This is a genomic window from Streptomyces venezuelae (assembly GCF_008642315.1).
In the GTDB taxonomy this organism is placed as follows: domain Bacteria; phylum Actinomycetota; class Actinomycetes; order Streptomycetales; family Streptomycetaceae; genus Streptomyces; species Streptomyces venezuelae_D.
In genome coordinates this window covers 6369641-6427311 of sequence record NZ_CP029192.1, presented here as the reverse complement: position 1 = coordinate 6427311, position 57671 = coordinate 6369641, and the positions used below count along the sequence as shown (strand labels likewise).

The window sequence follows — 57671 nt, the reverse complement described above, 5'->3', positions numbered from 1 at the left end:
ATGAGCACCATGGGGGCGGGGGGCGGGCCCGGCGCCGGGCCCGAGCCGGACGGCAGGAAGCGTTCCGGCTCGGGGACGCGGAGCGCACGCACGGGAAGCCGCGTGCCGTCCGGGAGTTCGGCGGTCGTCAGGAGCGGCAGTTCGCCGACGGGTTCCTGCTGGGTCATGAGGTTCAGCATGTCCCATCACACAGGTGAACGCACCGCATCGTGTGCGGAACGGGGCACCTGGAAGGCCAATTCCCTCCAGGTGGCCCGCACTTGCGTCCGAACTCGCGTCCGGACTTGCCTCCGGACTCGCGTCCGCGCCTACGTCCGTGCGCCCCTCACCGGCTGTACCTCATGAGGGCACGGACCATGTGGCAGGTGATGTCGGACGGCGGGTGGATCCCGACCTCCTCCGCCATCCGCCGGATCGTGCTGTTCTTCGCCTGGTTCGGCAGATAGACGCCCGAGTCGAGCAGCGCTATCGCGAGCCGCATGGCCTTCAGGCGGCGGTTGTGGTTGACGTACCACTCGCGCGGGCGTCCGGCGGGGAGCGCCTTCTTCTCCAGCGGTGCGTACGGCAGGTCGATCAGGACGGGCTTGGGAACGGTCTTGGACACACGCTTCGATGTGAGTGCGGCAGCGGGCACAGGCATCCTCCTGTCGCGGTCAGGACCCCCCGTCGGGCGCCCTCGAACACTACTGTGATTCTACTGCCCGGCACTGACAATCGCCGCTGGCCAGACCGGCTTTGGGGTAATCGAACAGAACGCCGCCGCAGGGCCTGGGACGGGTGGTTCGCAGGTAGCGTGTGGGCATGGAGATCTGGATCAATCCCGCCTGCTCGAAGTGCCGCAGCGCGCTCACCCTGCTCGACGCGGAGGGCGCCGACTACACCGTGCGGCGCTACCTCGACGACGTACCCACCGAGGACGAGATCCGCGCCCTCCTCGACCGGCTCGGCCTCGAACCCTGGGACATCACCCGCACCCAGGAACAGGACGCCAAGGACCTGAACCTCAAGGACGCGCAGGCCTGGCCCCGCGACGCCTCCGGCCGCGACCGCTGGATCAAGGCGCTCGCCGACCACCCGAAGCTGATCCAGCGCCCGATCATCACGGCGGACGACGGCACGGCGGTCGTGGGCCGCACCGAGGAGGCGGTGCGGGACGCGCTCTCCCGCTGAGGGCCGCCCCGGGGCCCGGCCGATGGCCCGGCCGAGTGGCTCAGTTGTCCGGCGACCGATGCCTCAAGTCCGGCAAACCGTTACATACGCCTGCCTAGCGTGGGGTGCTCCAGACCGGGAGAGGAAGGAGCGCGCCGTGCGGAACTGGCTGTCCGGAGGTGTATACGGAACCGTCCTCGCGAGCGCGCTGCTCGCGGCGCTGCAGTCGCAGGGCGACACCTATACGCCCTACTACGACGCGTCCTGGGTGATGGTGACCGCCGGCACGGCCGCCCTCGCCCACGGCTACGCGCACCACATGTCGACGCACCGGCCGGGCCACGGCACGCACCGCTGGCGCCAGCTCGGCTGGGCGCTCGTCGACGAGTGGCCGGTGGTCGTCGCCTGCTGGCCGACCGTGCTGCTGCTCGTCCTCGCCGGCGCCTTCGGCTGGCCCGAGAGCCGCGTGACGTACGGCGGACTGCTCCTGAACGCCGTCCTCCTCTTCGCCTGGGGCACCGTGGCCGCGGCGCGGGTCGGCTACCGGCGGCGCTCCGCCGTGCTGATCGGCGGCGCCGACGCGACGATCGGGCTGGCGATAGCGGCCGCCAACGCGGTCATCAAGTGACCGGGCGGCCGTGACCTCGGCCACACCCGCCCCAGGTAACACGGGGTTCACACAAGAGCAACGGTCGGGAAATCGCCGGTTGCCAGTCTTCCGGCCATCACCACGGCACCGCAGCGCCCGCACGTTCTGCGCCGTACCGAGCGTTATGAGGATGAGGCCCCCGTGACCTTCAAGGCTGAGTACATCTGGATCGACGGCACCGAGCCGACCGCGAAGCTCCGTTCCAAGACGAAGATCCTCGCGGACGACGCGAAGGGCGCCGAACTGCCGCTCTGGGGCTTCGACGGATCCAGCACGAACCAGGCCGAGGGCCACGCCTCGGACCGCGTGCTCAAGCCGGTCTTCACCTGCCCGGACCCGATCCGCGGCGGCGCGGACGTACTCGTCCTGTGCGAGGTCCTCAACACGGACATGACGCCGCACGCGTCCAACACCCGCGCCGAACTGGCCGAGGTCGCGGGCCGCTTCGCCGCGCAGGAGCCGATCTTCGGCATCGAGCAGGAGTACACGTTCTTCGAGGGCGACCGCCCCCTCGGCTTCCCCGTCGGCGGCTTCCCCGCCGCGCAGGGCGGCTACTACTGCGGCGTCGGCGCGGACGAGATCTTCGGCCGTGACGTCGTCGAGGCGCACCTGGAGCACTGCCTCACGGCCGGCCTCGGCATCTCCGGCATCAACGCCGAGGTCATGCCCGGCCAGTGGGAGTTCCAGGTCGGCCCGCTCGCGCCGCTGGAGGTCTCCGACCAGCTGTGGATCGCCCGCTGGCTGCTCTACCGCACCGCCGAGGACTTCAAGGTGTCGGCCACGCTCGACCCGAAGCCGGTCAAGGGCGACTGGAACGGCGCGGGCGCGCACACCAACTTCTCCACCAAGGCGATGCGCGAGGGCTACGCCCCGATCATCACCGCCTGCGAGTCCCTCGGCGAGGGCTCCAAGCCGATGGACCACGTCAAGAACTACGGCGCGGGCATCGACGACCGCCTGACCGGTCTCCACGAGACCGCGCCCTGGGACGAGTACAAGTACGGCGTCTCCGACCGCGGCGCCTCGGTCCGCATCCCGTGGCAGGTCGAGGTGGACCAGAAGGGCTACATCGAGGACCGCCGCCCCAACGCGAACGTCGACCCGTACGTCGTCACGCGCCTCCTCGTCGACACGTGCTGCACCGCGCTGGAGAAGGCCGGCCAGGTCTGATCCCGGACCCGTCACCGCAGGGTCGTCCGCCGATTACGGTGGGCGACCCCGACTTCATCTGATTCAATGGAGCCATGGGCAGCCACCAGAACACCGCGACAGGTCGTCATGACCTCGAGCCTTTCTGGCCCTCCCGTCAGCACCACGACTTCGACCGGGTGTGTTGCCGCGCGACGAACGCGCGGGCCCTCTAAAGCCGTTCACCCGGCCTTCGCCTGACGCGCACGACGTACGTCTCGTTCTCGACGACTCCCTCTTCGCGCGAAAGAGCTGACTCCCCATGGCGAACTCCCGTACTTTCACTGCCTCCGCTCCCTCCACCCTCACCCCTCCCCCGGTGTCCGGCCGCGGCCGACTGCGAGCCGTCGCGCCCGACGAGGTGGTGCAGATCGCCGACTTCCTGCCGCCGGGCGCCACCTGGCTGCCCGCGCCGCAGCACACGCTGCCGACCCTGCCGGGACAGCCGCCGATGGTCGGCTACCTCGTCCTCGTACCGGCGGGCCAGGAGCCCGTGGCCGCCACTCCAGCACCCGTGCGGCCCGAGGCATCCCACGCCCCCGCCCCGGGCCCCATCAGGATCGACGCCGTGCAGCGCGCCGCCGAGGTCGAAGGACGCGTCCTCGACCTCACGTATCTGGAGTTCGAGCTCCTCGCCCACCTCGTCGCGCACCCCCACCGGGTGCACACCCGCGACCAGTTGGTGACGACGGTGTGGGGGTACGGCCACGTGGGCGACGGCCGCACCGTCGACGTCCACGTCGCGCGGCTGCGCCGCAAACTGGGCGCCGAGCACCGCAGGACGATCCAGACGGTGCGCCGCGTCGGCTACAAGTACGCGCCGCCGACCCCCCGCTGAGCTGCGGTTCCCGACTCTGCCCCGAGCAGAAACCGGTTCACAGGGCCGGGGCGGCGGGGCAGAGTCACCGCCATGAGACTTCTGATGCTTGGCGGTACCGAGTTCGTGGGGCGTGCGGTCACCGAGGCGGCCCTCATACGGGGCTGGGAGGTGACGGTCCTCCACCGCGGTCACCACGCGGCGCCGGAGGGGGCACGTGCCGTGCACGGCGACCGCACCGCGGAGGGCGGCCTCGACGCGCTGGCCGACGGTGAGTGGGACGCGGTGGTCGACACCTGGTCGGCGGCGCCGCGGGTGGTGCGGGACGCGGCCCGGCTGCTCGCGGGGCGCGCGGGGCGGTACGTGTACGTCTCCAGCGCCTCCGTGTACCGCTACCCGGGCGAGGCGGGCTCCGACGAGAGCTTCCCCGTGGTGGACGGCGACCCGGACGCGGACGCGACGGCGTACGCGGAGGACAAGCGGGGCGGCGAACTCGCCGCCGTCGCCGCGTTCGGGGAGGAGCGGACGGTGCTCGCGCGGGCCGGTCTCATCCTCGGCCCGTACGAGAACATCGGGCGGCTGCCGTGGTGGCTGAACCGGATGGCGCGCGGCGGGACGGTCCTCGCCCCCGGGCCCCGGGACCTCGACATCCAGTACGTCGACGTGCGGGACCTCGCCGAATGGGTCCTGGACGCGGCGGCCGACGGGCTGCACGGCGCGTACAACCTGGTGAGCCCCATGGGGCGGATCACGATGGGGGAGCTTCTGGAGGCGTGCGCGGAGGTGGCGGGCCCGGAGGCGACGCTCCGCTGGACGGAGCCGCAGGTGGTGCTCGACGCCGGCATCGAGCAGTGGTCGGAGCTTCCGGTGTGGCTGGCCCCGGGCGAGCTGCACGACACGATGCACCGGACGTCGTCGGAGAAGGCGGTCGCGGCGGGCCTCAGGGCCCGGCCCGTCGCCGAGACGGTGCGCGACACGTGGGAGTGGCTGCGGTCCATCGGCGGCACGGCGCCGCAACGGCCCGACCGGCCGGTCGTCGGGCTCGCCCCCGAGAAGGAGGCGAAGGCTCTCGACTGAACAAAGGCAGGCCCCCGGTGCGGACGACGCCGCGCCGGGGACCTGCCTCACGCCGTGCGAGTGTCAACGACCGCTCGGCACCGGGGAGTTGTGCGCGTAGGGCCGCGCGGTCGGCTCCGCCTCCTCGTGGGAGATCTTCGGCAGCCACCGCAGGTACCGCGGCGTGTGCCAGTTGCGCTCGCCGAGGAGGGTCATCAGGGACGGCAGCAGGAGCATGCGGACCACCGTCGCGTCCAGGAGGACCGCCACACCCAGGCCCACGCCCATCTGCTGCATGTCCTGCATGGAGAGCGTGCCGAACACCGCGAAGACCGCCACCATGATCACGGCCGCGCCGGTGACGGCGCCCGCCGTGCGCGTGATGCCCTCGCGGATCGCCGCGCGGTTGTCCATGCCCCGGTCGCGGGACTCGCGGATCCGGGAGACCACGAACACGTGGTAGTCCATGGAGAGCCCGAAGAGGACGACGAGGACGAACAGCGGCATCCAGTTCTCGATCGCGCCGACCTTCTCCGAGCCGATCAGCTCCGCGCCCCAGCCGTGCTGGAAGACGGCGGTCATGACGCCGTAGGCGGCGCCCACCGACAGCAGGTTCAGGGCGATCGACGTCACCGCGATCACCACCGAGCGGAAGCAGAACAGCATCAGGAGGAACGTCACCGCGGTGATGAAGGCGAAGACCGGCACGATGCCCCTGCCGAGCTGGTCGCCGAAGTCCTCGGACGAGGCCAGGTCCCCGCCCACGTACGCCTCGACGTCCATCCCCTCGAAGGCCGCCGGGACCGTGTCGTCCCGCAGCTGGTGCAGGGCCTTCTTCGCCTCGGCGTCCGTGCCGGTGCCCGGCAGCGGGACCGCGATCTCGGCGACGCCCGACGCCTTGTGGACGGTGAGTTCCGCGCCGTCACCGGCCTTCCGGGTCAGCGAGTCGAGGGCGTCCCGTACGGGCCGCGCACCGATGTCGTCCGCCTTGACGACCACGCGGGCCGGGGCGGGGCCGCCCGGGAACTCGTCGGTGATCTTCTGGTACGCGACGGACAGCGGCGCGTCGGAGCCGAACTGCTTCTCCAGGCCGAGCTGTTCGGTCTTCATGCCGAGCGCGGGCGCGGCGAGGGAGAGCAGGAGGACCGCCGCGCCGACGGCGAAGAACTTCGGACGGGCGAGGACGGGGCGCAGCACCTTGCCGGCCAGGCCACCGCTCGCGTGCACGCCCTTCTTCGCGCGGCGGTTCAGGAACGGGATGCGGCCGGCGTCGATCCGGTCGCCGAGCCCCGCGAGCAGCGCGGGCAGGACGGTGACCGAGCCGAGCATCGCCACGCACACGACGAGGATCGTGGCGACGGCGAAGCCCTTGAAGAGGAGCAGCCCGGACAGGAACATGCCGGCCATGGCGACCATCACGGTGAGGCCGGAGACGAGGACGGCGCGTCCGCTGGTCGCCGCGGCGATCCGCAGGGCCGTCTCCGCGTCCCGTCCCGCCGCGCGCTCGTCCCGCTCGCGGCGCAGGTAGAAGAGGCAGTAGTCGACGCCGACCGCGAGCCCCATCAGGAACATCACGGAGTACGTCGTCTCGAACAGGTGCAGTTGGTGGCTGGCCAGCGAGAGCAGTCCGAACGCCGCCACGCACGCGGTGAGCGCGAGCCCCACCGGCAGCAGCGCGGCGACCACCGCGCCGAAGGCGATAAGGAGGATGCCGAGGGCCAGCGGCACCGCGGTGAACTCGGCCTTCTTCAAGTCGTCGGCGAGCAGATCGGACAGCTCCTTCTCGGAGCTCGCGTCGCCGAACTGGTGCACGGAGATGCCGCGTCCCGCGCCGTCCTGCCGCGCCTTGTCCACGGCGTCCAGTACCGGCTGGACGCGGTCGCCCGCCTCGTCCGACGGCCCCTTGATCGCAAAGCGGAGCAGCGCGTCCTTGCCGTCTTCGGAGGGCAGCGGCGCCTTGAGACCGCGTACCTCGCCGGTCGCGTCCAGCGCCTTCGAGAGGTCGGCGGCCGCGTCCCGCCAGCCGTCGGCGGTGCGCGCGCCGACCATGACGAGCTCGGCGGCCGGCTCGTCGATGCCCGCGTCCTTCAGGATCTCGGCGGCGCGGCCCGAGTCGCCGACGCCCATCTCTTCGTCGGAGGCGGTGACCGTGCCGACGGCCCCGCCGATGACCGTGGCCAGGACCACGAAGACCAGCCAGCCGAGGATGGCCGCCTTCCGGTGGTGTGCGCTCCACACACCGAGTCGTGCCGCGAGGTTCCGCCTCATGGCGCTTCGCCCCCATCAAGTCTGCGTGAGTATGCGTCGGATAAGACGTGACTCACGCTAGAAATCGGGAGCCTCGCGCCCCAGCCGCCGAGACCCCCTCTGCCCGAGGCACAGGGCGACGACGAGGGGTGTCGTCAGGTACACCCCCGCCCGGGTGGAGGGCCCAATGACGCACCCTCGGGCAGCGACGAAGATATGACCGTGCCGGACGCACGGAACGCGGCCGGATCCACGGTGTGACGAGAGGGATTGATGACCATGACGAGGCTCAAGGACGCGGTGGTCGCGGGGGCGCGCGGCCTCTGCCTCACGCTCTTCGCGCTGGTGGGTTCGATCGTCCTCTTCGTGTTCTCCGTGCTCTCGATCGCGTTCATCCTGCTGGGCATCGGCGTCTTCACGACACCGGCCGTCCTCACGGTGCTGCGCAAGTACGCCAACACCTACCGCGGCCTCGCCGGGGCGTGGTCGGACGTGACCATCCCGCACGCCTACCGCCCCTTCCCGCCCGACCTGCGGTCCGGCGTCACGGGTCAGGTGGAGCGCTGCTCGCTGATGCTGAAGGACCCGGCGACCTGGCGCGATCTGCAGTGGCTGCTGGTCAACATGACCGTGGCGCCGATCGTCGCGGTCCTCGCGCCCTCGCTGATCCTCTACATGGTGTACGGCTGGGTGCTCGCCGCCGGCGTGTGGGAGCCGATCTACGACGCGGGCGGCGGCGAGTGGTTCGCGTTCATCCACGTCACCTCGCAGGACACCGCCGACCAGGCGGCGCTGCTCGGCACCGGCTTCTTCCTCCTCGCGGTCTTCGTCAACCCCTGCCTCGTGCGCGGCCACTTCCTCCTCGCCCGCGCCTGCCTCTCCCCCACCGCGCGGATGCGTGAGCGCGAACTGGCGCGGCGCGTGGACCGGCTGACCGAGACCCGGCACGACGCCGTCGACAACTCCGCCGCCGAGCTGCGCCGCATCGAGCGCGACCTGCACGACGGCGCGCAGGCCCGCCTGGTCGCCATGGGCATGGACCTCGGCACCATCGAGGCGATGATCGAGACCAACCCCGCCAAGGCCAAGGAGCTGATCGGCAAGGCACGGCAGAACTCCGGTGAGGCGCTCACCGAGCTGCGCGACCTGGTCCGCGGCATCCACCCGCCGGTCCTCGCCGAACGCGGTCTCGGCGACGCCGTCAAGGCCCTCGCGCTGCGGCTGCCGCTGCCCACCGAGGTCGACGTGGAGCTGGCGGGGCGGGCGGAGGCGCCGGTCGAGTCGGCCGCGTACTTCGCGGTGAGCGAGTCCCTGACCAACGCGATCAAGCACTCGGGCGCCGACCGCGTCTGGGTGGACATGCACCACGCCGACGGCATGCTGCGCATCGCCGTCACGGACAACGGCAAGGGCGGGGCGGTCGCCGGTGCGGGCTCCGGGCTGAGCGGCATCGAACGCCGGCTCGGTACATTCGACGGCGTACTGGCCGTCAGCAGTCCCGCGGGCGGCCCGACCATGGTGACCATGGAGATCCCTTGCGTGTTGTCCTAGCCGAAGACCTCTTCCTGCTGCGTGACGGCCTGGTGCGGATGCTGGAGGCGTTCGACTTCGAGATCGCGGCGGCCGTGGAGAGCGGGCCCGAACTGACCAAGGCCCTGGAGGAGTTGCAGCCGGACGTCGCCGTGGTCGACGTCCGGCTTCCGCCGTCCCACACGGACGAGGGGCTCCAGTGCGCGCTCGCCGCCCGCCGGGCCCGCCCCGGGCTGCCCGTCCTGGTCCTCTCGCAGCACGTGGAGCAGTTGTACGCACGCGAGCTCCTCGCCGACGGGAACGGCGGCGTCGGCTATCTCCTCAAGGACCGGGTCTTCGACGCGGCGCAGTTCATCGACGCCGTGCGACGGGTCGCGGCGGGCGGCACCGCGATGGACCCGCAGGTCATCCAGCAGCTCCTGACCCGGCGGTCCGCCTCCGACGAACCGCTCGGCGCGCTCACCCCGCGCGAGCGCGAGGTGCTCGAACTCATGGCGCAGGGCCGGTCGAACGCGGCGATCGCGGCGCAGCTCGTCGTCACCGAGCGGGCCATCGCCAAGCACACCTCCAACATCTTCGGGAAGCTGGACCTGGCGGTCTCCGACGACGACAACCGCCGGGTCCTCGCGGTCCTCGCGTATCTGGACCAGGGGCGCTGAACACAGCGGGCCGCTGATGCGTATGTAGCCCCATGGGACGTACCTCACGAAAACGATCAAGGCTGGCGCGGCGCGTGGTCGCCGCGTCCGCAGCGGTAATCATGGGCGGCGGCGGCCTGGTCGCCGTGAACGTCTACGCGAACGCCGAGGAAGGCACGGATCGGCCTCCGCCGCAGAGCGCCGGGCAGCAGGCGTCGACCATCAGCTGCCCGGACGTGGGCAACCAGCTGCCGGAGGTGCCGGACGCCGCGCGCGGCGAGGTGGACCGGCGGCTCGCCGATCTCGACAGCCAGATCACGGACGCGTACGGGCGGTTCGAGCAGACCCAGGACAAGGAGTCCCTGCTCGGGCCCCTGGAGGAGAAGCGCAGGGAGACCCTCGGCGGCATCTCGGACACCCTGGAAAGCTCCGGCGCCCCTGCCGGGAACCTCGACAGCATGGCGCCCTGCACCGTGCGCGCCGACGACCAGGAGGAGTCGGGAGGACAGGAGCAGGGCTCGGGGGAACAGAGCGCGTCCGCCAACGGACCCGAGGCCGGGGACTTCGTCGAGATCCGGTCCGTCCGGCCCAACGTCAACCGCCCCCGCAACGGCCGCAACGCCTCGCGCGGCACCTTCACCACCCGGTGCGGCCGCAACGAGAACGGCAAGTTCAACCCGGACAACGTCATCGTCGCGCCCGGAGTGAGCAACGGCGCCCACCACATGCACGACTACGTGGGCAACCAGGCCACGGACGCCTTCTCCGACGACGACGACCTCGCGAACGGGCGGACCAGCTGCCGCAACCAGGGCGACAAGTCGACGTACTACTGGCCCGTCCTGCGCCTGCAGAACGGCGAGAACGAGGACGACGCGCAGGCCGACGGCGGCGGCAAGGACCAGAACGTCGGCGAGATCCAGACACCCGCCTCCGTGTCGCTGAAGTTCGCCGGGAACCCGGTGAGCAAGGTCGTCGCCATGCCGCGCTTCCTGCGCATCATCACCGGTGACGCCAAGGCGTTCACCAACGGCGACGCCAACGCCAACGCGTCGTGGAGCTGCACCGGCTTCGAGAACCGGCAGCTGAAGGACAAGTATCCGATCTGCCCCGAGGGCAGCAAGGTGGTCCGTACGTTCAACTTCCAGAGCTGCTGGGACGGGCAGAACACCGACAGCGCCAACCACCGCACCCACGTCGCCTTCGCCGATCCGCGGACCGGCGCCTGCCCGCGCGGCTTCCGTGCCGTGCCGCAGCTGGTGCAGCGCATCGTGTACGACGTGCCGCCGGGCCCCGGCTTCGCCGTCGACTCGTTCCCCGAGCAGCTGCACAAGCCCGTCACCGACCACGGCGACTTCATCAACGTCTTCGACGAGCGGCTGATGCGGCGCGTCGCCAAGTGCGTCAACTCCGGTCAGCGCTGCAGCTGACCGCTGCCCCCCCGGACCGCGGCGCCGCTCACCCCTCGTGGTGGCCGTGGTGGCCCCCGCCGTGCCTCCCCGCGGCGTCCACCACGGTCCCGCCGAGGCGGTCGTGCAGCGCCGCGATGTCGTCGGCACCGCCGACCGCCACCCAGCTGCTGCCACCGACGAGGTACGTACCCCCGTAGTCGTTCGCCTCGTCGAGCCATTCGGCCTGGCCACGGGCGTTTGTAAAGGTTACGAGCACGTAGCGCCGGGCACCGTTCTGACAGGTGGCCTGGCGCAGCTCGGCCGCGTCCGTCCGGACGTCGGGCCTGCACCCCGCCTCGGCCGCCAGCTGCTCAAGGCTGCCGCTCGCCGTGCGTGGTGTGTCGTCACCCCCCGAGCCGCACCCCATCACCATCATCAGGGCTCCCACAGCCATGCCCGAAAGCGCGTACCGCGCCCCGCCGACCGTCCTCGTCATCGTCCCACCAGTCTCTTCCGGCGAGTTCAACTCGCCTGTCTCGTATGCACCGTTGATGACGGTCGGCCGCCCGGCTACCGTGCGCCGCAGCCTTCACCCCAGGGGGTACACATGTCCGAACCGTCCAGACGTACGGTGCTAGGCACCGCCGGAGCCCTCGGCCTCGGCGCCGCCGTCGGCGGCGTACCGCTGCCGGCCCACGCGGCCGACGGGCCCGCGGGTTCCGCCGCGGGCCCCGCCCTCGATACGGATTCCGCGCGCTCCGCGCTCAACAGACTCCTGCCGCATCACGCGGAACAGTTCCGGCTCAGACTTCTTCCCGCGCGGGGCCGCGAGGACCGTTTCGAGGTCACCGGCACGACCGGCCGGATCGAGGTGTCGGGGACCACGCCCGCCGTACTGCTCACCGGCGTCCACTGGTACCTGAAGTACGTGTGCGGGGCGCACATCACGTGGAACGGCAGCCAGCTCGACCTGCCGCGCAGGCTGCCCGCCCCGGCCAGGACGCTCAGGCGCAGCACCTCGCTCCCCCACCGGTTCGCCCTGAACGACACCAACGACGGGTACACCGCGCCGTACGCCGACTGGACGTACTGGGAGCGGATGATCGACGTGCTCGCCCTGCACGGGTGCAACGAGGTCCTGGTGATCGCGGGCGCCGAGGCGGTGTACCGGAAGGTGCTCACCGAGTTCGGCTACTCCGACGCCGAGGCCGGGGCGTGGCTGCCCGCGCCCTCGCACCAGCCCTGGTGGCTGCTGCAGAACCTCTCCGGGTACGGAGGTCCGCTCTCCGACCGACTCGTCGCGGACCGGGTCGCGCTGGGGCGGCGCATAGTGCGGCGGCTTCGCGACCTCGGTATCGCGCCGGTCCTCCCCGGCTACTACGGCCACGTGCCCGACGGGTTCGTCGAGCGCAACGGCGGCGACGCGCGCGTAGTCCCGCAGGGCGTCTGGCACGGGTTCAAGCGGCCCGACTGGCTCGACCCGCGCACCTCGGCGTTCGCGAAGGTCGCCGCCGCCTTCTACCGCCACCAGGAAGAGCTCTTCGGCCCCGCCGACCTCTTCAAGATGGACCTGCTGCACGAGGGCGGCACCGCGGGCGACGTGCCCGTGCCCGACGCGGCGCGCGGCGTGGAGGCGGCCCTGCGCAAGGCGCGGCCGAACGCCACGTGGGTGATCCTCGGCTGGGAGGCCAACCCGCTGCCCGCGCTGCTCGACGCCGTCGACAGGAAGCGCATGCTGATCGTCGACGGCGTGTCCGACCGGTACGCGAAGGAGCCGGACCGGGAGAAGGACTGGGGCGGCACCCCGTACGCCTTCGGGACGATCCCCAACTTCGGCGGCCGCACGACGATCGGCGCCCGCACCCACCTGTGGAACGAGCGGTTCTTCGCCTGGCGCGACAAGGCGGGCAGCGCCCTGACCGGCACCGCGTTCATGCCCGAGGCCACCGACCGCGACCCCGCCGCCTTCGAGCTCTTCTCCGAGCTGGCGTGGACGAAGGCGCCGGTGGACCGGGCCGCCTGGTTCTCCTCGTACGCCGACTTCCGGTACGGCGGGCGGGACGCCGACGCGCGGTCCGCGTGGCGCACCCTGAACGCGACCGCCTATGAGCACACCGCCGTCGAACGCAGCGACCCGCACGACTCGCTCTTCGCCGCCCGCCCCGACCTCACGGCGGCGCGCGCCGCCGAGTACGCGCCGCGGGCGCTCACCTACGACCCGGGCCGCTTCGACGCCGCGCTCACCGGGCTCCTCGGCGTGGCGGGACCGCTGCGGGAAAGCGCCGCCTACCGCCACGACCTGGTCGACGTCGCCCGGCAGGCACTCGCCCACCGCAGCCGCCAGCTCCTGCCGCAGCTGCGGACGGCGTACGAGCGCAAGGACCGGCGGACGTTCGGGACGCTCGCGGAGCTGTGGCTGCGGCTGATGCGGCTCTCCGACGAGGTGACGGGCACGCACACGGCGTTCCTCCTCGGCCCGTGGACCGCGGCCGCCCGCCGCATGGGGACGACCGAGGCGGAACGCGCCGAGTTCGAGCGGACCGCCAAGGTCCTGATCACCGTGTGGGGCGAGCGCGCCACGGCCGACGCGGGCCGGCTGCACGACTACGGCAACCGCGAATGGCACGGCCTCATCGCCGACCTGTACGTGCCGCGCTGGCAGACGTGGCTCGACGAGCTGGCCGACGCGCTCGCGGCGGACCGGGCGCCGAAGCCGGTGGACTGGTTCGCGCTGGAGGAGAAGTGGACGCGGGAGCGCAAGGACTACCCGCGGCGCCCGCAAGGAGCCTCCCCGCACCGTGTCGCCTCCCGTGTCCGTGACGTCCTGGCGCGGGCGCCCTACCAGGGCAGCCTGGAGGTCACCGCCGACCCGCCAGCCGTTCCGCCCGGGGGCCGCTCCCGGCTGACGGCCTCCTTCCGCAACGTCAACGGTCTCCGCGCCACGGGCCGCGTCGACTTCGCGTTGACGGGCATCGAGGCGGAGCCGACGGGGCCCGTGTCCCTGCCGCGGGTGGCCCCCGCGGGCACCGGCGAGGTCACGTGGCGGGCCTCGGCCCCGGACACCCCGCTGGACCGCCCGCTGCGCCCGCTCCCCTACGAGATCACGGTCCGGTACGGGCCCGCGGGCGAGCGGCGGGTGCGAGCCGTCCACGAGGGTGTGCTGTACGAGGCGGGCCCGGTGGACGACGCGTGGGACTCGTACACGAACAACGCCGCCGTCTTCGGCCAGTTGGGAGAGCGGTACGCGATCGACGGGGGCGGCGCGGACCTCTGGAAGGGCACGGCGGAGTTCGGGACGCTCTACCGCAAGGGGGCCCTGCGGGACGGGGTGTCCGTGACGGTACGGGTCGACGAGCAGGCGAAGACGGGCCCGTGGGCCAGGGCGGGCCTCATCGCCCGCAACTCCCTCGCCACACCGCTGTCCCCGGGCTTCGTGGACCTGGCGGTGACGCCCGCCAACGGAGTCGTCCTGTCCTACGACACGAACGGCGACGGCACGCTCGACACGTACAAGCGCATCACGGGCATCACGGCGCCGGTACTGCTCCGGCTCTCCCGCAGCGGGGACTCCTTCACGGGGGCGTGCTCGACGGACGACGGCGCGACGTGGCGGACGGTGGCGACGGTGCCGGTGCCGGGGGCCGCGGCGGTCCAGGACGTGGGGCTGTTCATGAGCGCGACGAACGGGGGTGACGGGGCCCGCGGGACGGTGGAGTTCAGCGGGTGGAAGCTGGGATAGCGCCGGGAAAAGGGAGTGACGGGCGGGGCGGGTGGTGTCAGGCTGGGGGCATGGACGCGGATTGGGAGAAGCGGGTCGCCGAGGCCTGGGAGACGCTGGACTCCTACGAGGAGGACAGGGCCGAGGAGTTCCGCGAGGTGATCGACGGGCTCGTCGCGGAGCTGCCGCACGGGCATCCCGTCGGACTCTTCGAGCGGGCCTGCGCCTTCGACTCCACCGGCCACTCGGACCGCGCCGTGCCCCTGTACCAGGAGGCCCTGGACCGCGGTCTGGACGGCTACCGCCGACGGCGCACGGCCGTCCAGCTCGCGAGTTCGCTCCGGAACGTGGGGCGGGCCGAGGAGGGCGTCGCCCTGCTCACCGCCGAACTGGAGAAGCCGGGCGACGAGTTGGACGACGCCGTGCGCGCCTGTCTCGCGCTCTGCCTCGCCGGCCTCGGCAGGGAGCGCGAAGGCCTCGCCCTCGTGCTCGAAGCCCTCGCCCCGCACCTCCCCCGCTACCAGCGCTCGATGACCGACTACGCCCGCGCACTCGTGGCGGACACCCCGGCATGAGGTGACCATCCGACGATTCGCTCGTTTTGCTGAACGTGTCGTCGAATGTGCAGTCTCCGTCGAAGTCCCCGAAGTCCAGCCGCCCCACCCCGGTGGTCGACGTGGAGCAGGCCGAGGCCGCCCTCGTCGAGCACTACCCGCGGCTCGTCCGGCTCGCCTATCTGGTGCTGCCACCGAGCCTCGGCCGCAACCGCCGGGTCCTGACCGCCCACGCCCTGACCCAGCGCGCCCTGCCGCGCAGCCGCAGGACGGGCGAGGCCGCCGTCCCCGGCCAGCGGGGAGGGGGTGGCGGCCAGGCCGGTGAGGGCGGCAGGGCGCGCGCCCTCGGCGACCCCGCCTACGCGTACATGCGGCTCCAAGTGCTGTGCGGCGCCCTCGACGCCGGCCTGCCCCTGCGGTGGAACGCCTGGCCCAAGCGGGCCCAGCTGCCGCCGCTGCTGCCCCAGGTGCGCGGGCTGCGGCTCTTCCCGCGCTCGGGCGGGGCCGACGAACTGGCGCTGGACCAGCGGCTGTCCGCCCTGTCGGGTGCCGCCCGCGCCGCCTACGTCCTGCGGGGCCTCGAAGGTCTCGACGACGCCGGGGTGTGCGCCGTGCTCGCCGCCGCGGGCTGCGAGGACCCCGAGGACGCCCTGGACGAGGCCGACGAGGTCGAGGCGCGGTACGACCTGCTGGCGTCCCCCGAGTTCGACCCCTGCTCCCTGCAGGCGCGGCCGACCGACCTGATGCGGCGCAGGCAGCACATGAAGGCCGCGGGTGTCGCGGCCGCCGCCGTCCTGGTGTGCGGGGCGCTGCTCGGGCTGCCGGGCGACGGCTGGGGGCCCGACGGCGCCGCCGCGCCGCCGTACGCACAGAACCCGGCCGGTCAAGCAGCCCTCGATCCAGAGCAGTTGACGACGGCGACCGCGACGGCGTGGAAACGTTCCGCTCGGACCGACTTCTCCGTGTGGCCCGCGCGCGGCGGCCTCGTCGGCGACAAGGAACTCCTCCGCCGCGCCCTCGCCGTCTGGGCACGCCCCGGCGAGTCCGTGCAGGTCTCCGCGACGCCGGGCACCGCCGCCGGGGCGCCGCCCGGACCCGCCCGGCTGCTCTACGCCGGGGAGGTCGACTCCGCGCGCGTGGTGCTGCTCTACGACGGACTGCGCATCGTGCGGTACGCCGAGCCGAAGGAGGGCACCGGCGGCGCGGCCCTCGACTTCGCCCGCGTGGACGGCGCGACCGGCACGGAGGCGAACGCCGTCGTCGTCGACCGCGCCGACGGCAACATCCGCTATCTGACCGCCCCGTGGATCAAGTCCGTGGGCGTGCAGGACCTGCTGAAGCCCGCCGCGAAGGCCGTCGCGCTGCGGCGGTCCGCCGACGGTGTCACCGACCCGTTCGCGGGCCCCGTGCAGACCGGCGCGTGCACGTCGTGGAACGCACTGCGGCTGCGCGACCACTCGGGCGCCGTGCGTCTCACCACCGATCTCGGCGAGCTCGTCCCCGCCCATCTGACCGCGGGCCGCCCGCAGGCCCCGCGCGAGGCCTCCCCGGCACAGTGGTCGAAGTCCGCGTGCTCCCTCGCCACGATCCGCTCGCACGGTGTCCGCTCCGTGAACTCGTGGACGTACGCCCGTCAGGCCCTGCCCGAGGCCAACGGCGCCGCCGACTGGGTCTGCACCCGCGCCGACACCTGGCGCGGCGAGGGCAGCCGGATCCTGGCCCAGTTCCAGACCGCCGACGGGCCCGCGGGCGCCGTCGCCGCCAAGGCCGAGGACTCCCCCGCGTGCGGCGACCGCGACCCGAAGGTCCTCGCGGGCGTGCTGTGGAAGTCACGGGCGGGCTCCTGGTACCTGCTCGGTGCGGGCAGCAAGAACGTCACGTCCGTCACCGGGTCCGGCGGCGAGCGCACGCCGGGCAACGTCCTCGCCGTACGGACCGAGCGGACCGCGAAGGCGCGGCTCACCGGCACGCTGGCCGACGGAACGAAGGTGACCACGCTCCGCTGACGGAACTCACCCGCGCAGACCCCTGTACCGCCGAACTACCCATCAGTACATTGACGCCATGTCTAATACGCAGAGCCGGGCGCCCGAGCCCGTCGCGTCCGAGCACATAGCGCTCAAGGCACGCAACGTCTCCTTCTCCTGGGAGAGCACCCCGCTCCACTGGCTCCCGGACGACCCGTTCACCACGCACACCATCAACGTGCTGCATCTGCTGCTGCCCGCAGGCGAGCGCTGGTTCGTGCACGTCTACAAGCAGGTGCTGCCGCTGATCCGCGACGAGAGGCTGCGTCAGGACGTCATCGGGTTCATCGGCCAGGAGGCCATGCACGCGCAGGCCCACGACGAGGTCCTGCCGCACCTCAAGGAGCAGGGCCTCGACCCGACGCCGTACACCGCGCAGGTCGACTGGCTCTTCGAGAAGCTGCTCGGCGACCGGACGCTGCCGCCCGGCAAGGCGCGCCGGTGGTGGCTGATGGAGCGCGTCGCGATCATCGCGGCCATCGAGCACTACACCGCGTTCCTCGGCAACTGGGTCCTCAACGCGAAGGAGCTGGACCGCAGGGGCGCCGACCCCACCATGCTCGACCTGCTGCGCTGGCACGGCGCGGAGGAGGTCGAGCACCGCTCGGTCGCCTTCGAGCTGTTCATGCACGTCGACGGGGGCTACCGGCGCCGGGCCAGGACGTGGGCGACGGCGTTCACCGCACTGGTCTTCCTCTGGCAGCGCGGTGCGCGGTTCTTCATGGAGAACGACCCGACGCTCGTCGACGGCCGGGCGACGTTCAAGGACTTCCACCGGAGCGGGAAGGCCGGCACTCTGCCCTCCACCGGCGACATGATCCGCTCCATCCCCCGCTACCTCAGCCGGGCCTACCACCCCTCGCAGGAGGGCAGCACCGAGCAGGCCGTCGCCTATCTCGCCTCCTCGCCCGCGGCCGTCGCCGCGCTCGCCGCCGAGAAGGGGACCGCCTGACATGCCCCGCATCCGCACCGTCGCCCTCGCCGCGGGCGTCGCCCTGCTCACCCGGCGCGCCCTGCGCCGCCGCATCGCGGTCTCCCCGCTCTGGCCGCTGCCCGCCCTGGAGGAGCCCGTCTCCGGGCGGCCGCGCTCCCGGGCGCTGCGGCTCCGCGTCGCCCGGCACGAGACGGTCGCCGAGGGAGTCGTCCAACTGCGCCTGGAGGGCGCCCGGTTGCCCGGCTGGACGCCCGGCGCCCATCTCGACCTCGTGCTGCCCTCGGGGCTCGTGCGGCAGTACTCGCTCTGCGGCGACCCCGAGGACTCCTCCTCGTACACCGTCGCGACCCGGCTGATCGCCGCGGAGCACGGCGGCAGGGGCGGCTCGCGCGAAGTGCACGGGCAGCTCGCGGAGGGCGCCGTGGTCGAGGTGCGCGGGCCGCGCAACCGTTTCCCGCTGGCCGACGCGGCGTCGTACGTCTTCGTGGCGGGCGGCATCGGGATCACGCCGATCCTGCCGATGCTGCGGGCCGTCGAGGCGGCCGGGGCGCCGTGGCGGCTGCTGTACGGCGGGCGGTCGCGGGCGTCGATGCCGTTCCTCGAAGAGGTGGAGAAGCTCGGCGGCGCCGGGCGCGGACGCGTCACCGTGGTCGCGCAGGACGAGGACGGGCTGCCGGACCTCGCCGCCTTCCTCGACGGGACGCCGTCCGGCGCCGCCGTCCACGTGTGCGGGCCCGAGGCGTTGCTGGACGCCGTCGCCGCCGTCCTGCCCGACGGCTGCTCCCTCCACGTGGAAAGGTTCACGCCACGCACGTCCGCCGACGGCAACACCGCCTTCGAGGTGGAACTGCGGCGCAGCGGCCGTACGGTGGCGGTCGCCGCGGACACCACGGTGCTCGCCGCGGTCCGCGCGGAGCTGCCCGACACTCCGTACAGCTGCCGCCAAGGCTTCTGCGGAACGTGCCAACAGCGGGTCGTGGAAGGGGAGATCGACCACCGCGACGAGCTGCTCACCGACGGCGAGCGGGCCGGTTCGATGCTCATCTGCGTCTCGCGGGCGCGTGGTGAGCGGCTCGTCCTCGACATGTGAGACGGACGCCGGGAGCGGACGCGGACCGGCCGGTGGCGGGGCCGGTTCTGCTCGGTAAGGTGTTCGCATGACAACCGGGGTGCGCCGCAGGATGGGTGTCGAGGAGCGGCGGCAGCAGTTGATCGGGGTCGCGCTCGACCTGTTCAGCCACCGCTCGCCCGACGACGTGTCCATCGACGAGATAGCAGCGGCCGCGGGCATCTCGCGTCCGCTGGTCTACCACTACTTCCCCGGCAAACTCAGCCTGTACGAGGCGGCGTTGCGCCGGGCGGCGGACGACCTGGCGGGGCGGTTCGTGGAGCCCCGCGAGGGTCCGCCCGGGGCGCGTCTGCTGCGGGTCATGGGGCGCTTCTTCGCCTTCGTCGACGATCACGGTCCCGGTTTCTCCGCGCTGATGCGGGGCGGCCCCGCGGTCGGCTCGTCGACGACGAACGCGCTGGTCGACTCGGTGCGCCAGGCGGCGTACGAGCAGGTGCTCTTCCAGCTCGACGTCACCGAGCCCTCCGCGAGACTCGAACTCGTCGTGCGGTCCTGGATCTCCCTCGCCGAGTCGACGGCGCTGATCTGGCTGGACGGCCGCCGCATCCCGCGCGCGGAGCTGGAGCTCCAACTCGTGCACGACTTCGCGGCGCTCGCCGCGGTGAGCGCCGCCTACGACGAGGGGATGGCGACGCTGCTGCGCGAGGTCCTCGCGTCGGAGCCGCCCGAAGGACCCTTCGCCGAGCTCCTGGAACGGCTTGCGACACTGGCCCCATGACAGCTCAACTGACCTTCCGCGGCGCGGACATCGGCGACGCGGCGACCCTGGCGGGCCTCTACGAAGGCGCGGTCCGCTGGATGCAGGACCACGGCATCGACCAGTGGCAGCCCGGCGCCAAGGACGCCCGGCACTTCGAGCGGGTGATCGGCTCCTCGACGGCGGAGGTGTGGCTGGCCCACGACGGGTCCGGGCCCCTCGGCGCGTACGAGCTGTGGTGGTCCGACGAGCAGGCATGGGGCGCGCAGCCGCCGGTCGCCGGGTACGTGCACCGGCTGATGACGCGGCGCGGGGCGCCCGCGGGGACGGGCCGGGCGCTGCTGCGGGACGCCGAGCGCAGGATCGCGGCGGCGGGCCGCGAGCTGAGCCGCCTGGACGTCGTGGTGACCAGCCCCCGCCTGCGCACGTACTACGAAGAGGCCGGTTACACGGTCGTCGGCGAACTCACGGACAAGCTCGCCGCGGACGGCACCCCGTACGGCGTGCTGCTCATGGAGAGGCCGCTCGGCTAGGACGCAGGCCCTAGGGGAGCTCGTCCGTGCGCAGACGCATGGCGAGGAGGGCGATGTCGTCCTCGCGGTTGTGGCCCAGGCAGGCGAGCAGGGTGTCGCAGAGGGCCGTGACGCCGAGGGGCGCTTCGGCGGCGACCGTGCGCAGGTGCTCCATGGATTCGGCGAGGTCGGTGCCGCGGGTCTCGATGAGTCCGTCGGTGACCATGAGGAACCGGTCGGTGGGGCGCAGGACCGTCTCGGTGGGCGGCGGTCTGTCCAGGCCGAGGCCGAGGAGCGGGCCCTTCGCGTCGAGGTAGGCGGCGGTGCCGTCGTCGGCGACGACCAGGGGCGGGATGTGTCCCGCGTTGGCGACGCGGATGCATCCGGTGGCGGGGTCGACGAGGGCCAGGCAGAGGGTGGCGGTCACGTCGGGGTGGTAGCGCTGCAGCATGTCGTCGAGGCGCCCGGCGAGCGAGCGCGGGTCGGGGTCCTCGACGCAGTAGGCGCGCAGCGCGTGCCGGATCTCGACCATGACGGTGGCGGCTTCCAGGGAGTGGCCGACCACGTCGCCGATGGCCGTGAGGAGTCCCTGCGAGGTGGCGAGCGACGCGTAGAAGTCGCCGCCGATCTCGGTGTCGCGGGAGGCGGGTTCGTAGCGGACGACGACTTCGGTGCCGGGGGTCTGCGGGACGTGCGCCGGCAGGAAGCTGCGCTGGAGGGTGAGGGCGATGTGGCGTTCCATCTCGTACATCAGCAGTCGTTCGGCGGCGACGGCGGTGGCGTGGGCGAGGCGTCCCACGAACCGTCCGACGCCGGGGGCGGGTCCTTTGTCGTACAAGGGCGTGGCGAGGCAGACGGGCGCGGACCCTTCGCGGGCGCGGGCCAGGGTGAGGCGGGCTCCGACGGGGTGTCCGGTGCCGTTCGCCGGTTCGGCGTGGAAGAAGCCGCGCGGCCACACGGGTGCGGGCACGACGGTCTCGCGGACGCCGACCTGCCCGGCCGTGCCGCGCTGGATGAGGCCCACCACCGTGTCGTGCGCGCCTTCGTCGGGCAGGGAGGCGGCGCTCCTGCGCCGGGACAGGCTGCGGTGGAGCTCGCCGTCGTCGGCGATGACGAAGGCCGCCGCGGGGCCGCCGGAGAGGCGGGCCGTGCCGGCCGCGGCGGCCGCGGCGAGTTCCCGGGGGCAGCGGGCGGACTGCACGTCGAGGATCGTCTCGGCGAGCCGGGTCAGGTGTCCCGCCTGGGCCTCCGCGTCGCTGCGGTGGCGTGCGCCGCGGGCCGCGGCCCGCACGACGGCCTGGATCTCCTCCGGTTCGGCGGGCACCGTCAGATAGGCGTCGCCGCCCGCGTCGAGGCCGCGGCACCGGTCGGAGGGGGCTATCCGGGCGGCGGAGAAGTGCACGACGGGCAGGGCGGCGAACGGTGGCGTCTCCTTCAGCCTGCGGCACAGTTCGAAGCCGCTCATGTCGGGCAGGCCGACGTCGACGAGCGCCACGTCCGGCAGTTCACCGGCGCGTCTGCGCACGTCGAGCTCGATGAGGGCCTCGCCCGCGGTGGCGGCGAGGACGACGCGGTGGCCGTCCCTGCGCAGGACCGCACCGAGTGCGTATCGGCTGGCGGCGACGTCGTCCACCACCAGGATCGTGCTGCCTGCCGTGGCGTTCACGCTCACGCGGGGCCCCTTTGGGGCTGGTGGGGCAGACCCCCCGCGGGCCTGCCCGATCCAATTTAGCGTTCCGGGGCGCACGGCGGGAGGTGACGCCGCTCCTGTGACCGGGATCGGTGAAGATCCAGGAACATGCCGCGTACGAAAGGACCTTGGCGATAGAATCTCCGGCCCGTGCCACGGCGCCGTCCCACCCTCGTGACCTTCGCGTTCCGCCGGGCGTTCTCACCTCGGAAGCCGACCGCCGCACCCGTCCTGAGGGACTCCATGACCCAGAACGTCACCTCCGCGCCCGCCCCCGAGTCCTCGCCCGCCGGGGAGTGGTGGCGCGACGCCGTCATCTACCAGGTCTATCCGCGCAGCTTCGCCGACGGGAACGGCGACGGCATGGGCGATCTGCCCGGCATCACGGCCCGGCTGCCGTACCTGCGCGACCTGGGCGTGGACGCCGTGTGGCTCTCCCCGTTCTACGCGTCGCCGCAGGCCGACGCCGGGTACGACGTGGCGGACTACCGCGCGGTCGACCCGATGTTCGGCACCCTCACCGACGCCGACGGCCTCATCGGCGAGGCGCACGCGCTCGGGCTGCGCGTCATCGTCGACATCGTGCCCAACCACTGCTCGGACCGGCACGAGTGGTTCGGGCAGGCGCTGCGCGAGGGCCCGGGTTCCGCGGCGCGCGACCGCTTCCTGTTCCGGCCCGGCCGGGGCGCGTGCGGTGAACTCCCGCCGAACGACTGGGAGTCCGTGTTCGGCGGCCCGGCCTGGACGCGGGTCGAGGACGGGGAGTGGTACCTCCACCTGTTCGCGCCCGAGCAGCCCGACTTCGACTGGGAGCACCCGGACGTCCACGACGAGTTCCGGTCCGTCCTGCGGTTCTGGCTCGACCTCGGCGTCGACGGGTTCCGCATCGACGTCGCGCACGGCCTGGTCAAGGCGGCGGGCCTGCCGGACATCGGCCACGCGGAGCAGGTCAAGCTGCTCGGCAAGCAGGCCGTGCCCTACTTCGACCAGGACGGCGTGCACGAGATCTACCGCGACTGGCGCCGCATCCTCGACGAGTACGGGGAGGACGCCGGGGCGCGGCGCATCGCCGTCGCCGAGGCGTGGACCCCGACGGTCGAGCGCAGCGCCCGCTATCTGCGCCGCGACGAGCTGCACCAGGCCTTCAACTTCGAGTATCTGACGACGGCGTGGGACGCGGACGCGCTGCGCGACGTCATCGACCGCTCGCTGGCCGCGATGAACGCCGTGGACGCGCCCGCCACGTGGGTGCTCTCCAACCACGACGTCGTGCGCCACGCGACGCGCTTCGCGGACGGCGACGAGGCCCGGGGGCTGCGCCGGGCGCGGGCGGCGACGCTGCTGATGCTGGCGCTGCCGGGCTCGGCGTACCTGTACCAGGGTGAGGAGCTGGGGCTGCCGGAGGTGACGGAGCTGCCGGACGAGGTGCGGCAGGACCCGGCGTTCTTCCGCGGCTCGGGGCAGGACGGCACGCGGGACGGGTGCCGGGTGCCGCTGCCGTGGTCCGGGGAGCGTGCCCCGTTCGGCTTCGGGCCGCGCGAGGGCGGTCCGAGCTGGCTGCCGCAGCCGGACGCCTGGAAGGACCTGTCGGTGGCCGCGCAGTCGGGCGATCCTGCGTCGACGCTGGAGTTCTACCGGCGGGCGCTGGCCGTGCGCCGCGCGCATCCGGCGCTCGGCGCGGGCCGCGACGTCACGTGGCTGCCGGCGCCGGAGGGCGTGCTCGCGTTCCGCCGCACGACCTCCGCCGGTTCGTTCGTGTGCACGGTCAACCTCACCGCGTCACCGGTCGCGCTGCCGACGCCCGGCACGCCCCTGCTGGCCAGCACGGAGATCGCGCCGGGCGCGGGGCGGACGGTGCTTCCGGCGGATTCGGCGGTGTGGTGGGCGGCCTGACCCGATCTCCTTGGGTTATACACGCATAAGGCTCGCCGCCCGGCCCTGCCCCATGCGCCCCCGGGGTCCCTCCAGGGGCGCGCCCTCCTTCCTGCGGCGTAGAGAATGCGGTCCGAACCCGACCAAGGGATGATCGGTCGAAGGGTGGGGATCTGGCAGACTCTGTCCCTATGGGTGAGACGACCGTGACGACACTTGAAGGCCGGGAAAGGCCCGTTTCATCACCCATCGCGGACGAGCAGAACGGCCGCAATGGGCGCAACGCGCTGCGTCGTTTCCGTCGCCTCCGAACACCCCGCCGCCCCCGTCTCTGGTTCGAGATCCTCCTCATCGGCGTCAGTTACTGGACGTATTCACTGATCCGCAACGCGGTGCCGGAGCAGAAGTCGCAGGCGCTGCGCAACGCCGACTGGATCTGGCGCGTCGAGCACGATCTGGGGATAGCGGTCGAGCAGAGCGTCAACCACACCGTCGACTCCGTGACATGGCTCATCGTCGGCATGAACTACTACTACGCGACCCTGCATTTCATCGTCACGCTCGGTGTTCTCGTCTGGCTCTTCCGCAAGCACCCGGGGAGGTACGCGGCCACGCGCCTCGTCCTCTTCGCGACGACGGCGGTCGCCCTGGTCGGCTACTACTTCTACCCACTGGCCCCGCCGCGCCTGATGAACGGCACCCACTTCATCGACACGGTGGTCGTCCACCACACGTGGGGCTCGATGGCCTCCGGCGACCTCAAGAACATGTCGAACCAGTACGCGGCGATGCCGTCGATGCACATCGGCTGGTCGCTGTGGTGCGGGCTGACGATCTTCGCCCTGGCGTCGGTGCCGTGGGCCAAGGTGCTCGGCCTGCTCTACCCCGTCGCGACGCTCGTCGTCATCGTGGCCACCGCCAACCACTTCTGGCTCGACGCGGTCGGCGGCATGATCTGCCTGGCCTTCGGCTTCGCGGTCGCGCGGCTCTGGTACGGCACGATGCCGTACGCCCTGCCGCGCGACGTGGCCGCGCCGGACCGCCTCCCTACTTGAACGACTCGTCCCCGTCCCAGTTGACGTGGACGACGTCCGGGGCGAGGCCGTGGATGACGGCGCGGCCGACGTCCCGCTTGAAGCGCTCGATCAGGTCCTCGATGCCGCTGTGCGGGTACCGGGAGTTCAGCGCCTCCAGGAGCTTGTCGTGCGGTACGTCGACGGCGTGGGCGAGCGCCTGGGTGTTGCCGGGGCGGTTGTTCCAGCCGTCGGCGTTGTTGCGTCCCACGTGGATCGACTCCTGTGCCGTGAGGCTGGACGCGCCCGCCTCGTGGATCAGGTTCTGGCCGGCCAGCGGGCGTGCCGTCAGGTGGAAGAGGGAGCCCCTGATCGACGCCGAGGAGTCACCGGTCTTGCGGTCCCGGACCTCGCCGCCGCTGGTGAGCATCACGTTGAGGTGGACGGCGAGGCGGGCGGTGGTGCCGCCCGCGGCGACGGTCACCTCCACGGGGCGGGAGATGAGGTTGTTGCCGCCGTTGTTCCGGCACTCGGACCCGAACTGGAACCCGGCGAGCGTACGGTCCTGGCCGACGATGGTGTCCAGGAGCTGGTTCCAGTCGACGCGGGGGGCCGTCTGGGTGCCGGGGGCGCGCTGCACGGCGTGCTCCTCCGCGGCCGTGTGTGCGTGCGGGGCCGCCTCCGTGTGGGCCTCGGGCGCAGGACCGGAGAGGACCCGGTGGGCGTTCGCCTCGGCCTCGCGCTCGAACCGGTCGGACGGGTCGGAGACCTTGAGGCCCGAGCCGTTGTCGGTGCCCGCGACCGGGCCCTGCCGCTGCTGGATGACGTGCGTCAGCTCGTGCGCGAGCGTGTGCCGGTCCGCGCCGCCGTCGCCGATGACGACGTGGTTGCCGGAGGTGTAGGCGCGGGCGCCCACCTCGGCCGCCGAGGCCTTCGCGGCACTGTCGTCGTGGACGCGTACGTCGGAGAAGTCCGCGCCGAGGCGCGCCTCCATGTCCGTACGGGTCCCGGTGTCGAGCGGGCGCCCGCCGCCGCTCAGCACGTCGTGCACGGAGGACCGCTGCACCGCACGCACGACGGCGGCGTTGCCCGCGCTGCGCTGCAGGGCGCGGATCTCCCGCGCGGTCATGCCGCCCTCCGCGCTCGACGGCGACTCGGCGCTGCGGGCCGGTACGCGACCGGCGCGCTCCCCGTCGGCGGGTCGGGCGGATTCACTGGCGCGCATGGGGCCTCCAGGCAGACTGACTCGAACTCTTCCTGAATACGCCATGGAGCGGCCGCCGGACCAGGGGCGCAAGGGCAGCGTTGCGGGTCTGTTGAGGCAGCGCGGACGGCTCCCGCGGACCTCGGGGCCGTACGGTCACGCCCCGTAGAACCGCTCCTCCACCACGGCCCGCGCCCTGCGCGTGATGCGCCGGTAGTCGTCCAGCATCTCGCCGACGTGGCCCGGGTCGTAGCCCAGGTACCGGGCGACCGCCGCCAGTTCACGGCCGTCGGAGGGGAACGTGTCGCCCGCCCGGCCGCGCACCAGCATGACCGCGTTGCGCACGCGCGCCGCCAGGACCCACGCCTCGTCGAGGGTCGCCGCGTCCTGCGTCGGGATCAGCTCCGCCGCGCAGGCCGCGGCCAGGGCCTCGCGGGTCCTGGTCGTGCGCAGGCCCGGTTCGGCCCAGCCGTGCTCCAGCTGCAGGAGCTGCACGGTCCACTCGACGTCGGAGAGACCGCCGCGGCCCAGCTTCGCGTTGAGGGTCGGGTCGGCGCCGCGCGGCATGCGCTCCGCCTCCATCCGGGCCTTGAGGCGGCGGATCTCGCGGACCGCGTCCTCGCCGAGGCCCTCCGCCGGGTAGCGCAGCGGGTCGACGAGGCCGATGAAGGCGCGCCCGAGCTCCTCGTCGCCCGCGACCGGTTCGGCCCGCAGCAGCGCCTGGGACTCCCAGACGAGGGACCAGCGGCGGTAGTACGCCTCGTACGAGCGCAGGGTGCGCACCAGCGGGCCGCTGCGGCCCTCCGGGCGCAGGTCGGCGTCGATGAGCAGCGGCGGGTCGGCGGAGGGGAGCTGCAGGAGTCTGCGCATCTCGGCGACGACCTTCGCCGCGGCCTTGGCCGCCTCCTGTTCGTCGGCGCCCTCGCGCGGCTCGTGCACGAAGAGGACGTCCGCGTCCGAGCCGTAGCTCAGCTCGTGGCCGCCGAAGCGGCCCATGCCGATGACGGCGAAGCGGGTGGGGAGCGTGTCGCCCCAGCCCTCGCGGACGACGGCGCGCAGCGTGCCCGCGAGGGTGGCGGCCGTCAGGTCCGACACGGCGTCGCCCACCCGGTCCACGAGCGTGCCGGGGTCGGCCTCGGCGGGGTTGTCCTCCGTGCCGTACGAGCCGATGAGGTCACCCGCGGCGGTACGGAACATCTCGCGGCGCCGCACCCCGCGCGCCACCGTCACGGCCTGCTCGGCGCCGTCCGCGCGGCGCACCGCGGCCAGTATCTCCTGCTCCAGGTGGGCGCGGCCGCGCGGTTCGAGGCCGCCCTGGTCGCCGAGGAGGGCGACGGCCTCGGGGGCGCGAAGCAGCAGGTCGGGGGCGAGGCGTCCGGCGGAGAGGACGCGGGCGAGGTTCTCCGCGGCGGCGCCCTCGTCCCGAAGGAGCCGCAGGTACCAGGGGGTCTTGCCGAGCGCGTCGGACACCTTGCGGAAGCCGAGGAGGCCCGCGTCGGGGTCGGCGGAGTCCGCGAACCAGCCGAGGAGGACCGGCAGCAGGGTGCGCTGGATGGCGGCCTTGCGGGTCACACCGGACGCCAGTGCCTCCAGGTGCCTGAGCGCCGCGCTGGGGTCCGCGTAGCCGAGTGCGACGAGGCGTTCGCGGGCCGCCTCCGTGCTCAGCCGTGCCTCGCCGGGGGCGAGCTGGGCGACGGCGTCGAGCAGCGGGCGGTAGAAGAGCTTCTCGTGCAGTCGGCGGACCACGGAGGTGTGCCGCTTCCAGGCACGGCCGAGCTCGGTGATCGGCTCGGTGCGCATGCCCAGCGAGCGGCCGATGCGCCGCAGGTCCGCGTCGTCCTCCGGCACGAGATGGGTGCGGCGCAGCTTGTACAGCTGGATGCGGTGTTCGAGGGAGCGCAGGAAGCGGTACGCGTCGTCGAGCTGGGCGGCGTCCACGCGCCCCACGTATCCGCCGGCGCCGAGCGCCTGCAGGGCGACGAGCGTCGAGCCGCTGCGGATCGACCGGTCGCTGCGGCCGTGCACCAGCTGGAGCATCTGCACGGCGAACTCGACGTCGCGCAGTCCGCCGGGGCCGAGCTTCAGCTCCCGGTCCACCTCGCCCACCGGAATGTTCTCGACGACCCTGCGCCGCATCTTCTGCACGTCGGGCACGAAGTTCTCGCGTTCGGCGGCCTGCCAGACGAGCGGCGCGAGCGCCTCGACGTACTCCTCGCCGAGCGCGAGGTCGCCCGCGACCGGACGGGCCTTCAGCAGAGCCTGGAACTCCCAGGTCTTCGCCCAGCGCTGGTAGTACGCGAGGTGGCTGGAGAGCGTGCGCACCAGGGGGCCGTTCCTGCCCTCGGGGCGGAGGTTCGCGTCGACGGGCCAGATGGTGCCCTCGGCGTTCGTCTCCGAGCAGATCCGCATCATGTGCGAGGCGATGCGGGTCGCGGCCCGCATCGCCTTGTCCTCGTCGGTGCCCTCGGTGGCCTCGCCGACGAAGATGACGTCGACGTCGGACACGTAGTTCAGCTCGTGGCCGCCGCACTTGCCCATGGCGATCACCGCGAGCCTGCACTGCGCGGCGTCCTCGGGCGCGGCCGCGCGGGCCTGGGCGAGCGCCGCCCGCAGCGTCGCCGTCGCGAGGTCCGCGAGCTCGGCCGCCGCCTCGGCGACATCGGTGGTGCCGCACACGTCGCGGGCCGCGATGGAGAGCAGGCAGCGGCGGTAGGCGACGCGCAGCGACTCGGGGTCGGCGGCGTCGGCGAGACCCCGCTCGAACTCCTCCACGCCGGGGTGCAGGTCGGCCGATTCGTAGGTGACGAGGGCACGCCAGTCCAGGGGGTGCCTGGCCAGGTGGTCGGCGAGGGCCTCCGAAGCGCCGAGCACGCCGAGGAGGCGGTCGCGCAGGGGTTTGGCGGTGACGAGGGTGTCGAGCAGCTCGCGCCGTCCGAGGTCGTCGTCCTGCGCCTCCACGAGCCGGACCAGGCCGAGGAGGGCCAGGTCGGGGTCGGCGGTGGCGCCGAGCGCGTCCAGGAGCAGCGGATCGTCGCGCAGGGCGCTCAGCGCCGGGTCGTCGAGGAGCCGCTCCGCGGCGGACGGGTCGGTGAAGCCGTGCCGCAGCAGCCGCGTGAACGTACTGCTTCGTCGCCCTTGCGGCACCGTCATGCGAGCCTCCGTTCGATCACTCCTCGGCCCGAGCCTAAGGCCTCCCCGGCGAACCGGCGCCCGGCCGCCCCGCGACACCCTGCACGCGACGGCTGACAGGGGCTCAACTCACTGGTGTACTGCGGGCCATGGAATACACACTCGAAGTGATCCCGCTGCCCGTCAGTGACATCGACCGGGCGAAGGAGTTCTACAGCGACAAGCTGGGCTTCCACGTCGACATCGACACGGAGGTGATGCCGGGCATGCGCATCGTCCAGCTGACCCCGCCGGGGTCGGGCTGTTCGATCGCGCTTGCGGGCGACGCGCTCTGGGAGTCGATGGCGGGCCCGAGACCGCCCGTCGGCTCCTACCAGGGCCTGCAGCTGTGCGTCGCCGACGCCAAGGCCGCGCACGCCGAGCTGGTCGCTCGCGGCCTCGACGTCTCCGAGCCGGTGCAGCACGCGCCGCAGGACGGCGGCACGTTCATGTACTTCAGCGACCCGGACGGCAACGGCTGGGCCATCCAGGAGTACCGGGTGCGGGCGACTACGCCGCTGCGTGAGGCGATCACCGCGCAGGACTGACGCCGACGGCGAGGATCTGCGGCGCGATGTTCTTGATCATGGTGTTGGTCCAGCGCATCTGCCGCAGCGTCCTCGGGTGGCACTCCGTGGCCAGGACGAGAAGCGCCTCGTCGCGGGCGAGTACCGGGGCGGGCGTGTCCTCATCTGCGGGTTCCGGCCCGACCCCGGCGTCCGCCGGCCTCCGCGCGTGCTCCTTGGCGCAGCGCGGCCGCGGCCGGCGGTCGCACCCCCAACGGCGGGGTCGCTCCCCTACAGAACCGGCAGGTTCTTGCGGAGCTCGAAGGCCGTCACCTCGGAGCGGTACTCCTCCCACTCCTGCTTCTTGTTGCGCAGGAAGAAGTCGTAGACGTGCTCGCCGAGGGTCTCGGCGACCAGTTCGGACTTCTCCATGAGCGCGATCGCCTCGCCCAGGTTCTGCGGGAGCGGTTCGATGCCCAGCGCGCGGCGCTCGGCGTCGCGCAGCGCCCATACGTCGTCGTCGGCGCCCGGCGGCAGCTCGTACCCCTCCTCGATGCCCTTGAGTCCGGCGGCGAGCAGCACCGCGTACGTCAGGTAGGGGTTGGCGCCCGAGTCGATCGAGCGGACCTCGACGCGCGCGGAACCCGTCTTGCCGGGCTTGTACATCGGGACGCGGATCAACGCGGAGCGGTTGTTGTGGCCCCAGCAGATGTACGAGGGTGCCTCGCCGCCCGCGCCCGCGGTGCGCTCGGAGCCGCCCCAGATGCGCTTGTACGAGTTCACCCACTGGTTGGTGACCGCGGAGATCTCCGCGGCGTGCCGCAGCAGGCCCGCGATGAAGGAGCGGCCGACCTTGGAGAGTTGGTACTCGGCACCGGACTCGTAGAACGCGTTGCGGTCCCCCTCGAAGAGGGAGAGGTGGGTGTGCATGCCGGAGCCGGGGTGCTCGGAGAACGGTTTCGGCATGAAGGTGGCCTGCACCCCCTGTTCCAGGGCGACCTGCTTCATGACCAGGCGGAACGTCATGATGTTGTCGGCCGTGGAGAGCGCGTCGGCGTAGCGGAGGTCGATCTCCTGCTGACCGGGGGCGCCCTCGTGGTGGCTGAACTCCACGGAGATGCCCATGGATTCGAGCATCGTGATGGCCTGGCGGCGGAAGTCCATGCCCACGTTCTGCGGGGTGTGGTCGAAGTAGCCGGAGTTGTCGGCGGGGGTGGGCCGCGAGCCGTCCAGCGGCTTGTCCTTCAGCAGGAAGAACTCGATCTCGGGGTGGGTGTAGAAGGTGAAGCCCAGGTCGGAGGTCTTGGCGAGGGCGCGCTTCAGCACGTAGCGCGGGTCCGCGAAGGACGGTGAGCCGTCCGGCATCAGGATGTCGCAGAACATGCGGGCCGTGCCGGGGGCCTCAGCGCGCCAGGGCAGCACCTGGAAGGTCGAGGGGTCCGGCTTGGCGATCATGTCCGACTCGTACACCCGGGCGAAGCCCTCGATGGCCGAGCCGTCGAAGCCGATGCCCTCGTCGAAGGCCTGTTCCAGTTCGGCCGGGGCCACGGCCACCGACTTGAGGAAGCCGAGGACGTCCGTGAACCACAGGCGCACGAACCGGATGTCGCGCTCCTCCAACGTACGGAGCACGAATTCCTGCTGCTTGTTCATCTTCCGCTTCCACCCATCCTTGCTGGTCAGGCCACCTGCATTCGCGCCCCGGGACACACCGGGCACACGAGCATCCCACTCCTTGGTTTCGTGCGCGTTGCGGGCCCCGTGCCGCGGCGTTCGAGCCGTTTCTCTTGCCGCTCTGTGCCCATAGTGCCTGCTGCGCCGGTCGGCCGTAACGGTGGCGGGTCCCGGCGCCGTGTCCGGCCCCTTGCCGGCCCGTCATCCGTACCCCCGTCGCTATAACTTGCATATCAGATGCTAATTTGAGGATCGAAACAGACAAGGGGGGCGCAACCCTCCCTTACCGAGCCCTGCCCACGCCCTGCTCGTCACCAGGCACTGAGGAGCCCACGTTGCTGTCAGAACAGTCGGCCGCGACCGTCCGCGCCACGCTTCCCGTCGTCGGAGCGGCGATCGGCGAGATCACCGAGCGCTTCTACGACCGGCTCTTCACGGCCCGTCCCGAGCTGCTCAGGGACCTCTTCAACCGAGGCAACCAGGCCGCGGGGACACAGCGGCAGGCCCTGGCCGGCTCCATCGCCGCGTTCGCGACGCACCTGGTGGAGCACCCCGACGAGCGGCCCGACGTGATGCTGAACCGCATCGCGCACAAGCACGCCTCGCTCGGCGTGGCCCCCGACCAGTACGAGACGGTGCACCGTCACCTCTTCGCCGCCATCGTCGAGGTGCTCGGCGACGCGTTCACGCCCGAGACCGCCGCAGCCTGGGACGACGTCTACTGGCTCATGGCCAACGCCCTCATCGCCATCGAGGCCCGCCTCTACGCCGGGCAGGGCGTCACGGCGGGCGAGGACACGTGGCGTGCGTGGGAGGTCGTCGGGCGCGTGGAGGAGACGGCGGACGTCGCCACGTTCCGGCTGCGGCCCGTCGACGGGGCGCCGGCACCGGGCTTCCGGCCGGGGCAGTACGTGTCCGTGCAGGTGCAACTCAAGGACGGGGCCCGGCAGATACGGCAGTACAGCCTCACCGGGGCGGGCCGCGGCGGGTCCGAGGTGCGGCAGATCTGTGTGAAGAGGGTGCGGGGTGAGGCGGGGGCGCCCGAGGGCGAGGTCTCGAACCACCTGCACGCGCGCGTGCGGGAGGGCGACGTCCTCCGTGTCTCTCCGCCGTACGGCGATCTCGCTCTCGGCGAGACGGACGCGGACGTTCCACTGCTGCTCGCCTCCGCGGGGATCGGCGTCACTCCGATGATCGCCATGCTGGAGCAGCTGGCCGCGTCGGGGCACCGGGCGCCCGTCACCGTCGTCCACGCCGACCGCTCCCCCGCGGCGCACGCGCTGCGGGCCGACCACGAGGCGTACACCGCCAAACTCCCGGACGGCTCGGCGTACTTCTTCTACGAGCGGCCGGAGGCGGGCCACCCCGCGGAGCTCACGGGGTACGCCGATCTCGCGGCCCTGCCGCCGATCCCGGCCGGCACGCGCGCGTACCTGTGCGGTCCGCTGCCGTTCATGCGGGCGGTGCGTTTCCAGCTGATCGAGCGCAAAGTCGCCGCGGCCGACGTCCACTACGAGGTGTTCGGGCCCGACCTGTGGCTGGCCCGGAGCTGACCCGGCCCTTCAGTCGGTGGGGCGGGTCGTGATGCCCAGGAGGAGCGGGCCCGTCGGGCTCGCGACGATGTCCGCCACCGTCAGGGGGTCCAGCGACGCGTAGAAGGCCTCCTGCGCCCTGCGCAGCGCGTCACGCAGGCGGCATGCCGAGTTCAGCGGACACGGCGTGCCGCTCTCGCAGTCCACGACGTCGCCCGTGCCCTCGAAGGACCGCACCAGCGCGCCGACCGACGCCCCGCGCCCCGCCTCGGTCAGCGCGAGGCCGCCGCCCCTGCCCCGGCGGGCCTCGAGGAGACCCATCTTCTGGAGCTCGGCGACGACCTTCGTCTCGTGGGTGTACGGCACCGCCATGTCGGCCGCCACTTCACGCGTCGTGGGGGCGGGGTCCGCGCCGTCCACCACGGCGAGGCGCATGAGGGTGCGCAGTGCCAGGTCGGTGGAGCGCATGAGCCGCATACGGTCGAGCGTAGGGAATGCGCGGCGGTGGCTCAAATTGCTCCGTCACGCCGGTCGGCGGACGGAGTCGGGAGGACGCTCTGTAGTACGGGCCTCCCTCCGATTACGATCAGCGGACTCGTTCGTCGTCCCGTCCGTCCCTTTCCGCAGAAGGACACACCATGGGTTCCGCCAAGAACACGAGCAACGCTTCCCGCAAGGCCCGGATAGAGGAGATGCGCCGGGCGGAGCGCGCACGCGACCGCCGGGGCCGGGCCCTGACGATCACGGTCAGCGCGGTCGTCGTCGCGGCGCTCGGCGTGGGCGGCTACTTCCTCGTCGACAAGGCCTCCGACGACTCCGGCTCGGACTCGAAGAGCGCGCAGGACTGGCCGAAGTACAAGGTCTCCGCGGACGGCGAGAAGAGCTGGGGCAAGCTCGGCCGTACGCACGTCACGAAGACCGTGGACTATCCGATGACGCCGCCCGTCGGCGGGGACCACAATCAGGTCTGGATGAACTGCAACGGCGACGTCTACAAGAAGGAGATCCCGGAGATGAACGCCGTGCACTCCCTGGAGCACGGCGCCGTATGGGTCACCTACAACGACAAGGCGGAGCCGGCCGACCTGAAGAAGCTGGAAGCGAAGGTCAAGGCCACGCCGTACTCGCTGATGAGCCCCGTGAAGGACCAGAAGGACCCCGTCATGCTGACCGCGTGGGCGCACCAGCGGACCGTCACGGGCGCGGACGACCCGAAGGTCAAGGAGTTCTTCTCCACCTACGTCCAGGGCAAGCAGACGCCGGAGCCGGGGGCGGCGTGCACGAACGGTCTCGGGCAGTGAGTGCGGTGAACGCGGTGAGCGGAGCGGGCGCGGTGAGGCGGGGGTCGGCGTGAGGCGGCGTACGAACTGGATCGTCGGGGCGGTCGTGGCCGCGGTCGTCGCCGGGGGCGGGATCACGGCGGCGGTGGCCGCGACGGACTCCGACTCGGGCGGCTCGCCCGCGACTTCGTCGGCGGACGCGGGGTTCGCCCGCGACATGGCGGTCCACCACCAGCAGGCGGTGGAGATGTCGTACATCGTGCGGGACCGGACCGATGACGAGGACGTACGGCGTCTCGCGTACGACATCGCCCAGACCCAGGCCAACCAGCGCGGGATGCTGCTCGGCTGGCTGGACCTGTGGGAGCTGCCGAAGGTGCCGGAAGGGGCGCCGATGGAGTGGATGGGCATGGGCGACATGCCGCCGGGCGAGGACGGCGCGCTGATGCCGGGGATGGCCACGGGGGCGGAGCTGAAGCGGCTGGGTGGACTCAGCGGCAAGAAGGCGGAGATCCTCTACCTGCAACTGATGACGCGGCACCACCGGGGCGGGGTGCATATGGCGCAGGGCTGCGTGGACCGCTGCGAGGTGTCCGCGGAGCGGAGGCTGGCGCGGGGGATGGTGGAGTCGCAGGAGTCGGAGATCGAGCTGATGTCGTCGATGCTGAAGGAGCGGGGCGCGAAGCCGTAGGGCCCATCCCGCCGCACGCGCCGTGCGACCGGTGAGGGATCAGGTGGGCCTCGCGGACCGGGGCGGATCGAGGAGGCGGCGGGCGGCGGCGAGGACGCCGACCGCGCGGGGGAAGTCCTTGAGCCGGTTCAGCAGCGAATCGAGGGCGGGAAGCAGGCACCACGGCGGGACGTCACGGGCCGCCAGAATGTCCGCGGTCCACACGATGAACCTCGTGAACAGGTCGGGGTCGTCCACGTACAGGGCCGTGGCGAGGTGATTGACGATGTGGTCGATGTCCTCGACGGTCCGCTCCCGCTGGTACTCGCTGTACCCGCGCATGTCGGGAAAGCCCTCCTCGACGTCGGCGAGGGCCTGCTTGACCAGCTGCAGTCTGGTGCGGCAGACCATGGTGTACTCCTGGTCGGCCAGGTGGGGCAGGTCCAGATCGGGCGGGCGGGCCGTCTGCGGGGGCGGTGTGGGACTCCGGTCCAGGAGGGCGGCCGCACCGCGCGCGTCCTCGGCCCATTCGGCCCGCATCATCCGGGCGTAGCGCCCCCGCGGTCCGAAGGCGGCGCCTCCGGCGAGCACGCGGACACCGGCACCCTGGCAGGAGCTGATCGCGTTGTGGGCGCCGGGCAGCAGCGTGGGGATCGACGAGGACAGCAGCACCGCCTGGGCACGCGTGCTGCGCGCGTGCGCGACCACGTGCTCGGTGGGGACCTGCGCCCCGAGATGGTCGACCCGCCAGCCCCGCAGCCGCAGCACTTCGCTGACCAGCCGCGCGGGCAGGGCGTGCCACTCGCCGCCGACGCACGACACCAGGACCCGCCCCAGGGGCGGAGCGGCGAGCACGGGCGCGGCGCTGTCGGCGACGGCCGCCACGCACCGCTCGCTGATCACCGTGGCGGCGTGTTCCTGCGCCACCGTGATCTCGTCGGCCGCCCACGCGTGGCCCAGCCGCTCCTGGGACGGGGCGATCAGTTCGAGCAGGACGTGTTCGCCCGCGGCCCGCGTCCGTTCGTCGGAGGAGGTGCCCGAAGTCCCCTGCGCCGATCGCGCCGCGGCGAGTGCGCTGCGCACGAGGGCGACGGCGCGATCCTCCTCCCCCTCGCAGAGTGCCTCCCACAACTGCTCACGCGGCTCGGCCAGTTCAAGGGGTTCTGTGCCACGGTTCACCCTTATCGCCTTTCCTCGTTGTCTCTGTCGGCGTTGTCTCTGCCGGCGTCGTCTCTGTCGGCTCAGTCGCTTCTGCCGGCTCGGCCGTCCCTGGGCGCTCCGATCGCCACGACGGCCATGTCGTCGTGCGGGCCCTGCCCCACCCACTGGGCGACGACCATCTGCACCCGTTCGGTGAGCGCTTCCACCGGCATCCCGGCGCACCGGGTCAGCTCGGAGCGCAGCCTGTCCTCACCGAACATCACGTCACCCAGCGGTCCTCCGCGCGCCTCGGTGATCCCGTCGGAGTACAGCAGGCAGGTCTCACCCGGCTCCAGGCGGACTTCGGCGGTCCTGAGCTCGAGGTCGGCGATGGCGCCGATGAGCGTGCCGCGGGTCCGGACCTCCTCCACCCGGCCGTCGGAGCACACGACGAAGGGGACGGGATGGCCCGCGCTGGAGACGCGCAGCCGCACCCGCGCGCCCTCGCGCACGGCGGAGACCAGGACCAGGGTCACGAAGGGGGTCCGCTCCCAGGACAGCAGCGCCCGGTTGAGGAGGGCCAGCAGACGGGTGTGGTCGTCGGCGAACGGAACCAGCGCCTGCAGCGCGCTGCGTATCCTCCCGGCGGTGACGGCGGCCTCCAGCCCCTTGCCGCACACGTCACCCAGCACCGCGACGGTCTCCGCATCGGGTGTGCCGGCGGGGAACGTGTCGTAGAAGTCACCGCCGATGTGCTCGTCCGGGGCCGAGGCGCGGTACCGGCCGGAGAGGCAGATGCCGTGCACCGGGCCGAGTGCCGGTGGCAACAGGTCGCGCGTCAGCACATCGGTGCAGTACGCCTGGCGGGCGTGGCTGCGGGCCACGGACAGGGCGGCGCCCACCCGCGCGGCGAAGAGCTGCGCGAAGGACTCCTCGGCGGGGGTGAACGGCGCCTCGCCCCGGTGCCGGAGCAGGACGATGCATCCGGCGGGCGCGCCGTGCCCGGGCAGGGGCGCCACGACGACCGAGCCGATGTCGGCGGCGCCACCCGGGAACCCCTCGGGCACGGCCCATGCGGGCACGTCGTGAGGGTCGATCCAGCGCGAGGACACCGCGGGGAGCCCCGTCAACGCCTCTGCCAGGCCTGGCAGTTGCTCCGGGTCCATGGCGATCCGCTCCCGTACCACGGGCCCGTCGGCGGCACAGCGCGCCACCGGGTGTCCGCTCCGGTCGCCCGGTCCGACGAGGACCGCCGCGTCCGCCAGATGCCGGGCCGCCTGCCGCACGGCCGTCTCCGCGCAGCGCCCGACGTCGAGCGAGGCGAGCAGTTCCGAGGAGAGCTCCTGGAGCAGGCCCGCACGCGAGCGCTCGCGCGCCAACTCCTTGGCGGCACCGGCCCGGGCGCTACCGGCGATCAGCCACCAGGTCGTCGCGCCGCCCGCGCCCGGCCCCGCCAGTGCCGTCACGCGCCGCCCGCCGATCCTGCCGCCCGCCCAGGCCGGCGCCTGCTCGGCCGTGTCGCCGGTGTGCCGCACATGCGCCTCGACCAGCCAGGCGGGCGCGACATCGCTCAGCGGGACGCCGACAGCGATGCGCGAGAGCAGCACGGCGGCCTGCTTGTTGTGGACCAGGATGATGCCCGCCGCGTCCACGGTCAGCGCCGGGTACGGGGCACCGGGCCGCGCGGCGGGTCCTGCACCACAAGAGCTCGTCTGCTCGGGCAAAGAAGCCATCGCTTGGAGCCCGCTGACGCGGGTTCCCACCACCCATCCAGTCGGAGGCAGATGGCTCCCACGTTACCGAAGGCATATGACTACCGACCGTACTTCTCCGTACCTCGGACAACCTCCTTGCGGCTGTTGAATAATCCGCCCCGCAGTTCCGCTGCGTGACGCTCAGGCCAGACGAGGCAGGTCCTCGCGCAGGAGGCGGCCGCGGAGCGGCGCTCCGGACACATAGCGCTCGACCTCCCCCACCGCGTACTCCCCGAGCCTGCGCACCTCGCTCCCCTGCGCCCCCGCCACATGCGGGGTGACCAGCACGTTGGGGAGGCGGAGGAGCGCGTGCCCCGGGGGCAGCGGCTCGGGATCCGTGACGTCGAGGAACGCGTCCAGGCGTCCCGCCCCGCACTCCCGCACCAGCGCGTCCGTGTCGACGAGCGCCCCCCGGGCCGTGTTGACGACGACCCCGCCGTCGGGGATCAGCTTGAGCATGTCGCCGCTCAAGAGGCCTTCTGTCTCGGGGAGTTGCGGCGCGTGGACCGTCACGATGCTGCTGCGTGAGCACAGCTCGGGCAGGTCCACGAGTTCCGCGCCGAGCGACGCCGCCTCCTCGGGGGCCACGTACGGGTCCGTGAGGAGGATCCGGCTGCCCGCGTCCGACTCCCGGAGCGCCGCGATCACCCGCCGCCCGATCCGCGACGCGCCGACGACGCCGATCGTGCGCGCGTCCGCCCCGGTGCGGGCGGTGAAGGACGGCCACCCGGAGGCGTAGCCGGCCGCGGCCGACAGCGCGCCCTTCGCCGCGAACGTGATCGCCGCGAGGGTGAACGCCACCACGGGGTCCGCGTTCGCGTCCGCCGCCGAGGAGACGACGACACCCCGGTCCCAGACCGCGTCGGTGACCATCGGTTTGACGGAGCCCGCCGCGTGGACGACCGCGCGCAGCCGGGGCGCGAAGGCGAGGATCTCCCCGGTCAGGGGCGGGCACTCCCACCCCGTGACCAGGATTTCCGTCTCGGCGAGTACCGCCCGCGCCTCGGGCGTCGTCAGCGGCCCGGACAGGAGCACCGGGGCCAACGCCACGCTGCGGGCGAGCCGTTCGCGGAGGTCCGGCGCGAACACGCGGTCCGCGACCTCGACGCCCATGGCCAGGGCCGCGCCCGGCGGCCCGCCCCCGTTCCGCTCCCGCCGATCCGCCCGCTCTGCCTGATCTGCCACGCGTGACCGTCCCTCGTAGTAACCGGTTACCAACCAGCGCCTGGAGGCTAGGACCAATCCGGGAGGACGGTCAAGAGAGCGCGAGGCAAGGGGGGTTGACCGGGCGAAGTAACCGCTTTAGATTCCGGGCACCTTATTCCGACGACGGAGGGGTTGCCGTGCCGACGGTGACGAAGGAACGGGCGGAAACCGAGGCGGTGAAGCCGCCCGGGAGAAGTAATAACGGGTCAGAACGCGACAAAGCACGGCGGGATTCGCCCTGGAAACGGTTTCAGCACACGCGTGTCCTGGTGCTGCTCATGGTGCCGGGCCTCGCGTACTTCCTGGTCTTCCACTACGGCGCCTTCGTCGCCAACGCGGTGGCCTTCAAGGAGTACGTCCCCTTCGACGGACTGTGGGCCAGCCCCTGGGTGGGCACCGAGAACTTCTCGCGGATGTTCGGCGACCCGGACTTCTGGCACGCGACGTGGAACACCCTGTTCATCGCCGTGCTGCAGCTCGTCTTCTTCTTCCCGGCGCCGCTCGGTCTCGCCCTGCTCCTGCACAGCCTCACGTCGGATCTGCTGCGCCGTTTCACGCAGTCCGTGATCTATCTGCCGCACTTCCTGTCGTGGGTCGTCGTGGTCGCGCTGTTCCAGCAAGTCCTCAGCGACACAGGACTGTTGAACACCTTCCTGAGTGACTCGGGGCTGCACATCGTCGACATCATCGGCAACCCGGACGCGTACAAACCGCTCGTCGTCATCGAGGTGATCTGGAAGGACGCCGGGTGGGGGACGATCATCTTCCTCGCCGCGCTGATGCAGGTCGACGAGCAGCTGTACGAGGCCTCGGCGATCGACGGGGCCGGCCCCTGGCGGCGGTTCTGGCACGTCACGCTGCCGAGCATCCGGCCCATCATCATCCTGCTGCTGATCATGCGGCTCGGCGACATCCTCTCCGTCGGCTTCGAACAGATGCTGCTGCAGCGGCAGTCGGTGGGTCCCGAGGTCGGTGAGGTGCTCGACACCTTCGTCTTCTGGCAGGGCATCGTCGGCGGCGACACCGGCTACGCGGCGGCCGCGGGCCTGTTCAAGGGCGTCGTCGGCGCGGCGCTCGTCTTCACCGCCAACCGGATCGCCCACCGGCTCGGCGAGCAGGGGGTCTACAAGTGAGTGGCAGTGTCAAGCAGGTCAGCCGTCCCGCCTGGATGGAGAAACCACGGGTCGCGACCAAGGCCGCGAAGGCCGTGGCGGTGACCGTCGTTCTCGCGCTCGTCCTGATTCCGTTCCTCGTCATCGTCTCGACGTCCCTCGCCTCCAACCGCGAGGTCGTGGACAACGGCGGCTGGGTGCTCTGGCCGAGCGATCCGACCCTGCGCGCCTACCGGACGATCCTCAACGGCGGCATCGTCACCAAGGCGCTCGGCGTCAGCGTCGGCCTCACGGTCCTCGGCACGCTCTTCTCGCTCGCGTGCACGACCTTCCTCGCGTACGCCCTGGCCCGCCCCGGGGTCTTCGGCGGCAAGCCCGTGCTGCTGCTCATCCTCTTCACGTTCCTCTTCCCGCCCGGCATGATCCCCGCGTTCCTGCTGGTCAAGGGCATGGGGATGATGGATACGTATGCCGCGCTCGTCGCGCCCGTACTCATCAACGTCTTCAATCTGATCGTGCTGCGCGGCTTCTTCCAGGGGATACCCGAGGAGTTGTACGAGGCGGCCAGGCTCGACGGCGCCGGGGACTGGCAGATCCTCTGGCGGATCGTGCTCCCGCTCTCCAAGGCGGCGCTGGCCGTGGTCTCCCTCTTCTACGCCGTGAGCTACTGGAACGCCTGGTTCCACGCCTCCATCTACATGGAGTCCGGTCACTGGCCGCTGTCGCAGGTGCTGCGCACGTACGTCATCGGCGGCTCGCAGATCGCCGACACCGGCCTGAGCGAGGCCGGCATGGTCTCCGCCCCGCAGACGACGCAGATGGCCGTCCTGGTGATCGCCACCGTGCCGATCCTGCTCGTCTACCCCTTCCTGCAGAAGTACTTCACCAAGGGCGTGCTCACCGGCGCCATCAAGAGCTGATATCTCACCTCGTCGTACAGAAGGGCTCCCTCCGTGTCCGGTTCCTCGATGTCGCGCCGCACCCTGCTCCGCTCCATAGCCGTCGGCGGCGCCGCCCTCGCGGCCCCCGCCGTCCTCACCGCCTGCTCCACCGAGTCGAGCGGCGGCGGCAACGTCTCCAACGCCGGCAAGAAGGCGGCGCCCTGGCCGACGTACACCCCGGCCAAGGGCCCCACCCCCGACCTCGCGCCGACCGCCGAGGGCGTGCAGCCCGGGTACACGAAGTACCCGGAGAAGCTGGTCCGTGCGACGGCCGAGAAGCCGGGCACGGGAAAGCAGAAGATCAAGGTCATGACGATCACGTACGGCACCCCGCCGAAGCCGGTCGGCCGCAACGAGTACTGGCAGGCCGTGAACGAGGCGCTGGGCGTCGAGGTCGAGTTCACCGTCGTGCCCGACGCGGACTTCCGCGCCAAGATGTCCACGCTGATGTCGGGCGACGACCTGCCCGACATGATCAACTTCGGTGGCGGGTACGTCCTGCCGCGCGAGTCGCAGTTCGTGAAGTCGCGGTGCGCGGACCTGAGCGACCACCTGTCCGGCGACGCCGTCAAGGACTACCCCAACCTCGCCAACATCCCCACGTACGCGTGGGAGGGCATGGGACGCATCTCCGGGCGCATCTACGGTCTTCCGATCGAGCGGGCCAAGGTGCAGGGCGCGATGTTCATCAACCGTGAGGCGTTCGACGAGGCCGGGTACCGGCCGGGCATGTCCGCCGCCGACTTCCAGGCGATGACCGCGGAGGCCTCCCAGGGCAAGAAGTTCGCCCTCGGCGCCTCCACAGTGGGGTTTTATGGGTACCTGTACCACGCGATGTGGCACGGCGCGCCCAACCAGTGGCAGATCAGGGGCGGCAAGGCCACCGACATGTACGGGACGGACGCGTTCAAGGCGGCGCTCGAGTACATGGCGAAGCTGCGCGAGGGTGGCTCGTACAACCCGGACGCCACGTCGATCTCGCAGGTCGACCTGAAGACCCAGTTCTACAACGGGACCGTCCGCTCGATGACGGACGGCTGGGGTGCCGTCATCTCCAACGCCCAGGGCATCAAGGACGAGTTCACCCTCGACGTCGCCGAGCCGTACGCGGTCGACGGCGTGACGCCCGTCTACCAGCAGAACCGCGGCTGTTTCGGCTACACCGTCATCAAGAAGGCCTCCAAGGAGCGCATCCAGCTGATGCTCCGCGTGCTCAACTGGATGGCATCGCCGTTCGGTTCGAAGGAGTACGAGCTGATGCACTACGGAGTGGAGGGCACCCACTTCAAGTACAACAAGGACGGCGATCCGGTCGCCACGGAGACCGGCCTCATCGACTCCAAGACCAACCTGCCCTTCCCCTACCTCATGGACGCCCCGCAGCCGCTCTACTTCCCCGGCTTCCCCGACCTCACGAAGCGGCTGCACGCCTGGGAGAAGAAGGTCGTCCCGCTCCTCGTGCCGGACGACCACTGGGGGCTGATGTCGGAGACGTTCAACCGGCAGGGCGCCACGATGCAGCAGATCATCGAGGACGGCGTGACGGCGATCGTCTCCGGCCGCAAGAAGCTCTCCGACTGGGACGGCATCCACCAGAAGTGGCAGTCCCAGGGCGGCAAGCGGGCCGCGGAGGAGTTCCTGAAGGAGTACGAGGCCGCGCACTGACCCGCGGGCTGGGCGCGGGATGATGGTCCGGGGGCGGGCTGCCGTTGAGCAACTCGGCCCCGGTCCCGGCGGGTTGGCCGCCGGACGAGGGCCGGCCGACGGCCAGGAGAGGGAGACACAGTGGGTGAGCGGGTCACCATCCGCGAGGTGGCCGCGCGCGCGGGCGTCTCGGTAGCGACCGTCTCGCGGGTCCTCGCGGGCAACTACCCGACGTCCACGGCGTCGCGCGCCAAGGTGCTGCGGGCGGTCAAGGACCTGGACTACGTCGCCAACGCGCACGCGCGCGCGTTGGCGGGCGCGGGCCGCAAGACGATCGCGGTCCTCATGTTCGACGTGGTGGGCGCGTTCTACGCGCAGGTCGCGCAGGGCGTGGAGATGGAGGCCGCCCAGCGCGGCCGGCTCACCCTGGTCGCGTCCACGGGCAGCGATCCGGCCCGTGAGCTGGCCCTGGTCCAGATGATGCGCGAACAGGCCGCGGAGGCGGTGATGCTGGTCGGCGGTGTCGTGCAGGACGACGAGTACCGGCAGCGGATGGCGCGCTACGCAGAGGCTCTCGCGGCGGCGGGCTCCCGCCTCGTGCTGTGCGGGCGCCCGGCGCCGACGCCCGACGTGCCCGCCCTGGTCGTGGAGCACGACAACGAGGCGGGCGCCCACGCGGTCACCAGCCACCTGCTCGGCGCCGGGCACCGGCGGATCGCCCTGCTCGGCTACGAGCCGGGCAACACGACCGGCGAGGACCGGCTCGCCGGCTACTTGCGGGCGCTGGACGACCACGGGGTGCCGCGCGGCGACGCGGTTCTCCATGGGACGGGCTTCGGGCAGAACCACGGCTACCAGGCGATGCGCGACCTCCTCCAGAAGGCGGACGGCAGACCCGACTTCACCGCGGTCTTCGCGGGCGACGACCGGGCGGCCGCCGCGGCGATCATCGCGCTGCGGGAGTACGGGCTGCGGGTCCCGGAGGACATGTCGGTGGTCGGCTACAACGACGACCCGGTGGCCGGTGACATCACCCCCGGCCTGACGACGGTCCACATCCCCGCCGAGGAGATGGGCCGCACAGCCGTGCGCCGCGCGCTCTCCGGCTCCCCGCGGGCGGGCCAGGAGCGCCACGTCCTGGGCACGCACATCGTCATCCGGGACAGCGTGCGGCGGGTTCGGGGGGCCGGGGCGTAGCTCTCGCCGCGAGCACCGCTCGCGCCACCTCCGCGGGGCGGTCGCGCATCACCAGATGGCCCGACGGGATCGCCACCCGGAAGGCCGCGTCCAGGGTGCGGGCCAGGTCTCGCTGGCGGTCGAGCCAGCGGTGCGAGCCGCTGCCCGTGTACGCGGCGAGCACGGTCACCGGGACTCCCTCCGGGAGAGGCAGGCGGCGTCGGAGCGCGGCGAGTTCGCGGGCCGCGTCGCCGTACGTCACGTACTCCATGAGCGCCGCCCGCCACACCCTGCTGCCTCCGTAGAGCCACGCCCACGGCGTGGGTGCCGTCAGGCGGCGCAGGGTCGGTCCCACCGCCCGCGGCAGACCTGTCGCGCACAGCAGCGCGCCGCACGCGCGCGTGGCCGCCACCCGCACTCCGCGCGGCAGGAGCGTTCGGGGCCGTTCCTCAACGCTGGAGTCGACGAGGACGAGCCCCTGCGTGCGCTCCGGGTACAGCCGCGCGAACGCCTCGGCGTGGAATCCGGCGAGCGAGTGCCCGACCACCGTCGCCCGCGCCGCGCCGAGCCCCACCGCGTCCAGGACCCGCAGGATCCGCTCAGCCTCGCCCCGCACCGTGGGCGCCGCGCGCGCGTGGCCACTGAGTCCGAGGCCGGGCCTGTCGAAGCGGACCACGGTCCGGTGCGGGGCGAGCAGCGGCACCACCGGATGCCAGTCGAACCAGCCGAGCCCGAGCCCTGCGCCGAGCACGCACACCGGCCCGTCACCCGTCACTTCGACGTGGTGCGGCACTCCCCCGATCCGTACGAACTCGCCCCGTGCGTACGTCGTCACTCCCGCCGCGCCTCCGAAACCGCCGACCACGCGAGGACGACGAGCCACACCGCGATGAAGAGCAGTTGGAGCCGCTGCGCGATGCCGAGGCCCCACGTGCCCCGCCCGGCGTCGAACGCGGCGACGGACGCCAGGGTCCAGCCGGTGGCGAGCAGTTCGAGGACGACGAGGACCGGGCCGGTGCGAGCGAGCGCGAGCCGGGGGGCCGTTGCGTGACGGCGGGCGACGAAGGTCAGCAGCACCATGCCGATCAGCGCCCCGGTGACGGCGACGCTGCTGCTGACCGCGTGCGCGGAGTGCGTCCAGGGCACGTCGCCCGCCCGCTCCCGCGCGAGGCAGCCGGGGTCGGCTGTCGCCGCGCAGCTCAGCGGCAGCCGCGAGTCGGCCGCGGTGGCGGCGCCGAACAGCGCGATCCCCGCCCAGCCCACCGCGGGAAGCCACCCCCGTCGGGCCGCGCGCCCCAGCGGCGCCGTCCGGCCGAGCGGCGTCGTCCGGCCGAGCAGCGCCCCCAGCGCGCCCGCGAGGACGAGGAGGCCCGCGATGAGGTCCAGGGTGCGGAAGAACGTCCCGTACGGCTGGTCCTCGGCGGCGAGTTCGCTGACGTACGTCGTGCGGGGCGAGAGCCCGGTCGGCAGGAACGCCTCCAGCGACCAGGTGCTGTACGCGAGGGCGCCGGCCAGCAGGAGGCCGGCCAGGACGCGTGTCGCGGTGGACCGCGAGGTCCGGGCGAGGGGTCCGGAGCGGGGCTGCTGTTTCGCCATGGGAGTGGCTGCCGTCGTAGACGATGACATCGGTGGGTACATGCTATTTCGACGCATATGTCGCCCTGTGGTCGGGGTGGATCCAGCCGGGTTTGCGGTACTTGAGGAAGGCCGCGGGGGCCAGGACGCCGAGCGCGAGCAGGCCGCCGCCGACGATCAGGAGGTAGCGCCACAGCGGGCCCTTGCCGAACTGGTCGGGCGGCACGAAGCCGATGGCGAGCGCGGCGAGCGACGCGGCGAATCCGACGGCCGCGACGACCTTCACCGCGGGGACCACGAAGCCGCGCGGCACCTCCGGCTGCGACGTCCGCAGCCGGACGACGGCCACGAACATCAGCAGGTACGCGATGAGGTAGATCTGCACGGTGATGACGGAGAACATCCAGTACGCGCTGGATACGTCGTCACTGAAGGCGTACAGGACGCCGATCAGCGTGGTGATGACGCCCTGCGCGACCATGATGTTGCGCGGGACGCCCGCCTTGTTGAACTTCTGCAGGACAGGCGGCAGATAGCCCTCCTGCCGGGCGAGCGTGACCAGCCCCTTCGCGGGCCCGGCGAGCCAGGTGAGCATGCCGCCGAGCGCCGCCATGACGAGCATGATCCCGACGACCTTCGTCAGCCAGCCGACGTGGAAGTGGTCGAAGAAGGCCTGGAAGGCCTGCATCAGCCCTGCGGTGAGGCTGAGCTCCTCGGACGGCATGACCCAGCTGATGGCCAGGGCCGGAAGGATGAAGATCAGCAGGACGAGGCCGGTGGCGAGGAAGATCGAGCGCGGGTACTCGGCGCGCGGATGGCGCAGCGACGACACGTGGACGCCGTTCATCTCCATGCCCGCGTAGGAGAGGAAGTTGTTGACGATGAGGACCAGGCTGGCGAGGCCGGTCCACGGGGGCAGCCAGTGGTCGGGGCTCATGGGCGCGGCGGACGCGTTGCCCTGCCCCAGGAAGACGATGCCGAGGACGACGAGGACGACGCCGGGGACGAGCGTGCCGATGATCAGCCCCAGGGAGGAGAGCCCGGCGACCGTCTTGGTGCCCCGGCAGGTGACCCAGACGCCCGTCCAGTAGATGACGACGATGACGATCGCCACGTAGGGGCCGTTCTCGGCGAGGCTCGGATGAATGACGTACGCGAACGTCGAGGCCACGTAGGCGAGCAGGCTCGGGTAGTACGCGATGGTCATGGCGAACTGGCACCACACGGCGACGAACCCCAGCGGCCTGCCCAGCGCCTCGCTCACCCAGCGGTAGATGCCACCGGACCACCCGGAGGCGAGTTCGGCGCCGACGAGGGCGGTGGGGAGCAGGAAGACCACGGCGGGCAGGAGGTAGAGGAAGACGGCGGCCAGTCCGTAGACGGCCATCGCCGGCGAGGGGCGCAGGCTGGCGACGGACGCGGTGGTCATCAGGGCGAGCGTCACCCAGGAGATGCACTGCCGCGGAATGGCGGGGTCCGGCTCCGGCAGGCTTCCCGAACCGGTTTGCTGCGGTTCGTCCGTGTTCGTCATGCGCTCATGATCGTCGGAGTGGCGGGGGGCCGCATGTCGCCGCATACCCGTCGGGGGTAGGGTTCGCCGCATGGCGAGGACGAGGAGCGGCACGGGTCACGGGCGGCTCCTGCTGCTCGCCGCGCTGCTGCTCGGGATCGTGACGATGCATACGCTGGGACATCCCACGGGCGGCCACGGGGCGGAGCCCGGGCGCACCGCGGGGCACCACGCCACGGCCGAACGCGGGACCGCCGCACGCCTGCCCGACGCCGCGCCGCACGAACGGCGGGCCGCCTCCCCGCACCCCGATGCCGCCGCCCACGAGCGGGGCGCCGGGGCCGGGCGGGGCGTCGTAGCCGGGCACGGCTCGGGCAGCGGGATGGTCATGGATCCGTTGTCCGTGTGCCTGGCGGTGCTCGGCGCGTTCACGCTTCTCCTGCTGGTGCGGGCCGGGCTGTTGCGGCCGGGCGGGACGGTCGTCCGTGGGTACGCGCCGGGGCGGCGGCTGCACGGTCCGCGGCCCGATCCGCCGCCGCCCCGCATACTCCTCTCCCACCTGTCGGTGCTGCGCATTTAGGCCTGCGCACCGGCTGCTTCGTGCTGCTCGTGGAAGTCGTGGGGTTTCGGTCGGAACCCGCGGGCGTCGAGCGGTGCACCAGAAGCAGCAGACGCGTCCAGCTGCACGCACCACACGACGAGGTGTCACTCAGTCATGCGTAACGAAGCTTTTCCGCGCGTCCCCTCACGACGCTCCGTGCTCGGCGCCGCCGCCGCGGTCGCGGGGACGGGAATCCTGACGGCCTGTTCCGACGCGGACCCGGGCGACCGCGCCGGTCACGGCGGCCACGGTCAGGGCGGGGCGTCCGGTCCCGGGGGGTATGTGGATCCGGCGGGCAAGGAAGTCGCCGCCGCCGAGAGGAAGCGGGGCCGGGGCGGCCGCACCCGCGAGGTCAGGCTGACGGCCGCGCGGACCCGGCTCGACCTGGGCGGCCCCACGGTCAGGACGTGGGCGTACGGGGACCGGCTCCCCGGCGAGGAAGTCCGCGTCACCGCGGGCGACACGCTCGCCCTCACCCTCGCCAACCACCTCCCGCAGGCCACGTCCCTGCACTGGCACGGCATCGCCCTGCGCAACGACATGGACGGCGTCCCCGGCCTCACCCAGCAGGACATCAAACCCGGAGCGGACTTCACCTACCGCTTCGCGGTGCCGCACCCGGGGACGTACTGGCTGCACCCCCACTCCGGCACACAACAGGACCGGGGGCTGTACGCACCGCTGATCGTGGAGGACCCGAGGGAGCCGCTGAAGTACGACAAGGAGTGGGTGGTCGTCCTCGACGACTGGGTCGACGGGGTGGACGGATCGACCCCGGACGGCGTGCTCGCGGAACTGCGCGAGGGCATGGCGGACCACGACATGTCACACATGTCGCACGCCGCCCTGCGGTCGGACGGGTCACCGGCGCCCGGCCCCTCCCGCATGATGATGGGCGCCAAAAGCGACCTGCTCGGCGGCGACGCGGGCGACGTCGCCTACCCGCACTACCTGGTCAACGGACGCACGGCCAAGGCGCCCGCACAGTTCCGCGCCCGCCCCGGCGACCGCATCCGCCTGCGCGTCATCAACGCGGGTGGCGACACGGCGTTCCGTGTGGCGCTCGGCGGCCACAAGATGACGGTGACGCACACCGACGGCTTCCCCGTGCGGCACGCGACGACGGACGCGCTGCTCCTCGGCATGGGCGAGCGGTACGACGTGCTGGTCACCGCCAAGGACGGCGTCTTCCCGCTGACCGCGGTGGCCGAGGGCAAGAAGGAGGCGGCCCTCGCGGTGCTCCGCACGGGCGGCGGGGCCCCGCCGACGGCGTCGACCCGCCCCGACGAGCTGAAGGGCCGCCTCCTGACGGCGGACAAACTGCGCGCGCACGAGTCCGTGGCGCTGCCCTCCCGCAGGCCGGACCGCACGATCAGGCTGCAACTGACAGGCGGCATGGCCAAGTACGACTGGGCCTTCGACAAGAAGCCCTATGCCCCGGGGCAGCGTCACCCCGTCCGCGCGGGCGAGCGGGTCCGCCTGACGTTCGCCAACTCGACGTCGATGTGGCACCCCGTCCACCTCCACGGCCACACCTTCGCCCTGGCGGGCGTGCGCGCCGACGCCCGCAAGGACACGGCGATCGTCCTGCCGAACGGCACGCTGTCGGTGGACTTCGAGGCGGACAACCCGGGCCTGTGGATGATCCACTGCCACAACGTCTACCACGCGGAGGCGGGAATGATGACGGTGCTCGGTTACCGCGCCTGACGGGTATCCCCCGCCGGGCCGGGCCATTCCGGCTCACGCGAACGATGCCTCCGGACCACGCCTCCGGAGGCATCACCCCGGCCTCCACATAAGTAGGCACTTTCGACAGGAAGAGGGAAAATGACGTCATAACGCCAGCAGGCCGCCACCTGACCTGCCCCTTCCCCCAAGGGGCCCTGCCATGACCACTTCCGGCGACGCTCCCCCACCACCCCAATGGGGGCAGCCCCCACCACCGCCGCCGTCACCGCGGCCGCTCCGCAACGGTCTCGGTGTCGCGTCCCTGGTGCTCGGCATCATCGGCGTGCTGTGCGGCCTGGTCCCGTTGCTGTTCTGGGCCGCGGGGATTCTCGCCGTCCTGGCGCTGGTCTTCGGCTGCGTCGGGATCGGGCGTGCCCGCGGGGGCCAGGCCGACAACAAAGCCGTGGCGATCTGGGGCACCTCGCTCGGCGTGGTCGCCGCGATCCTCGCGGTCGTCGGGCTCGCCATCACGATCACGGTGGTCAACGACACGGTGGACGACCTGCACAGCACGGGCGGCAAGAAGGAGCCCGCGGTGGCGAAGGAGTCGCCGGCCGGGGAGACGTCGCGCTCCGGCGCGCTGCGGTTCGGGGAGGCGTTCGCGTACGACGACGGGGTGAGGGTGACCGTGTCCCGCCCCGTCTCCTATCAGCCGGGCGCCTACGCCGCGGGCCACGCGGCGGGCAACAAGGCGCTGACCGTGAAGATCACCGTGGTCAACGGCTCGGGCGAGTCGGTCGATCTGAGTCTGACCACCGTCACCTTCAAGGACGCCGACGGTGCCGAGGCGGAGAAGGTCTACGACGGTGACCTGCCGAGGGAGCTCGCCGGGCATCTGGAACCGGGCGAGCAGGCCGTCGCCACGTACGCCGTCAGCCTCCCCCGCGACGCCGCGCGCACGCTGGACGTGCAGGTCGAGCCCGGCTTCCTCCACTACAAGAGCGCCACCTGGTCCGGGACCGCCCCGTAGCGGCACCGAACCCGCCCGACAGGCCATCGCGTCGTTTTGACGATTACACTGGGGCCGTGCCTCAACTACGCCTCGCTCTGAATCAGATCGACTCGACCGTCGGCGATCTCGCCGGGAACGCCGAGGCGGTCGTCCACTGGACCCGGCACTCCGCCGAGCAGGGGGCGCATCTCGTCGCGTTCCCCGAGATGGTGCTGACCGGGTACCCCGTCGAGGACCTCGCTCTGCGTTCGTCCTTCGTCCAGGCCTCGCGGGACGCGCTGCGCGCGCTCGCCGTGCGGCTGCGGGACGAGGGGTTCGGGGAGCTGCCGGTCGTCGTCGGCTATCTCGACCGCACCGAGGAGGCCAAGCCCAAGTTCGGCCAGCCCGCGGGGGCCCCGCGCAACGCGGGCGCCGTGCTGTACCGCGGCGAGGCCGTCCTGACGTACTCCAAGCACCACCTCCCCAACTACGGCGTCTTCGACGAGTTCCGTTACTTCGTGCCGGGCGAGACGCTGCCGGTCGTGCGTGTGCACGGCGTCGACGTCGCGCTCGCGATCTGCGAGGACCTCTGGCAGGACGGCGGCCGCGTCCCGGCGACCCGGAGCGCGGGGGCGGGGCTGCTGCTCTCCATCAACGCCTCGCCGTACGAGCAGAACAAGGACGACCAGCGGCTCGAGCTCGTGCGCAAGCGGGCACAGGAGGCCGGCTGCACCACCGCGTACCTCGCGATGATCGGCGGGCAGGACGAGCTGGTCTTCGACGGGGACTCGATCGTCGTCGACAAGGACGGCGACGTCATCGCGCGGGCGCCGCAGTTCGCCGAGGGCTGCATCGTGCTCGACCTGGAGCTGCCCGCCGCCGCGCCCGTGCCGCCGTCCGGCGTCGTGGACGACGGGCTGCGCATCGAGCACGTGACGCTGTCGGAGGAGCCGCTTCCCGCGTACGAGGGCGAGCTCACCGGCGGGTACGCCGAGCGGCTCGACGACGACGAGGAGGTGTACTCGGCGCTGGTCGTCGGCCTCCGTGCATACGCCGCGAAGAACGGTTTCAGCAGCGTCCTCATCGGCCTCTCCGGCGGCATCGACTCCGCGCTCACCGCCGCCATCGCCTGCGACGCGCTCGGCGCCCAGAACGTGTACGGCGTGGCCATGCCGTCCCGCTACTCCTCGGAGCACTCCATCGGCGACGCGGAGGAGCTGGCGCGGCGCACCGGTCTGAACTTCCGTACCGTGCCGATCGCGCCGATGTTCGACGCGTACATGGGCTCGCTCGGGCTCACCGGTCTCGCCGAGGAGAACCTCCAGTCGCGGCTGCGCGGCACGATGCTGATGGCGCTCTCCAACCAGGAGGGGCACATCGTGCTGGCACCGGGCAACAAATCCGAGCTGGCGGTCGGCTACTCGACGCTCTACGGCGACTCCGTCGGCGCGTACGGCCCCATCAAGGACGTCTACAAGACAGCGATCTTCCGGCTCGCCAAGTGGCGCAACCGCGCGGCCGAGGAGCGCGGGCAGACGCCGCCGATCCCGGAGAACTCCATCAGCAAGCCGCCGAGCGCCGAGCTGCGCCCGGACCAGGTCGACACGGACTCGCTCCCGGACTACCCGGTCCTCGACGCGATCCTCGAGCTCTACGTCGACCGGGACCAGGGCGCCGACACGATCGTGGCCGCGGGCTACGACCGTGAGCTCGTCGTCAAGACGCTGCGGATGGTGGACACCGCGGAGTACAAGCGGCGGCAGTACCCGCCGGGGACGAAGATCTCCGCGAAGGGGTTCGGCAAGGATCGTCGACTGCCGATCACCAATCGCTGGCGCGAGGCCGCCTCCGGCTGAGGGGGCCATGTACTGAGCCGCCGCTTCGCGGCGGGTCTCCTCCCACCCACCCGTTTGCCCCGCACCGTTAGGGGCCGTAGGGGCCTCGCCCGCGGGTGGGTGGTCAGTCGGTCAGTGGTGGACCCGCTCGCGGTGCTCCGGCGAGGAAGAAGCCACCACGCGCTCCGCACCCGGCACCGGCCCCCTCCGCAGGTCCACCGCGTACGCCAGGCCCGCCACCGCGAGGCCGAGCACCGCGAGGACCGCGCCGGTCACCGCCGGGGAGGTCACGCCGAAGCCCGCCGCCAGCGCGAGGCCGCCGACCCAGGCGCCGCCCGCGTTGGCGAGGTTGAACGCGCCCTGGTTGGCGGAGGAGGCCAGGGACGGCGCGGCCGCCGCCTTCTCCATGACCATGAGCTGCAGCGGCGAGCCCGTCGTGAACGCCGCCATGCCGAGCAGCGCGACGCCGAGCGCCGCGCTCCACGCGGCGGTCATGAGGAGCGGGAAGAAGCCCAGGACCACGGCGAGCGAGATGAGCCCGCCGAGGAGCGTGCCGCGCAGGGAGTGGTCCGCGAGGCGGCCGCCCAGGAGGTTGCCCGCCGTCGCGCCCACGCCGAACAGGGCGAGGAGGAGGGTGACGCTGGACTCGGCGTAGCCGGCGGCGTCGGTCAGCATCGGCGTGATGTAGCTGTACGCGGAGAACAGCGCGCCGAAGCCCGCGACGGTCGTGCCGAGCGCCAGCCAGACCGGGACGCTGCGCAGCGCCCGGAGCTCGCCGCGCAGCCCCGCCGCGTCGCCGTGGCCGTGGTCGGCGGGGACCAGGAGGGCGAGCGCGGCGATGGCCGCGAGCCCGATGGCGCTCACCGCGAGGAACGTCGCGCGCCAGCCGAGCTGCTGCCCCATGGCGGTGGCGACCGGTACGCCCACGATGTTGGCGACGGTCAGGCCGAGGAACATCAGGGAGACCGAGCGGGCCTTGCGCTCGGGGGCGACGAGCCCGGTGGCGACGACCGCGCCGACGCCGAAGAACGCGCCGTGCGGCAGTCCGCTGAGGAAGCGCGCGGCCATGAGCAGGTGGTAGTCGGGGGCGGCCGCCGACAGCGCGTTGCCGACCACGAACAGGACCATGAGGCCGATCAGGACACGGCGGCGCGGGAGCTTCGCGGTGACGGCGGCGAGCAGCGGGGCTCCGATGACGACGCCGAGCGCGTACGCGGAGACGAGGTGTCCGGCGACGGGGATCGATATGTGCAGGTCGTCGGCGACGTTGGGCAGCAGGCCCATCATCACGAACTCGGTCGTGCCGATGCCGAAGGCGCCCACGGCGAGGGCGAGCAGGGCCAGGGGCATGAAGAAGTACCTTCCACGGATGCGGGGGCAGTGGGGGGAATGCGGGGGTGCGGGTTTACGGAGAACCCGTAAGTTTACTTGCGGAACAAAGCCGCGCCCGCCACGTATTCCGCCCCGCGCCCCCACCGCGTCACGAAGACGCCCCGTGCCCCTACGGCGTCACGAAGAAAGGTCGACCCGCGCCGCGATCGGCAGGTGGTCGCTGCCCGTCTCCGGCAGCGTCCAGGAGGAGACCGGCTCGACGTCCTTGACCATGATCTGGTCGATGCGCGCCATCGGGAACGACGCGGGCCAGCTGAAGCCGAAGCCATCGCCCGCCGCGCCCTGCGTGGAGCGCAGCTGCGAGGTGACCGCGTTCAGCGCGCGGTCGTTCATCGTGCCGTTGAGGTCGCCGAGCAGGATGACCTTGCCGATCTTCTCGTCGGCGATGGCCTCGCCGAGGGCGTCGGCGCTGTTGTCGCGCTGGTTGGCGGTGAAGCCGGCGTTCAGCTTCACGCGCACCGACGGCAGGTGGGCGACGTGGACGGCGACCTCGCCCTTGGGCGTCGTCACGGTGGTGCGCATCGCGCGGACCCAGCCCAGCTTGATGTCGACGGGCCGGGTGTCGGACAGCGGGTACTTGCTCCAGAGGCCGACGGTGCCCTTGACCGCGTGGTACTTGTACGTGCCGGCCAGCGCCTTCTCGTACACGGGAACGGCGGACGGGGTGAGCTCCTCGAGGGCCAGCACGTCCGCGCCGGAGGCGGCGACGTCCTTGGCGGTGCCCGTCGGGTCGGGGTTGTCCGCGTTCACGTTGTGCGTGGCGACGGTGAGGTCGCCGCCGGTGCCCGACTTGCCGGTGATCAGGCCGCCGAACGAGTCGACCCAGATGATCACCGGGAGCAGCAGCGCGATCAGTGCGGTGGCGGACTTGCGGACCACGGCGACGACCAGCAGCACCGGGATGAAGAGGCCGAGCCAGGGCAGGAAGGTCTCCGTCAGGGAGCCGAGGTTGCCCACGTTGTTGGGGATCTGCGCGTGGAACAGCATCACCAGCGCGAGGAAGACGGCGATCGAGGCCGTGACCAGGCCGCGCCGCCAGATGCCCGGGTCGCCCCGCCAGCCGTCGAGCAGGCGTCGGAACCGGGCCCCCGGACGCTCGGGGCCCGAGTCGCTGTTGCCCGTCTCCGTCTTGTACGCCTGCGCCATGCTCTCGTCGCCTCACTGCTGCCGTGCACACCGTCTGTCCCGCCCAGGAAACCCTAGGCGATGATCCGGTGTCGTCCCCGCCGTCCACGACGGCCGTACAGGCACCAGGACGAACGGCCCGCGGCGACGGGTTCCTGAACAGCGGCGGAGAGCCACCTCTGTGACGAAATGCGCATAACCGCGGTTCAGCGTGGCGGGGGCCGCAGCCCCTCCAGGACCGTGTCGACGATCCGTTCGGCGAGATGGTCGTCGAGCGGCGCGCCCGGCCGCAGGATCGTGCGCACCAGCATCGGTCCGACGAAGAGGTCGTTGGCGACCTCCAGGTCGATGTCCGCGCGCAGTTCGCCGTCGGCGACGCCGCGCCGCAGCACATCGATGATGATGCGGCGGCGGGGCGCGACGACCGTCTCCTGGTACGCCTCGGCGAGCTTGGGCAGGGTCTTCATCTGGGCGAAGACGTTGTGCAGCAGGGCCGAGGAGCGCATGGTCAGGCCGCGGCGGCGCAGGCTCTCCAGGACGCAGACGAGGTCGTCGCGCATCGAGGTGCCCGGCCGCTCGAGGTCGGGCTCCTCGAAGGCGCGCAGGACGTCGACGAAGAGGGCTTCCTTGCCGTCCCAGCGCCGGTAGATGGTCGCCTTGCCGACGCCGGCGGTGCGGGCGATCCGCTCGATGGAGAGCTCGGTGAGGGAGACGCCGTCCTCGAGGAGCCGTACGACGCCCTCGATGATGGCCTGCTCGACGGCCTCGCTCCTCGGCCGTCCCCGGCCGTTCCTGGGGAGGGGCGTCATGCCCGTGACGGCCCGGCCGCCCGTGCCCGCGGCGTCGTCGCCGTCGGCGAGGCCACCGCCGTCCATGACGTCACCGCCGTCCGTGACACTCGCGCCCTTGTGGACCACGTCGTCCCTCCCTCTCCGTTCGCCGGGCGGCCGGGCCCGGCCGCCCGGCCGATTCTCCCTCAGCGCCCGGCGGCGCCCACCGGCTCGTCGGTCTCCTCGACCGGGCCCGCCTCCGGCGGCGTACGTCCCGGCAGGAAGAGGAAGACGACCAGCGCGCCGAGCACGGCGACGCCCGCGCCGCACAGCGCGGTGACGTGCATGGCGTGCAGGAAGGAGTCGTTGGCCGCGGAGACCAGGGGCTCGCCCCTGGGGCCGAGCTTCGCGGCGACGCCGAGGGTCGCCTCGATGGACTCGCCCGCGGTGTGCCGCACCCCCGCGGGGAGCAGGGTCAGCTTGTCCTCGACCCCGTTGCGGTACGCCGTGGACAGCACCGAGCCGAGGACGGCGATGCCGAGGGCGCCGCCGACCTGCCGGAACGTGTTGCTGAGCGCGGACGCGGAGCCCGCCTTCTCGCGCGGCAGGGCCTGCATGATGACGACGCTGGTGGGCGTCATGATGTGCGCCATGCCGGTGCCCATCAGGAAGAAGACGACTTCCAGGAGCCAGATCGGTGTGTCGGCGTCGAGGAGGGTGAAGGCCGCGAGGGTCGCCGTCAGGAGCAGCAGCCCGCCCGTGCAGACGGCTCGTACGCCGAAGCGGTCGACGACGAGGCGGGCGCGCGGCGCGAAGATCAGCTGGGCGACCGCGAGGGGCAGCATCAGCAGACCGGTCTGCAGCGGCGAGTAGCCCCGCACGCTCTGGGTGTAGAAGACCGAGAAGAAGGTGACGCCCATCAGCGCGAAGAAGACGAGCGCGATGGCGCAGATCGCCGCGGAGAACACCCGGTTCTTGAAGTACGTGATGTCGATGGAGGGGTGGTCGCTGCGCTTCTCGTACAGCACGAAGGCGACGAGCACGGCGAGGCCGGCGATGACCGTGCCGAGGACGGCCGGGTCGGTGAAGTCGGCGAGCTGGCCGCCCTTGATGATGCCGTAGACGAGGAGCACCAGGCCGACGACGGAGAGCGCGACGCCGAAGAGGTCGATGCGGCCGGGCGCGGGGTCGCGGGAGTCGGGGACCAGCCAGACCATCAGCGCCAGGGCGATGAGCACGATCGGTACGTTGATGAGGAAGACCGAGCCCCACCAGAAGTGGTCGAGCAGCACGCCGCCGGTGATGGGTCCGATGGCGATGGCGAGGCCGACGCCGCCGGCCCAGATGCCGATGGCCTTGGGCTGTTCGTCGCGTTCGAAGACGTTCATGAGGACGGCGAGGGTGGCCGGCATCACGAAGGCGGCACCGAGACCCATGACGGCCCGGAAGGCGATGAGCTGGACCGGCGAGCCGGACATGGCGGCGAGCGCGGAGCCGATGCCGAAGACGACGAGGCCGCCGAGCAGGACCTTCTTGCGCCCGAGCCGGTCGCCGAGCAGGCCCGCGGTGAAGAGGAGGCCCGCGAAGACGAGCGTGTAGGCGTTGATCGCCCATTCGAGCTCGCTCTGGGTGGCGCCGAGGCCGGTCGGTTCGGGGGTGGAGATCGTCTTGATGGCGACGTTCAGGATCGAGTTGTCGAGGACGACGATCAGCAGGCTGAGCATCAGCACCCCGAGGATCGCCCACCGGCGCCGGTGGACGGCTTCCGGTATGCGGGGCGGGGTGGTCGTGGCAGGGGAGGACATGCGATCAGCGTAGATCAATTTCGATACGAGACCGTCTCGTATTGGAAATCCTTGCCGAACGGTATAGCCCCGCTTTACCCGACGGGCGTCACAGGACACCGCACTAGCCGCGGAGCGGCACGTGGTGCCACCATGGAGGGGATCCGGGGACGCCGTCAGGGCGCCTCGAGATGACAGAAGGAGCCGTTGCGATGACGCAGCTTTCGGCTGCCCACAAGAGCACCGACGCCCCGCAGAGCCCCGACAGCAGCAGAGCGCTGTACGGCGGCAAGGGCACCCGGCGCATCACCGTGCGCGACATCACCGCCGCCAAGGAGCGCGGCGAGAAGTGGCCCATGCTGACCGCCTACGACGCGATGACCGCGTCCGTCTTCGACGAGGCGGGCATCCCCGTCATGCTCGTCGGCGACTCGGCGGGCAACTGCCACCTCGGGTACGAGACGACCGTGCCCGTCACCCTCGACGAGATGACCATGCTGTCCGCGGCGGTCGTACGGGGCACGAGCCGCGCCCTGATCGTCGGCGACCTGCCGTTCGGCTCGTACCAGGAGGGCCCCGTCCAGGCCCTCCGGTCGGCG

Annotated in this window: 49 protein-coding genes (2 of these 49 running past the window's edge); 30 read left to right on the top strand and 19 right to left on the bottom strand. The window is 72.0% G+C overall.

Annotated features, from left to right (window positions below; all coding sequences use genetic code 11):
• Positions 1-167: the 5' end (the start) of an alpha/beta fold hydrolase gene (locus tag DEJ48_RS28185; RefSeq protein WP_150219028.1), read on the bottom strand. Its footprint begins 811 nt before the window's first position; the window shows 167 of its 978 coding nt (coding positions 1-167); it begins with the start codon at positions 165-167; the stop codon falls past the left edge of the window.
• Positions 168-325: 158 nt separating this feature from the next.
• Positions 326-634 (bottom strand): hypothetical protein, encoded by a 309-nt coding sequence (locus DEJ48_RS28180; RefSeq protein WP_150219027.1) that lies wholly within the window; start codon positions 632-634, stop codon positions 326-328.
• Positions 635-801: 167 nt separating this feature from the next.
• On the opposite strand from DEJ48_RS28180, the gene DEJ48_RS28175 reads away from it, so the two are divergent.
• From DEJ48_RS28175 to DEJ48_RS28155, 5 genes are all read left to right on the top strand, one after another.
• Positions 802-1170, top strand: coding sequence for an arsenate reductase family protein (locus tag DEJ48_RS28175; protein ID WP_150219026.1), 369 nt, complete (start codon positions 802-804; stop codon positions 1168-1170).
• Between the two features lie 136 nt (positions 1171-1306).
• Positions 1307-1777 (top strand): hypothetical protein, encoded by a 471-nt coding sequence (locus tag DEJ48_RS28170; RefSeq protein WP_150219025.1) that lies wholly within the window; start codon positions 1307-1309, stop codon positions 1775-1777.
• 162 nt (positions 1778-1939) lie between these two features.
• Positions 1940-2968, top strand: coding sequence for a glutamine synthetase (gene glnII, locus DEJ48_RS28165; RefSeq protein ID WP_150219024.1), 1029 nt, complete (start codon positions 1940-1942; stop codon positions 2966-2968).
• Positions 2969-3248: 280 nt separating this feature from the next.
• The gene (locus DEJ48_RS28160) at positions 3249-3824 is read left to right on the top strand and encodes a winged helix-turn-helix domain-containing protein (RefSeq protein WP_150219023.1); all 576 of its coding nucleotides are present in this window, start codon (positions 3249-3251) and stop codon (positions 3822-3824) included.
• 72 nt (positions 3825-3896) lie between these two features.
• On the top strand, positions 3897-4880 hold the full coding sequence (locus DEJ48_RS28155) for an NAD-dependent epimerase/dehydratase family protein (RefSeq protein ID WP_150219022.1): 984 nt from the start codon (positions 3897-3899) through the stop codon (positions 4878-4880).
• A 63-nt stretch (positions 4881-4943) separates the two neighbouring features.
• Here DEJ48_RS28155 and DEJ48_RS28150 read toward each other — a convergent pair whose 3' ends face one another.
• Positions 4944-7127, bottom strand: a complete 2184-nt coding sequence (locus tag DEJ48_RS28150; protein WP_190537640.1) for an MMPL family transporter — start codon at positions 7125-7127, stop codon at positions 4944-4946.
• Between the two features lie 258 nt (positions 7128-7385).
• Between DEJ48_RS28150 and DEJ48_RS28145 the strand changes: the two genes are divergently transcribed.
• From DEJ48_RS28145 to DEJ48_RS28135, 3 genes are read left to right on the top strand one after another with little or no spacing between them, the layout of a single operon-like run.
• Positions 7386-8657 carry a sensor histidine kinase gene (locus DEJ48_RS28145; RefSeq protein ID WP_223832233.1) on the top strand — a complete coding sequence of 424 codons (1272 nt, stop codon included), beginning with the start codon at positions 7386-7388 and terminating at the stop codon, positions 8655-8657.
• Positions 8642-9295 carry a LuxR C-terminal-related transcriptional regulator gene (locus tag DEJ48_RS28140; protein WP_150219020.1) on the top strand — a complete coding sequence of 218 codons (654 nt, stop codon included), beginning with the start codon at positions 8642-8644 and terminating at the stop codon, positions 9293-9295. Before DEJ48_RS28145 ends, DEJ48_RS28140 begins: the two co-directional genes overlap by 16 nt.
• Before the next feature lie 32 nt (positions 9296-9327).
• Complete coding sequence (locus DEJ48_RS28135) at positions 9328-10704, top strand: DUF1996 domain-containing protein (RefSeq protein ID WP_150219019.1); 1377 nt, start codon at positions 9328-9330, stop codon at positions 10702-10704.
• Positions 10705-10732: 28 nt separating this feature from the next.
• On the opposite strand, the gene DEJ48_RS28130 is transcribed toward DEJ48_RS28135, so the two are convergent.
• Positions 10733-11161 carry a hypothetical protein gene (locus DEJ48_RS28130; protein ID WP_150219018.1) on the bottom strand — a complete coding sequence of 143 codons (429 nt, stop codon included), beginning with the start codon at positions 11159-11161 and terminating at the stop codon, positions 10733-10735.
• A 111-nt stretch (positions 11162-11272) separates the two neighbouring features.
• Here DEJ48_RS28130 and DEJ48_RS28125 point away from each other — a divergent pair, with 111 nt between their 5' ends.
• From DEJ48_RS28125 to DEJ48_RS28095, 7 genes are all read left to right on the top strand, one after another.
• Entirely contained in the window at positions 11273-14404 is a 3132-nt protein-coding gene (locus tag DEJ48_RS28125; RefSeq protein WP_150219017.1) for an alpha-N-acetylglucosaminidase, read from the top strand.
• Between the two features lie 50 nt (positions 14405-14454).
• Positions 14455-14958 carry a tetratricopeptide repeat protein gene (locus tag DEJ48_RS28120; RefSeq protein WP_150219016.1) on the top strand — a complete coding sequence of 168 codons (504 nt, stop codon included), beginning with the start codon at positions 14455-14457 and terminating at the stop codon, positions 14956-14958.
• Positions 14959-15005: 47 nt separating this feature from the next.
• Positions 15006-16943 carry a hypothetical protein gene (locus DEJ48_RS28115; RefSeq protein ID WP_150219015.1) on the top strand — a complete coding sequence of 646 codons (1938 nt, stop codon included), beginning with the start codon at positions 15006-15008 and terminating at the stop codon, positions 16941-16943.
• 58 nt (positions 16944-17001) lie between these two features.
• Positions 17002-17916 (top strand): metal-dependent hydrolase, encoded by a 915-nt coding sequence (locus DEJ48_RS28110; RefSeq protein ID WP_150219014.1) that lies wholly within the window; start codon positions 17002-17004, stop codon positions 17914-17916.
• A gap of 1 nt (position 17917) precedes the next feature.
• Entirely contained in the window at positions 17918-18988 is a 1071-nt protein-coding gene (locus tag DEJ48_RS28105) for a PDR/VanB family oxidoreductase (RefSeq protein ID WP_150219013.1), read from the top strand.
• Between the two features lie 67 nt (positions 18989-19055).
• A complete protein-coding gene (locus DEJ48_RS28100) occupies positions 19056-19745 on the top strand; it encodes a TetR/AcrR family transcriptional regulator (protein WP_150219012.1) in 690 nt (229 codons plus the stop codon).
• Positions 19742-20257: a GNAT family N-acetyltransferase gene (locus tag DEJ48_RS28095; RefSeq protein WP_150219011.1), complete on the top strand. Its 516-nt coding sequence runs from the start codon at positions 19742-19744 to the stop codon at positions 20255-20257. Before DEJ48_RS28100 ends, DEJ48_RS28095 begins: the two co-directional genes overlap by 4 nt.
• A 10-nt stretch (positions 20258-20267) precedes the next feature.
• Here DEJ48_RS28095 and DEJ48_RS28090 read toward each other — a convergent pair whose 3' ends face one another.
• On the bottom strand, positions 20268-21902 hold the full coding sequence (locus DEJ48_RS28090) for a fused response regulator/phosphatase (protein WP_150221447.1): 1635 nt from the start codon (positions 21900-21902) through the stop codon (positions 20268-20270).
• Positions 21903-22169: 267 nt separating this feature from the next.
• Here DEJ48_RS28090 and DEJ48_RS28085 point away from each other — a divergent pair, with 267 nt between their 5' ends.
• Both DEJ48_RS28085 and DEJ48_RS28080 read left to right on the top strand, forming a co-directional pair.
• Positions 22170-23819, top strand: a complete 1650-nt coding sequence (locus DEJ48_RS28085) for a glycoside hydrolase family 13 protein (protein ID WP_150219010.1) — start codon at positions 22170-22172, stop codon at positions 23817-23819.
• A gap of 170 nt (positions 23820-23989) precedes the next feature.
• The gene (locus tag DEJ48_RS28080) at positions 23990-24853 is read left to right on the top strand and encodes a phosphatase PAP2 family protein (RefSeq protein WP_150219009.1); all 864 of its coding nucleotides are present in this window, start codon (positions 23990-23992) and stop codon (positions 24851-24853) included.
• On the opposite strand, the gene DEJ48_RS40470 is transcribed toward DEJ48_RS28080, so the two are convergent.
• Together DEJ48_RS40470 and DEJ48_RS28070 are read right to left on the bottom strand one after the other, a co-directional pair.
• The gene (locus tag DEJ48_RS40470; RefSeq protein ID WP_223832232.1) at positions 24846-26036 is read right to left on the bottom strand and encodes a DUF4157 domain-containing protein; all 1191 of its coding nucleotides are present in this window, start codon (positions 26034-26036) and stop codon (positions 24846-24848) included. The two genes, DEJ48_RS28080 and DEJ48_RS40470, sit on opposite strands and share 8 nt — an antisense overlap.
• Positions 26037-26171: 135 nt before the next feature.
• On the bottom strand, positions 26172-29165 hold the full coding sequence (locus tag DEJ48_RS28070; RefSeq protein WP_150219008.1) for a bifunctional [glutamine synthetase] adenylyltransferase/[glutamine synthetase]-adenylyl-L-tyrosine phosphorylase: 2994 nt from the start codon (positions 29163-29165) through the stop codon (positions 26172-26174).
• A 128-nt stretch (positions 29166-29293) separates the two neighbouring features.
• Here DEJ48_RS28070 and DEJ48_RS28065 point away from each other — a divergent pair, with 128 nt between their 5' ends.
• Positions 29294-29731 (top strand): VOC family protein, encoded by a 438-nt coding sequence (locus DEJ48_RS28065; protein ID WP_150219007.1) that lies wholly within the window; start codon positions 29294-29296, stop codon positions 29729-29731.
• A 249-nt stretch (positions 29732-29980) separates the two neighbouring features.
• Here DEJ48_RS28065 and DEJ48_RS28055 read toward each other — a convergent pair whose 3' ends face one another.
• Complete coding sequence (locus tag DEJ48_RS28055; protein ID WP_055564891.1) at positions 29981-31342, bottom strand: glutamine synthetase family protein; 1362 nt, start codon at positions 31340-31342, stop codon at positions 29981-29983.
• A 356-nt stretch (positions 31343-31698) separates the two neighbouring features.
• Here DEJ48_RS28055 and DEJ48_RS28050 point away from each other — a divergent pair, with 356 nt between their 5' ends.
• A complete protein-coding gene (locus DEJ48_RS28050; RefSeq protein ID WP_150219005.1) occupies positions 31699-32916 on the top strand; it encodes a globin domain-containing protein in 1218 nt (405 codons plus the stop codon).
• Positions 32917-32925: 9 nt separating this feature from the next.
• Here DEJ48_RS28050 and DEJ48_RS28045 read toward each other — a convergent pair whose 3' ends face one another.
• Positions 32926-33372 carry an RrF2 family transcriptional regulator gene (locus DEJ48_RS28045; RefSeq protein WP_150219004.1) on the bottom strand — a complete coding sequence of 149 codons (447 nt, stop codon included), beginning with the start codon at positions 33370-33372 and terminating at the stop codon, positions 32926-32928.
• Positions 33373-33533: 161 nt separating this feature from the next.
• Between DEJ48_RS28045 and DEJ48_RS28040 the strand changes: the two genes are divergently transcribed.
• A complete protein-coding gene (locus DEJ48_RS28040) occupies positions 33534-34196 on the top strand; it encodes a DUF3105 domain-containing protein (RefSeq protein ID WP_150219003.1) in 663 nt (220 codons plus the stop codon).
• Between the two features lie 49 nt (positions 34197-34245).
• The gene (locus DEJ48_RS28035) at positions 34246-34866 is read left to right on the top strand and encodes a DUF305 domain-containing protein (protein ID WP_223832231.1); all 621 of its coding nucleotides are present in this window, start codon (positions 34246-34248) and stop codon (positions 34864-34866) included.
• A 39-nt stretch (positions 34867-34905) separates the two neighbouring features.
• On the opposite strand, the gene DEJ48_RS28030 is transcribed toward DEJ48_RS28035, so the two are convergent.
• The 3 genes from DEJ48_RS28030 to DEJ48_RS28020 all read right to left on the bottom strand — a co-directional run bounded on the left by DEJ48_RS28030 (position 34906) and on the right by DEJ48_RS28020 (position 38852).
• Complete coding sequence (locus DEJ48_RS28030; protein WP_150219002.1) at positions 34906-36024, bottom strand: B12-binding domain-containing protein; 1119 nt, start codon at positions 36022-36024, stop codon at positions 34906-34908.
• Between the two features lie 62 nt (positions 36025-36086).
• The gene (locus DEJ48_RS28025; RefSeq protein ID WP_150219001.1) at positions 36087-37718 is read right to left on the bottom strand and encodes a PP2C family protein-serine/threonine phosphatase; all 1632 of its coding nucleotides are present in this window, start codon (positions 37716-37718) and stop codon (positions 36087-36089) included.
• 162 nt (positions 37719-37880) lie between these two features.
• Positions 37881-38852 carry a hydroxyacid dehydrogenase gene (locus DEJ48_RS28020; RefSeq protein WP_150221445.1) on the bottom strand — a complete coding sequence of 324 codons (972 nt, stop codon included), beginning with the start codon at positions 38850-38852 and terminating at the stop codon, positions 37881-37883.
• Between the two features lie 371 nt (positions 38853-39223).
• Between DEJ48_RS28020 and DEJ48_RS28015 the strand changes: the two genes are divergently transcribed.
• The 4 genes from DEJ48_RS28015 (at position 39224) to DEJ48_RS28000 (ending at position 43839) form a co-directional block, all read left to right on the top strand.
• Positions 39224-40078 (top strand): ABC transporter permease, encoded by an 855-nt coding sequence (locus tag DEJ48_RS28015; protein ID WP_150221444.1) that lies wholly within the window; start codon positions 39224-39226, stop codon positions 40076-40078.
• A 35-nt stretch (positions 40079-40113) separates the two neighbouring features.
• On the top strand, positions 40114-40977 hold the full coding sequence (locus DEJ48_RS28010) for a carbohydrate ABC transporter permease (RefSeq protein WP_150221443.1): 864 nt from the start codon (positions 40114-40116) through the stop codon (positions 40975-40977).
• A gap of 48 nt (positions 40978-41025) precedes the next feature.
• Positions 41026-42663, top strand: coding sequence for an extracellular solute-binding protein (locus tag DEJ48_RS28005; RefSeq protein WP_150219000.1), 1638 nt, complete (start codon positions 41026-41028; stop codon positions 42661-42663).
• A 120-nt stretch (positions 42664-42783) separates the two neighbouring features.
• Complete coding sequence (locus DEJ48_RS28000; protein WP_150218999.1) at positions 42784-43839, top strand: LacI family DNA-binding transcriptional regulator; 1056 nt, start codon at positions 42784-42786, stop codon at positions 43837-43839.
• Here DEJ48_RS28000 and DEJ48_RS27995 read toward each other — a convergent pair.
• The 3 genes from DEJ48_RS27995 to DEJ48_RS27985 are packed head-to-tail and all read right to left on the bottom strand — an operon-like array spanning position 43796 to position 46924.
• Entirely contained in the window at positions 43796-44653 is an 858-nt protein-coding gene (locus DEJ48_RS27995; RefSeq protein WP_223832230.1) for an alpha/beta fold hydrolase, read from the bottom strand. The genes DEJ48_RS28000 and DEJ48_RS27995 overlap by 44 nt on opposite strands.
• Complete coding sequence (locus DEJ48_RS27990; protein WP_223832229.1) at positions 44650-45444, bottom strand: DUF998 domain-containing protein; 795 nt, start codon at positions 45442-45444, stop codon at positions 44650-44652. The genes DEJ48_RS27995 and DEJ48_RS27990 overlap by 4 nt, the downstream gene beginning before the upstream one ends.
• 13 nt (positions 45445-45457) lie before the next feature.
• Positions 45458-46924 carry an APC family permease gene (locus tag DEJ48_RS27985; protein ID WP_150218998.1) on the bottom strand — a complete coding sequence of 489 codons (1467 nt, stop codon included), beginning with the start codon at positions 46922-46924 and terminating at the stop codon, positions 45458-45460.
• Positions 46925-46994: 70 nt separating this feature from the next.
• On the opposite strand from DEJ48_RS27985, the gene DEJ48_RS27980 reads away from it, so the two are divergent.
• From DEJ48_RS27980 to DEJ48_RS27965, 4 genes are all read left to right on the top strand, one after another.
• The gene (locus tag DEJ48_RS27980) at positions 46995-47483 is read left to right on the top strand and encodes a DUF6153 family protein (RefSeq protein WP_150218997.1); all 489 of its coding nucleotides are present in this window, start codon (positions 46995-46997) and stop codon (positions 47481-47483) included.
• A 135-nt stretch (positions 47484-47618) separates the two neighbouring features.
• On the top strand, positions 47619-49214 hold the full coding sequence (locus DEJ48_RS27975) for a multicopper oxidase family protein (RefSeq protein ID WP_150218996.1): 1596 nt from the start codon (positions 47619-47621) through the stop codon (positions 49212-49214).
• A 181-nt stretch (positions 49215-49395) separates the two neighbouring features.
• On the top strand, positions 49396-50205 hold the full coding sequence (locus tag DEJ48_RS27970; protein WP_150218995.1) for a DUF4190 domain-containing protein: 810 nt from the start codon (positions 49396-49398) through the stop codon (positions 50203-50205).
• Between the two features lie 56 nt (positions 50206-50261).
• A complete protein-coding gene (locus DEJ48_RS27965; protein WP_150218994.1) occupies positions 50262-52022 on the top strand; it encodes an NAD+ synthase in 1761 nt (586 codons plus the stop codon).
• A 111-nt stretch (positions 52023-52133) separates the two neighbouring features.
• Here the strand turns inward: DEJ48_RS27965 and DEJ48_RS27960 are convergent, their stop codons facing one another.
• From DEJ48_RS27960 to DEJ48_RS27945, 4 genes are all read right to left on the bottom strand, one after another.
• Positions 52134-53351, bottom strand: coding sequence for an MFS transporter (locus DEJ48_RS27960; RefSeq protein WP_150218993.1), 1218 nt, complete (start codon positions 53349-53351; stop codon positions 52134-52136).
• A 159-nt stretch (positions 53352-53510) separates the two neighbouring features.
• Positions 53511-54539 (bottom strand): endonuclease/exonuclease/phosphatase family protein, encoded by a 1029-nt coding sequence (locus DEJ48_RS27955; protein ID WP_150218992.1) that lies wholly within the window; start codon positions 54537-54539, stop codon positions 53511-53513.
• A gap of 185 nt (positions 54540-54724) precedes the next feature.
• Entirely contained in the window at positions 54725-55327 is a 603-nt protein-coding gene (locus tag DEJ48_RS27950; RefSeq protein WP_150221440.1) for a TetR/AcrR family transcriptional regulator, read from the bottom strand.
• Between the two features lie 167 nt (positions 55328-55494).
• A complete protein-coding gene (locus DEJ48_RS27945; protein WP_150218991.1) occupies positions 55495-57093 on the bottom strand; it encodes an MFS transporter in 1599 nt (532 codons plus the stop codon).
• Between the two features lie 191 nt (positions 57094-57284).
• Between DEJ48_RS27945 and panB the strand changes: the two genes are divergently transcribed.
• Positions 57285-57671, top strand: partial view of a 3-methyl-2-oxobutanoate hydroxymethyltransferase gene (panB, locus tag DEJ48_RS27940; RefSeq protein ID WP_150218990.1) — the 5' end (the start) only. Its footprint extends 498 nt past the window's final position; the window shows 387 of its 885 coding nt (coding positions 1-387); it begins with the start codon at positions 57285-57287; its stop codon lies off the right edge, out of view.

Coding starts and splice junctions, on each gene's coding strand:
- DEJ48_RS28175 (WP_150219026.1), top strand. CDS start 802: ATGGAGATCTGGATCAATCCCGCCTGCTCGAAGTGCCGCAGCGCGCTC.
- DEJ48_RS28105 (WP_150219013.1), top strand. CDS start 17,918: ATGCCCCGCATCCGCACCGTCGCCCTCGCCGCGGGCGTCGCCCTGCTC.
- DEJ48_RS28085 (WP_150219010.1), top strand. CDS start 22,170: ATGACCCAGAACGTCACCTCCGCGCCCGCCCCCGAGTCCTCGCCCGCC.
- DEJ48_RS40470 (WP_223832232.1), bottom strand. CDS start 26,036: ATGCGCGCCAGTGAATCCGCCCGACCCGCCGACGGGGAGCGCGCCGGT.
- DEJ48_RS27945 (WP_150218991.1), bottom strand. CDS start 57,093: ATGTCCTCCCCTGCCACGACCACCCCGCCCCGCATACCGGAAGCCGTC.
- DEJ48_RS28070 (WP_150219008.1), bottom strand. CDS start 29,165: ATGACGGTGCCGCAAGGGCGACGAAGCAGTACGTTCACGCGGCTGCTG.
- DEJ48_RS28155 (WP_150219022.1), top strand. CDS start 3,897: ATGAGACTTCTGATGCTTGGCGGTACCGAGTTCGTGGGGCGTGCGGTC.
- DEJ48_RS28130 (WP_150219018.1), bottom strand. CDS start 11,161: ATGACGAGGACGGTCGGCGGGGCGCGGTACGCGCTTTCGGGCATGGCT.
- DEJ48_RS27980 (WP_150218997.1), top strand. CDS start 46,995: ATGGCGAGGACGAGGAGCGGCACGGGTCACGGGCGGCTCCTGCTGCTC.
- DEJ48_RS28095 (WP_150219011.1), top strand. CDS start 19,742: ATGACAGCTCAACTGACCTTCCGCGGCGCGGACATCGGCGACGCGGCG.
- DEJ48_RS27985 (WP_150218998.1), bottom strand. CDS start 46,924: ATGACGAACACGGACGAACCGCAGCAAACCGGTTCGGGAAGCCTGCCG.
- DEJ48_RS27960 (WP_150218993.1), bottom strand. CDS start 53,351: ATGCCCCTGGCCCTGCTCGCCCTCGCCGTGGGCGCCTTCGGCATCGGC.
- DEJ48_RS27950 (WP_150221440.1), bottom strand. CDS start 55,327: ATGACGCCCCTCCCCAGGAACGGCCGGGGACGGCCGAGGAGCGAGGCC.
- DEJ48_RS28160 (WP_150219023.1), top strand. CDS start 3,249: ATGGCGAACTCCCGTACTTTCACTGCCTCCGCTCCCTCCACCCTCACC.
- DEJ48_RS28135 (WP_150219019.1), top strand. CDS start 9,328: ATGGGACGTACCTCACGAAAACGATCAAGGCTGGCGCGGCGCGTGGTC.
- DEJ48_RS27975 (WP_150218996.1), top strand. CDS start 47,619: ATGCGTAACGAAGCTTTTCCGCGCGTCCCCTCACGACGCTCCGTGCTC.
- DEJ48_RS28110 (WP_150219014.1), top strand. CDS start 17,002: ATGTCTAATACGCAGAGCCGGGCGCCCGAGCCCGTCGCGTCCGAGCAC.
- DEJ48_RS28125 (WP_150219017.1), top strand. CDS start 11,273: ATGTCCGAACCGTCCAGACGTACGGTGCTAGGCACCGCCGGAGCCCTC.
- DEJ48_RS28015 (WP_150221444.1), top strand. CDS start 39,224: ATGGTGCCGGGCCTCGCGTACTTCCTGGTCTTCCACTACGGCGCCTTC.
- DEJ48_RS28045 (WP_150219004.1), bottom strand. CDS start 33,372: ATGCGGCTCATGCGCTCCACCGACCTGGCACTGCGCACCCTCATGCGC.
- DEJ48_RS27955 (WP_150218992.1), bottom strand. CDS start 54,539: ATGGCGCAGGCGTACAAGACGGAGACGGGCAACAGCGACTCGGGCCCC.
- DEJ48_RS28040 (WP_150219003.1), top strand. CDS start 33,534: ATGGGTTCCGCCAAGAACACGAGCAACGCTTCCCGCAAGGCCCGGATA.
- DEJ48_RS28120 (WP_150219016.1), top strand. CDS start 14,455: ATGGACGCGGATTGGGAGAAGCGGGTCGCCGAGGCCTGGGAGACGCTG.
- DEJ48_RS27970 (WP_150218995.1), top strand. CDS start 49,396: ATGACCACTTCCGGCGACGCTCCCCCACCACCCCAATGGGGGCAGCCC.
- DEJ48_RS28080 (WP_150219009.1), top strand. CDS start 23,990: ATGGGTGAGACGACCGTGACGACACTTGAAGGCCGGGAAAGGCCCGTT.
- DEJ48_RS28100 (WP_150219012.1), top strand. CDS start 19,056: ATGACAACCGGGGTGCGCCGCAGGATGGGTGTCGAGGAGCGGCGGCAG.
- DEJ48_RS28150 (WP_190537640.1), bottom strand. CDS start 7,127: ATGAGGCGGAACCTCGCGGCACGACTCGGTGTGTGGAGCGCACACCAC.
- DEJ48_RS28025 (WP_150219001.1), bottom strand. CDS start 37,718: ATGGCTTCTTTGCCCGAGCAGACGAGCTCTTGTGGTGCAGGACCCGCC.
- DEJ48_RS28145 (WP_223832233.1), top strand. CDS start 7,386: ATGACGAGGCTCAAGGACGCGGTGGTCGCGGGGGCGCGCGGCCTCTGC.
- DEJ48_RS28020 (WP_150221445.1), bottom strand. CDS start 38,852: ATGGGCGTCGAGGTCGCGGACCGCGTGTTCGCGCCGGACCTCCGCGAA.
- DEJ48_RS28010 (WP_150221443.1), top strand. CDS start 40,114: ATGGAGAAACCACGGGTCGCGACCAAGGCCGCGAAGGCCGTGGCGGTG.
- DEJ48_RS28055 (WP_055564891.1), bottom strand. CDS start 31,342: ATGAACAAGCAGCAGGAATTCGTGCTCCGTACGTTGGAGGAGCGCGAC.
- DEJ48_RS27990 (WP_223832229.1), bottom strand. CDS start 45,444: ATGTCATCGTCTACGACGGCAGCCACTCCCATGGCGAAACAGCAGCCC.
- DEJ48_RS28065 (WP_150219007.1), top strand. CDS start 29,294: ATGGAATACACACTCGAAGTGATCCCGCTGCCCGTCAGTGACATCGAC.
- DEJ48_RS28005 (WP_150219000.1), top strand. CDS start 41,026: ATGTCGCGCCGCACCCTGCTCCGCTCCATAGCCGTCGGCGGCGCCGCC.